The organism is Lactobacillus fornicalis (assembly GCF_055362665.1).
The window spans coordinates 1-57,671 of sequence record NZ_JBLTIM010000008.1; the positions used below are offsets into that span (position 1 = coordinate 1).

Sequence of the window (57,671 nt, forward strand, 5' to 3'; positions counted from 1 at the left end):
TGTCGATAATGTTTTCCCCTCATCTCCACTTATATGCTTAAGAATGCTGCTATATCAACGTTATTAAGTTCGAAAAGTGCTTTTTGAAAGAAATTTGAAAGAAAAAAGCAAAATAAAAGAAGCAGAAACTGCTAAATGTTTAATTCATTTAACATGTTTATTGCTTCTTTTTTATTAAAATTTTTTATACTATCATTGGCTAACTGAGAATACCAATGATATTTAGAAGATTTGTAATTAAATATTTGATAATGTCTCTAAACCAATGTATTATTTGAAGCATGATGAGGGTAGTTATAAAAATTAGGAGTAGCTAGATGAGAAAAGCTGAAATAGATGAGTATATTCAAAAACTTATTAATACCCCACCTACTATTGATGGCCAATATACAACTGAATTTGAAGATAGTTTTTCAAAAGAAGAGTGGAATTATTTTATTGAAAAATTAACAGAAATTTCTTTTACATGGACGCCACCTGATGAATATTTCTATAAGGGTCCATAGAATAATATCTTATCTTTTTAAGAAAAAAATATTCTGAAAGGCATGAGAAGATTGTTTACTATAAAATTAGTATCAAATACCCCAGATACTTTAGTTTATGATATTTGGGACTTTGATAGAAATGAATATGTTAATCAAATAGAAGTTAGTAAGAAAGATTTATCTTATCGTTTGAAAAATAATCAAAAATTGTCTAATTCATATGAAGCAGGAGCATATAGAGCTATTATGGAAGCAATACAATTTAATGTAGCTCCTCAAGAATATAGTGATGGCTGGGGTTAATCTTAATTATAAAAATTGATTTTAGCTCATTGCTAAAGAATGGAGTGACTTATCCTGAAAAAAGATAGAGAAACCTTAATTGAAGAAAAGATTAATAAGATATTCAAGATGAGTGCCATGGAGTTGCTGACAGATGATACTATCTCCGAAGATATATTTTGGGATAAAGTAGGAGAGAATTTGATGTTTACTATTAAATTAGTATCTAATTCTAAAGATAAAGTAATTTATGATATTTGGAATGGAGATACTAAAAAGTGCATTAATCAAATAGAAGTTAATAAGAGAAATCTTTCTTATCGTTTGAAGAATAATCAAAAACTTTCAAATTCCTATGAGGCAGGAGCATATAGAGCGATTATGAAAGCGATAAAAGATGATTCTTATCCAGAACAATTCAGTAATGGATGGATTTAGAAAATAATAAGGAATTGTTAGCCTTGAAAAATCATAAAAAGATCCCTTGGAAGAAAAAATAAGCAAATGTTAAAGACCTTATGGACAATGATACTTTAATTGAACTTCTTGAGACAGAATATGAAAGGTAATTTTTTAATTAACATAGAAAAAACATTGTTAATTCTCTTTTTGAGGAATAATGATATTTGTAAAAAATAGTTTGGTGAGACATAGGGATGATTTATTATGAAAAAAACAATGACTGAAGCTGAAAAGAATAAATTACTCCGTGAAAAAATTCAACAATTTTTGCATGCAGATCCTATGGATGTGATTGTTGATGATACAATATTGGAACTCATTGATTTAGAAAATGAAAAATGATGATTTGAATGTTGTATAAAGATGAGATGGGATTATAAAATGCGAAGAGCTGAAATAGATAAATTTATTCAAGAAGAATTAAGTAAACCTCCTGTTGATGCTCAATATGCGCAACATCCTCTTTTAGATTCACTTTCTGAAGAAGAATGGAATTACTTAGATAATAGATTGAAAGAAATCGAAAAGACATGGGAAAATCCATATTTTAATATTGGAGCTTAATAAGTATATAGGAACTAACTATATGTTAGTTCTTTTTTGTGTCGTTTTCTTATTTCAAAATTTTAAAATTAATTTGTTAGCAATACACGACTCAAACTTATTATATATTACTATGATACAATTAACGAAAGATATGTTGTGTTAGTAGAGGAAACAAGCAATGAATGATAAAGATGACTTTGCAAAACAAATGGAAATTGGCCAAAAAAGACTTGAAAAAGTTTGGCCTAAGAAGATAGAAATTTCACTACGTGTTTGGAAACGAAGGCATGACGCAGGTAGAGTTCCTGATGATTATTATGAAAAAATAAGAAAAGCTTTGCTTAAATCACTAGATGATTGGAATAAAAGACACGGTAAGTCGTAATATTATTATCAATTTTTTGTATATTGAATAGAGGGCTCGTGCAATGGAAAAAATAAAATGTCCATCATGGGAATGGGAATGGGCTACTCATGATATGATACACGAGGGTACTTTACGTACAAATATTAATTTAATAAGTCATATATGCTTCTTAAAGACAGAGCGAATACTTAATTCTGATCAGTACTATTATGTTGATGATATTAATGAATTAATTCCTGATACTATGAATGCTGAAGAAAAGGCTGTTTTTTTAAGTAAGTTAAAAAAAGTGTCTCAAAAAGTGAGTGTACCTGATGATTTTGATAAAAAGCTCAGAAAACAATTTCAAGAATAATTTTAATTTCTAATAATAGAAAAATAATGGAAAAATATTGATGAGAAAAGAAGAAATAGAAGAATATATTCAACGTGAAATTCGAAAGCCACCAGTAGACTATCAAATATCAGATCCTTTTATTGAAAGTCTGAATGATGAAGAAATGGCTTATTTAGAAAAAAGACTAATTGAATTATCGAAAACTTGGCAACCACCGTATGAATACTTAGGACCATAATTATCAGTGTCAAAAATATGATTTAACTATTTGATTAGGTAAATATCAATAAATAAAGATTTGGTATATAATTTAAAAATAAAAAGCTAGTATAGAAAGGAGAAAAGATGTGATAGATTTAGTTATTATAGTTGGGTTAGTATTACATTTAATTAATAAATATTTTGATTGGCAGAACAAAAAGTATGCTAATGAAATTATGAAATTAAAAATTAAGAAAATTAAACATAAGCATTTTTATATTGCATGAATCTATCATTTCTAATTTTATATGACTTTAGCAATTATTATAATTTGGGGTAGTGTAGTCATTGCTTTGGATTTATTAATCAACAAAGAATGTAAAGAAGCAATTAGATTGACTAAGATAAAGAATAGCTTAGAAGAAAAAGCAAAGAAATAAAAATTGTATCGTAATATTTTGATATAAAATAATCTTTATTCTGTAAGAAAACGTTGATTATATGAGTGCTTAAACTCAAATAATCAACGTTTTTTATTTTGAATATTTTGGAGGTTACAAGTTAATAATTAATATCTTTCAATATACAAGATATAGAAACTTAACTAATAAATTTTATTTTATCCCCAATATGTTGTATGCTTATATTCGTAACAACACAATTTTTATTCAAATTGGGAGAAAATAATGTCAACGTTAGAAGTAAAAGATTTATATGTTTCAGTTCAAGATAATAACGAAGAAAAGCAAATTTTAAAGGGATTAAACCTCAAAATGAGTACTGGTGAAATTCATGCAATTATGGGTCCAAACGGTACTGGTAAATCAACTTTATCTTCAACAATTATGGGTGATGCTAAATATCACATTAATAGTGGCGACATTTTGTTAAATGGTGAGAGCATCTTAGATTGGCCCGTTGATCAAAGAGCAAGAGCAGGGCTTTTCTTAGCTATGCAATATCCAGCTGAAATTCCAGGAGTAACTAATGCTGAATTTGTAAAAGCAGCAGTTAATGCTCGTCGTCCCAAAAATGATCCTGTTCCAATGGGTGAGTTTATGAAAGAACTTCAAACCACACTCAAGACTTTAGATATGACAATGGAAATGGCAGGACGCTATTTAAATCAAGGCTTTTCTGGTGGGGAAAAGAAACGGAATGAAATTATGCAAATGATGATGATTAAACCTTCTTTTGCTATTTTAGATGAAATTGATTCAGGTCTTGATATTGATGCTTTAAAAGTTGTCTCACGGGGTGTTAATTTAATGCGTGGCGATAATTTTGGTGCTTTGCTAATTACTCACTACCAACGTTTGCTTAACTATATTGAACCTGATTTTGTTCATGTTATGATGGGCGGAAAAATTGTCAAAACTGGTGATGCAAGTTTGGCTAAACGTCTTGAAAATGAAGGTTATGCAAAACTACGTGATGAATTGGGATTAGATATTAAATTGGTTGATGAAGACGCATAGGAGGCTGAAGAATGGAAAATGTAGAAACTTTAGCCAAAAAGCGCTTAGAGCCCACTTGGTTTTCAGAAATTCGTGAAAATGCGAGTCAACTTATTGGTAAAACCCCTTATCCTGATTTTAAAAAATTGAAATATAAGCATTGGGATTTGCATTTAACTGGTAATTTTATTCCAACTGAATCTTTTGCTTCTAAAGCTAATGTTGTTCAAGCAGGAGAGAATTTAGCTCAAATTAATATCCCCGATGAATATCGTAAAAAAGGGGTAATTGTGGCTGATTTTCATGATGCTTTACAAAATTATCCTAAATTAATAAAGAAATATTTTATGACTAAGGGATTAAAGGCTAGTGATGATGAATTTTTAGCTGAACATGTAGCATATTTACAAAGTGGTTTATTTATTTATGTCCCTAAAAATGTTCATGTTGAAACGCCTCTAACCTGTGAATATTTACAAAAAGCAGCTTTAGGCTCTGAATATGTTCATCATGTCTTATTAATAGTTGATGAGGGAAGTAATTTCTCATATATTGAAAAGCTTACTAGTCAAGGCAATGAAGCAAGCAAGGTTAACTTTGTTTGTGAAGTGATTGCCAAGAAAAATAGTCATGTTCACTATACTAGTATTGATAATTTAGCTGAAAATGTAACTTCTTACTTGAATCGGCGTGGCTATTTAGAAAAAGATGCTAAGGTTGATTGGGCTATGGCTTTAATGAACGATGGCTTAACTTTGGGTGATTTTAATAGTGACTTGGTTGGTGATGGAAGTCATGCTGAATTAAAGGCAGTAGGGATTTCTACTAATAATCAGGTTCAGGGGATTAATACTCGTGTGACCAACTATGGTAACAATACTATTGGCCATATTTTGCAACATGGCGTCAGTTTGGATAAATCAACTTTGATTTTTAATGCTGTTGGTCATATTATGAAAGGTTCAAAAGGCAGTGATGCTGAACAAGAAAGTCGAATATTGATGCTTAGTCAGGGAGCACGTGGAGATGCTAATCCAATTTTGCTCATTGATGATAATGACGTTATGGCTGGTCACGCAGCTAGCATCGGTCGGGTAAATCCAGAGCAGCTTTACTACTTAATGAGTCGTGGACTTGATAAGAAGATGGCTGAGAGGGTTGTAATTCGTGGCTTTTTATCTCCTGTTCTTGAAGAAATTCCAACTGCTGATTTAAAGCAAGTATTTAGTGATTTAATTGAGAGAAAGATTAGTGAAAAATAACTATAAAGCAGATTTTCCATTGCTTAAAAATTCGGATTTGATTTATTTAGATAGTGCTGCTACTAGTCAAAAGCCACAATGCGTAATTGATAGGTTAAGCAAGTATTATCAAAGTCAAAATGCCAATGTTCATCGGGCGCTATACGGTTTAGGTGAAGCTACTACAGCTAAATATGAACAGGCCAGAAAACACGTTGCTGATTTTATTAACGCTGATCAAGATGAAGTGATTTTTACCAAAGGGACAACACAAGGACTTAATTGGGTGGCTAATGGATTCGCCCAGTCAATTCTCAAGCCTGGGGATGAAATTCTAATTTCAATTGAAGAACATCATTCGAATTTAGTTCCTTGGCAGATTATTGCTAAAAAAACTGGAGCTAAGTTGGTTTATGTATATTTAACGCCCAATCTTGAATTTGATTATGATGACTATGAAGCAAAGTTAAACTCTAAAACTAAGATTGTAGCTTTACATCATATGTCAAATGTTTTAGGTAATATTCTTGATCTAAGTAAAATTGCCAAATTGGCTCATAGTTTTGGTGCATATTTAGTCGTTGATGGAGCACAAGCTGCTGCACATATAGAGATTGATGTTCAAAAATTTGATTGTGATTTTTATGCCTTTTCTGGTCATAAAATGCTTGGTCCAATGGGAATTGGCGTGTTATTTGGAAAAAAGAATTTGCTTAATCAAATGACACCTGTTGAGTATGGCGGGGAAATGATTAGCGAGGTTAGCCAACAATCTGTTAGTTTTAAGTCATCTCCTCTTAAGTTTGAAGCGGGAACTCAAAATGTTGCAGGTGCAATTGGACTTGATACTGCAATTAATTATCTAAAGCAAGTTGGAATTTCCAATGTTAAGGCGATAGATTATGAACTATGTAAATACGCTAGAAGTCGGTTGGAAGAAATTGGTGGTGTTAGCATTTATGGTGAGGCTAATAATGGAATAATTTCTTTTAATTTAGATGGTATTCATCCCCATGATGTAGTCAGCTTCTTGGATGCAGATAAGTTATGTTTGCGAGCTGGACATCACTGCGCTGAGCCATTGATGAATTATTTGAAAATTCCGGCTTGCTTACGAGCAAGTTTTTATATCTATAATGATTTTTCAGATATAGATGCCTTAGTAAAATCTTTAAATAAGATAAAGGAGTTTTTTGGAAAATGAGCTTTAATTTGACTGATTTATATCGTGAAAGCATTGTTGAAGCGGCTCAAGCTCCAAGACATCATGGTCAACTAAAGAAGAAAAATGCAACAGTTGAGCTTCATAATCCTTCTTGTGGGGATGTTTTAGTTTTAGATGGTTATTTTGAAAATAATAAGCTAGTTGATATGGCTTTTTCTGGCTATGGTTGTACTATCAGTCAAGCAAGCGCAAGTTTAATGACAGATCAGGTTTTAGGGCAAGAAATATCTGAGATAAAAGATGAAGTTATGCTCTTTTCTAATTTGATTACGGATAAACTGAATCAAGCTGAAAAAGATCGACTTGGTGATTGTATTATGCTTGAAGGAGTAAAAGAATTTCCAGCACGAATAAAATGTGCCACCTTAGCGTGGAAGGCAATTTATCAACTAATTGAAAATTATGAAGGACAAAAATAATGACTGATGAAGCAATAAAAAATCTAGGTGGGCAATATCAATATGGATTTAAAGATGATATTGAACCAATTTATACAACTGGTGAAGGGTTAAGTGAAGAGGTTGTTAGAAAAATTTCAGCAGCTAAAAATGAACCTAAATGGATGTTAGACATTCGTCTAGCTGCCTATAAAACATATCGAAAGTTATCCTTACCTAATTTTGGACCAGACTTAACCAAGCTTGATTATGAACACATTAATTATTTCAGACGTGATAGTGATTTTGTGGCTCGCAAATGGGAAGATGTACCAGAAGATATTAAGAAAACTTTTGATAAGTTAGGAGTGCCACAAGCAGAGCGGAAATACTTAGCAGGCTCTAGTGCCCAATATGAATCAGAAGTTGTTTACCATAATATGCGTAAGCAATTTGAAGATATGGGGATTATCTTTATGGACACAGATACTGCTGTTCAAAAGCATCCTGATTTGGTTAAGAAATATTTTGGTAAGCTTGTGCCAGCAAGTGATAATAAGCTAGCTGCCTTAAATACGGCAGTTTGGTCTGGTGGCACTTTTATTTATGTACCTAAGGGTGTTAGTTGTCCAACTCCAATTCAGAGTTATTTTAGAATTAATGCTGGTAATTCTGGTCAATTTGAAAGAACATTGATTATTGTTGATGAAGGGGCTCACGTTAACTATGTAGAAGGCTGTACTGCTCCTAATTATTCAGCTGATTCACTCCATGCTGCGGTTGTTGAAGTTAATGTGTTGAAAGACGCATATTGTCGGTATACTACAATTCAGAACTGGTCTAACAATGTTTATAGTTTGGAAACCAAAAGGGCACAGGCACTTGAAAATGCAACTATGGAATGGGTTGATGGTAATCTAGGTTCAAAAGTAACCATGAAATATCCAAGTATTTATCTCAATGGTCAAGGCGCTCATGGGAACATGTTATCAATTGCTTTTGCTGGTAAGGGCATTGATTCTGATACTGGTGCAACCATGGTGCATAATGCGAAAAATACTTATTCAAGTACCGTTTCTAAGTCACTATGTAAAGATGGTGGTATAGCAGACTACCGAGGTCATATCCGCTTTAATGAACATTGTGATGGCTCATTTGCCCATGTTGAATGTGACACAATCATTATGGATGATAAGTCATCAAGTGATACTATTCCATTCAATGAAGTATTAAATTCAAATGTGTCAATGGAACATGAAGCAAAAGTTTCGAAGATTTCTGAAGAGCAGCTTTATTATTTGATGAGTCGTGGTATTAGTGAAGAAAAAGCTACTGAAATGATTGTCATGGGCTTTGTTGAGCCATTTACCAAGGAGCTGCCGATGGAATATGCAGTAGAACTTAACAGACTCATACAGCTCAACATGTCTGGCGGTATTGGGTAAAAAAAAAGCCGTTTCCACAGAAAAAGCACAGAAAAAACAAATTAAAAAAGCTTGTTTAAGTATTTATTTGATTGGTAGACCAATTTAGGAGAATAAACTTTGAAAAGAACTTTCACATTTAGTCGCTTTATAAAAATAAAATCACAATGTTTTTGGGATAAATTGAACATTATCAGGGCAGGTATATTAGGTGCTAATGATGGTATTATTTCTGTTTCTGGAATTGTTTTAGGTGCTAGTGGCGCAAATTTGGATAGTAAGACCTTATTAATAGCAGGCCTTTCAGGAATGCTAGCAGGTGCTTGTTCAATGGCAGGTGGAGAATGGATGTCTGTATCTACACAAAGGGATATTTTGATGAAAAAGTTAGAAAATCAGACTGTTGATGAAGATTTGAAACTCGAAAAAACTGATGGCTTAACACCTATCAGTGCTGCTTTAAGTTCCTTTTGTTCTTTTATTGCAGGTGCTATTATTCCCTTGTGTGCAATGACTTTATCTCCAATGAATTTGCGAATCCCAATAACTCTTTGCGCAATGGTAGTATCCTTAGCACTTAATGCATTTATTAGTACACTTAATAGTGAAGCATCTGTTAAAAAGGCAATTTTTAGAAATATTTTTACTGGTGTTTTAACAGGCGTTATTACCTTTACTTTGGGTAGCGCAGTATAAAATGATTTTGTTAGTTAAATAACATAGTTTCTCCTTGTAAAACAAGTGATAGGGTAGTAAACTAAAGTAGTTGTATTTGTGAAACCTCACATCTGCAACCGCACATGCTAGGTCACAAGTCTTTCATGTGAAGGCACCTGGCTTGGCGAGTCTAAGTATTTTTTATGGAGGTGTACAAATGTACGCAGTAATTAAGACCGGTGGTAAGCAATACAAGGTTGCTAAGGGCGACAGTGTTTTCGTAGAAAAGCTTGATGTTGAAGCTGGCGAAAAGGTAACTTTTGATCAAGTAATTCTTGTTTCTGATGGTAAAGACGTTAAAGTTGGTACTCCATTAGTTGAAGGTGCAAAAGTTGTGGCTACTGTTGAAAAGCAAGGTAAGGAAAAGAAGGTTGTAACTTTCAAGTACAAGCCTAAGAAGCACTCACACAGTAAATATGGTCACCGTCAACCTTACACTAAGGTAACTATCGAAAGCATTGAAGCTTAATAAGAGGTGAATAATATTATGATGATGAATAACTTTTCAACTATGAACTTATTTGCCCACCACAAGGGTGGTGGTTCAACTGCCAATGGTCGTAACTCAGCTGGTCGTCGTCTTGGCGCAAAGCGTGCTGACGGTCAAGCAGTAAACGCTGGTTCAATTATCTACCGTCAACGTGGTACTAAGATCCACCCAGGTAAGAACGTTGGTATCGGTGGTGATGACACTTTATTTGCTTTGGTAAATGGTGTTGTTAAGTTTGAACGTCTTGGTAAAACTAGAAAGCAAGTTTCTGTTTACCCAGTTGAAGAAGCAAAATAAGACTATTTTTTGCAGACTGAAGGCATAATGTCTTCGGTCTTTTTTAATATTTGAGGTACAAGCTTATGACTGACTCTTTACTTTTGACCTTAACACAGGCACGGATAAAAAAAGTGCTTGAATTAATGAAACAATATAATGCAGATGCTTTTTTGATTTTTAATCAAGCTAATTATCGCTATTTAACAAATTTTACTGGTGAAGAAGCTCAATTAATTTTGACTAATAAGGGTGATCGATATTTATTATCCGATTCTAGATTTTCTGGTCAAATCCAAGCTCAGGCTAGTGGTGAACTAACAGCAATTATGAAGCAAACTGGTGACGTGAATGAAATCAGTCGAATTTTGAAAAAACTTGCAGTTAAAAGACTAATTCTGGAAGGAGAATTCGTTTCTGCTTCTGAATTTTCAAATCTCAAGGAAGCTAATCCTAATTGTCAGTTTATTTTAGTGGAAGAACTAATTGAACAAGTTCGAAATGTTAAAGATGAACTTGAAGTTAAAGCCTTACAGAAAGCAATTTCTATTTCCATCGAAAGTTTTAAGCAAATTTTACCAATGATTATACCAGGAGCAGTTGAAAGAGAAATTGCTGCCAAGCTAGATTATTTGTTTAAGCTCAACGGTGGTGATGGGCCATCATTTGAGACAATTATTGCTTCAGGTGTGCGTTCTAGTTGGGCTCATGGAGTTGCTAGTGATAAGGTGATTAAGCAAGGTGAGTTAGTAGTTTGTGATTTTGGTAGTTTTTATAATGGTTATACTGCTGATATTACAAGAACTGTTGCGGTGGGCGAAGTAGATACTGAATTAGAAAAGATTTATCAAATCGTTCATGAAGCTCAAAGACGTGGGATTGAAGCGGCAGTAGTCGGCAATACCGGTGCAGATGTGGATAAGGCAGCAAGAAATTATATTGTTGAACAAGGGTATGGAGAATATTTTGGTCATGGTATTGGTCACGGTATTGGATTAGAAATTCATGAATTATGTATGCCAGCTTTACCTTTTAAAAAGCAAAAACTAGTTAATAATATGGCTATTACCGTTGAACCAGGAATTTATCTTCCTGAAAAGGGCGGTGTTAGAATTGAAGATGATATTTTAATCAATGAGCAAGCACCAGTAACTATGTCATTTTTCCAAAAAGATGAACTAATTCATTTATAAATTAGTAAGAGTGTGGAAATCTTTATCTATAATTGGTAAGATATTTAAGTAGAAATGAGGGATTACTTATGACAATGATCTCAGTTAATGAGTTTAAGAATGGTTTAACAATTGAACACAATAACGATTTATGGAGAATTGTAGAATTCCAACACGTTAAACCAGGAAAGGGTAGTGCTTTTGTTCGTTCAAAATTAAAGAGCTTGAGAACAGGTGCTGTCCAGGATTATACATTCCGTTCAACTGAAAAGGTAAATACAGCGGATATTCAAACTAAACCAATGCAATACCTTTACAATGACGGTGCAAATTATGTATTTATGGATATGAATACATATGAACAACTTGAAATTCCTAATTCCGAAGTAGAAAGAGAATCTAAGTTCTTAAAGGAAAACATGGAAGTTAACGTTATTATGCACGAAAGTGAAACTTTAGGAATTGACTTACCTAACACAGTAGATCTTGAAGTTGCTGAAACAGAACCAGGTATTCGTGGAGATACTTCTTCAGGTGGTGGTAAGCCAGCAACTATGGAAACTGGTTTGGTAGTTAATGTTCCATTCTTCATTAATGCTGGTGACATCTTAACTATCAATACTAGTGATGGTAGTTATGTATCACGTGCTAATAAGTAGTATTAATATTACGAGGTAAGAAAAATGGCTGATAGTTCAACAATTCTTTTGACCAGTAATCAAACTGGTGACGAAATCAAGATTGATTTAAGCGTTTTGGAAGTGATTTTAGCAATCGCTGCCGAAAAAGTTGATGGTGTTGCTGCGATGCGTGGCAGTCTAAAGTCTGGGTTGAACTGGGTCTTAGGACGCCAAGATCGCGGTAAAGGTGTAGCAGTTTCAGTTGATCAAAATCATGAGATAATCGCTGATGTATATGCTTACTTTGATGCTGGTGTTAATGTTCCTAAGGTTGCTGCCAAAATCCAAGAAAAGTTGGCTGGGCAACTTTCTCAAATGACGGATTTAACTTTGACTACAGTTAATGTACACGTAGTTGGTCTTATTTTCCCAGATGAAAAAGCACATGTTACTAAGGTAGAAGAAGACAAGAAGGAATTATTTCCTGAGTCAGAAAAGGATGGGGAATAATGTCACAACACGATAGTCGTAGAATTGCAATGCAAGCAATTTTTCTCGCTAATGGCGAACCAGATTTGACTATTGAACAAGTGGAAACAAAGGTTGCTAAAAGTTTAGATTTAAAAGTAATTCCAGCTTACGCTCATGAAATTATTGCAGGTGTTTTAGCTAAAAAATCTGAGATTGAAGCTGACATTAGCAAGTATCTTAGAAAAGGCTGGCGTTTAGAGCGGGTAAATCGAATTTCTGTAGCAATTATTGAAGTCGCAATCTTCGAAATTAGTCAAAGTGATGCAATTTCAGCTCCAGCAGCTGTAAATGAAGCTTTAATTTTGTGTGAAGAATTTGATGATCCAAAATCTAAATCATTTATCAACGGAATTTTGGCAAACTTTATGCCAAGCAAGTAATTAATGCTGGCTTTTGCCGGCATTTTTTGTTAAGGAGATATAGTTGATGGCAGAAATACTAGATGGAAAGACATTAGCCAATACTTTATCTGAAGAAATTAAAGAAAAGGTTAAAGCAATGTCTATCAACGGAATAAAGCCACATTTTTGTGTAATTAATATTGGTGACGATCCCGCAAGTAAAGTTTATGTTAGAGCGAAAAAAAGAAGAGCTGAAAAATTAGGAATCGATCAAGAAATTTTTCAATTACCTGCAGAAACCACTGAAGAAGAAGCTTTAGCTTTAATCCAAAAGTTAAATAATGATCCCCAAATTAATGGTGTGATGGTTCAACTTCCAGTCCCAGATCAGATTAATTCAGATCACTTAATTGAAGCGATTAATCCGGAAAAAGATGTTGATGCACTAACCGCTGCAAATGTGGGGCGTTTATGGCAGGGGACTCATTTTGTTAAACCTGCAACAGCTTGTGGAATTATTGATTTATTAGATCATTATCAGATTTCACTCGATGGTAAAAGAGCCGTTATCATTGGTAGAAGTAATATTGTTGGAAAGCCATTGGCTGCATTGTTACTTGAAAGAAATGCAACTGTAACTTTAGCCCATTCCCATACTAAGAACTTAACAGAGTTAACCAAGCAAGCTGACATTTTAGTTGCTGCAGTAGGAAAAGCTAAGCTAGTTACTGCAGATATGGTAAAAGAAGGAGCAGTTGTTATTGACGTTGGGATAAACCGGATTGATGGCCATTTGGTCGGAGATGTTGATTTTGATAATGTCAAAAAGCGGGCTAGTTATATTACACCAGTTCCAGGTGGTGTTGGTCCGTTAACTGTTGAGAGTTTAATGCAACAAGTTGTTGCATTGACAAGGAGACAAAATGGAAAATCATGATAAATATTTATCTGTTTCTGATTTAAATTACTATATCAATTTAAAATTTAAGAACGATCCTTATTTACATCAAGTATTTTTGAAAGGTGAATTATCAAATTTTCGCTATCGCAGAAATTCCCATCAATATTTTTCATTAAAAGATGAAAAAGCAAAAATCAGCGTAGTAATGTTCCGTTCTGCTTTTGAAAAGTTGAAATTTAAGCCTGAAGAGGGTATGAAAGTCTATGTAAGTGGTTATATTGGCGTTTATCCACCACAAGGCACATATCAATTTTATGCTCAAACGATGGAGCCAGCTGGTTTGGGTGAGCTGTATGAAAGATTGCGTCAATTACAGGATAAGTTATCTAAAGAGGGACTTTTTGCTGCTGAACATAAAAAGAAATTACCACGCTTTCCAGATAAAATTGCAGTTGTTACCAGTGCATCAGGAGCAGTTATTCACGATATTATGGTAACTGCTAATCGACGCTTTCCACATGCTGAAATAGATCTTTTCCCTGCGCAAGTTCAGGGAGATACTGCTGCCGAAAGCTTAGTAAATGCTATGAACCAAATTAAAGAGCGGGCTAGTGAATATGATGTAATGATTATTGGACGAGGTGGTGGATCTCTTGAAGATTTATGGCCATTCAATGAAGAAATAGTAGTTCGCTCAGTATATAGTATGCCTATGCCTGTTATTAGTTCAGTGGGGCATGAAACTGACACAACCTTATGTGATTTAGTTGCTGATGTACGTGCAGCAACTCCAACAGCTGCTGCAGAGTATGCAACACCTAATTTAAGCGATGAATTGGCAGGTTTGCACCAACTGCAAAGTAGACTTCTAACCAGTATGCAAGCATGTATTCGTGAACGTAAACAGGCTTTACTAAGAATTCAAAACTCGCCTATTATGCGTGAACCAATGCGGTTATATGACCAACAAGTACAAAGTGTTGATCAATTAACTGGGAGATTGATGCAAATTATAAAGGTGATTTTGCAAAACAATCGACAAAATCTAAAAATTAGCGAGCAAAAGTTATTAGCCCAAAGTCCTAAGAGATTACTTGAACGGACCAAGCAAAGTAATGATTATTTGAATCAAAGGTTGCTTAATGCAATTAAAACTCTTTTAAAAGATAAGCGGATAGCCTTTCAACAACAAGTTCAAACTCTTGAAGACATTAGTCCGCTAAAGGTGTTAAGTCGTGGGTATGTTTATACAACTGACCAAGCTGGAAAGACGATAATGTCGACTAAAAATATTGCAAAAGATGAGGTCTTAAATTTGCATTTTGCAGATGGCAAGGCCAAGGCTAAGATTTTAGAAGTAGAGGATAATGAAGATGCCAAGTAAAAAAAATAATTTTGAAGAACAATTAGCAGATCTCGAAAAAATTGTTAATAATCTTGAAAATGGTAATGTCCCATTGGACGAAGCTTTGGAACAATTTCAGGCTGGTGTAAAGATTAGCCGAGACTTGGAAAAGAAGTTAACAGCAGCAGAGGAAACAGTTGCAAAATTGATCGACAAAGATGGTACTGAACATGAATTAGATCCACAAAATGCAGCTGCACCAGAGGAATAAAATGACAGACTTTACAAACTTTTATCAAAAATATCAACCAATTATTGATCATTATCTTGAACAGCATCTATCTAGTGAAATTGAAGATAAGAAATTTAGTCAAATTATGGCTTATTCAGTGATGGCAGGTGGTAAAAGATTACGACCATTGCTTTTTTTGGCAACATTAATTTCACTTGGAAAAGAAATTACCGAAAAAGAAATTCGAGTTGCTTGTGGAATCGAGTTAATTCACACTTATTCTTTAATTCATGATGATTTACCAGCAATGGATAATGATGATTATCGTCGTGGAATGCTCACTAGTCATAAAAAATGGGGTGAAGCAGAGGCTATTTTAGCAGGAGATGCTTTGTTGCCAATGGGATTAGAATGGATTGCTAGTGCTGAAAATGCTGAAATGGTAGCTGTTATGGCAAATGCAATCGGCCCTAATGGAATGGCAGGTGGACAATATTTAGATATTGATTCAACTAATAATGACGCTGTTAAAGAAGATAATAATTTTATTAATCGAATGGAATGGTTGAAAACTGGTTGTTTAATAAAAGCCAGTGTTGAAATTGCAACTATTTATGCCAAAGCAGATGATCTTTCTCGTAAAAAATTAGTCGACTTTAGTGCCAATTTTGGCCGTGCATATCAAATTTATGATGACTTAGTTGATGTTGTTCAAACAAGTCAAGAAGCTGGTAAGGCAACTCATAAGGATGAAGAAGAAGGCAAAAATAATACTTTAACTTTGTTAGGGATTGATGAAAGTCGAAAAGAATTACAAGAATTAATTTTAGCGGCGAAAAATAATTTGACTGACTTAAATAGTGAAGTGTTATTAGGATTCTTAAACCTATATAAAAAGGTGTTGTAATGGCTAAAGAACGTGCAGATATAATTTTATTCAAGCAAGGGTTATTCAATTCTCGCTCTCAAGCTCAAAGGGCCATTATGGCCGGCTTAGTGACTGACCATTTACATCAGAGGATTGATAAAGCTGGAGAAAAGTTTCCAGAAGATGAAAAATTTTATATTAAAGATGATGGCCAAAAGTATGTTTCTAGAGGCGGTTTTAAGTTAGAGAAAGCCTTAAAAGTTTTTGATATTGATCTAACTGATAAATTATGTCTTGATATTGGTGCATCAACAGGTGGGTTTACCGACGTTGCACTGCAAAGTGGGGCAAAAAAAGTTTATGCTCTTGATGTGGGGTATAACCAATTGGCTTGGCAGCTTAGAGATGATTCAAGAGTTATTGTAATGGAAAGACAAAACTTTAGATATTCTAAGCCAGCCGACTTTACTGAGGGCTTGCCGGATTTTGCAATGACTGATGTTTCTTTTATTTCATTAGATTTGATTATGCCACCAATGTTTGACATCTTAAAGGATCAGTGTGATGCTGTTTGCTTAATTAAGCCACAATTTGAAGCAGGACCTGACCATGTTGGAAAAAATGGAATAGTTCGGGATCATAATGTACATGAAGCTGTTATTAAGCATACAATTGATAAAGCTTTGGAAATTGGCTTTGATGTTCTGGGGATTGACTATTCTCCTATTAAAGGTGGAAAGGGAAATATTGAATTTTTAATTCACCTTCGAAAAAATCTTGCAAATCCTAGTCAGCTTTTATGGGATGGCGATGTTAAGTCTGTAATTAATGCTGCAGTAAATCAGCTATAAAGGAGAAAGAATAATGTTAGTTGAATTAGACATTCAGAATTTTGCAATTATTAAAAATCTGAAAATCAAATTCAAGAAGAACATGACGGTCTTGATTGGTGAAACTGGTGCAGGAAAATCAATTTTAATTGATGCACTTTCCCTTCTCTTGGGACACCGCGCTCAAAGTGAAATGATTCGTTCAGGTGAAAAAAAGGCAGTTGTTACAGGACTCTTTACGCTTGAGGAAAGTCAAAAGCAAATAGTTGAAAATCTATGCTCCGAATATGGGTTACCTTTAGATGGTGATGATTTAATCATTAGTAGAGAATTATCAAATAAGGGACGCAATGTAATTAGAATTAATGGTCAATTAACAACGATTACAGTTTTAGCACAAATAGGGCAATATTTGGTTGATATTCATGGTCAAAGTGATCAACAAATATTAATGAATCAAGAACGGCAAATAGACTTAGTTGATGAGTATGCAGGAGCTATTTTTAAAGTAGAACTTGAAAAATATCAGAGTCTATTTAAAAAATGGGTAGAATTAACAAATAAATTAAAGCATTTGCAAAAAGGGGCTCAAGAATTAGCCCAAAGGCATGATATTCTTCAATTTCAAAAAGATGAACTTGATTCTGCTGATTTAACAGATATTGATGAAGATGAAAAGCTGGAACAAGAGTATTCAAAATTAAATAACTATCAAAAAATTGCAGAAACAGCAAATTATTTAATGCAAGTATTTGATGATGATGAACATGGATTGACAACTTTATTGGGTAATGCTCAAAATGCTGCTGATGAACTTGCAGAATATGGTTCAGACTTCAAGAATATGGCCCAGTCATTATCTGATGGGGTATATTCTTTATCAGATAGTCGAAGTGAATTAGGTAATATAATGGACAACTTGGATTTTGATGAAGAAAGATTCCAATATGTTACTAATCGACTAGATACTTTAAATAATTTAAAAAAGAAGTATGGCCCAGATTTATCAGACGTATTTAATTTCTATCAAAAAATCTCTAAGGAACTCAGTCAGTTTGAAATGGGTGGTCTAGATGAAGATAAACTTCAAAAAGAAATTAGTCAGTTAGAAGATAATATGGCAGCTTCAGCTCAAAAGCTTCATCAGATGAGAGAAAAGACTAGTTCACAGCTTGAAAAAGAAATTCGTTCTGAATTAGCTGATTTATTTATGGAGAAAGCAAGATTTTCAATTAGATTCGTTCAATCGAAAACCTTCAATGAATTAGGAACTGATGAAGTAGCATTTTATATAGCCCCTAATCCAGGTGAGGAATTAATGCCACTTGTGAAGATTGTTTCTGGTGGTGAACAATCACGATTGATTTTAGCTTTAAAAACAATCTTCTCAAAAGTTGAACCTGTTGGCACGATGGTTTTTGATGAAATTGATACTGGAGTTTCAGGACGAGTATCAGCAGCTATTGGGAAGAAAATGCATTCAATTGGGCAACAAAAGCAAGTTATTGCAATTACACACTCTGTCCAAGTAGCTGCAAGTAGTGATTGGCGCTACAAAATTGAAAAGCATGTTGAAGATGGCAATACTTTTACTCAAGTACGTATACTTGATGACCAAGAAAGCGTAAAAGCAATTGCACAGATGATGGCAGGAATCAATATTACAGCAGCTGCAGAACAAAATGCTGCTGACTTAATTAAGAGAAGTCACGAAAAATAAAATTTAAAAAAGCTGGAAAGATGCGCTTTTTTGAGCGAAAACTTTCCAGCTTTTTTAGGCAATATCAGTTCGAAAGATATCAGTAATATTAACAATGTTAATTGCATTAGTATCAGCATTTTTTACAATAATTTTGTTATTAGGTACGACCTTAATGATTTTCCCAATTATATTGGTATTGTCTTTAAGTGTCAACAAAATATAACTACGGTGCAATAAAGCATAGCTTAAATTAGCTAAAATATAATGCTGCTTTTGTCCAATGATAGAAAGTTGGTCTTGGTCATAAGCAAAAATATCTTCAAATAAGTTAAAAGTCTTAGTTACTAGATTTTTCCCAATAAGTTGTAAATTCTTCATATTCTCAATCTCCTAAAAGCACTCGAAAATCATAAATTACTCTCGAACAATTGTTTGATTAAATTATACGAACTAATGTTTAAAAAATCAAGGAAAAATCGAAAATATGTTTGGAAATGATTGTTATTTAATTATGAGAAAAAAGGAGTGAAACTTGAAAAATCTGCTAGTTTAGTGCAATATAGAATTATTAATGATTTTTAGGAGCAATCATGGCAAGTAAAGGTTTATTATTGGTTCTATCAGGACCTTCTGGTGTTGGTAAAGGTACAGTAAAAAGTGCAATAGTTGAAACTAAAGCATTTCCATTTGAATATTCAGTTTCAATGACTACTCGAAAGCCTCGTCCTGGTGAAGTAGATGGAAAAGATTATTACTTTGTGAGTGTTGATCGTTTTAAAGAGGCTATTAACCAAGGTGAGCTTATTGAATATAATCAATATGTAGGCAATTACTATGGAACACCGCTAGCTCCAGTTAAAAAAATGCTGAGCGAAGGTAAAGATGTTTTGCTTGAAATTGATGTTAACGGTGCCCAAAAAGTTCGTGAACAAATGCCTGATGGTGTTTTTATCTTTTTAACACCGCCAGATTTGCATGAATTAAAGCATCGGCTAGTTCATCGAGGAACAGATTCTGAGGCTGTTATTCAAAATCGAATGAAACAAGCGCGCAACGAAATTATGATGATGTCTGATTATGATTATGCTGTAGTCAATGATACTGTTGCAAATGCAGTTAGTCATATTAAAGCGATTGTTGAAGCCGAGCATGTTAGTGTTAAGCGAGTAATTGATTCGTATCGTAAAATGGTTGAGGAGGACTAATACATGAAAATTACATATCCATCAATTGATAAATTATTAGACAGAGTTGATTCAAGATATTCTTTATCAGTTTTAGCTTCAAAAAGAGCTCATGAGCTTGAAGCAGGTAATCCAGCAGCACTTGATAAATTTAAATCATCTAAGTCAGTTGGCCAAGCATTAGAAGAAATTGCTGCAGGTAAGGTAATTATTGACCCAGATCACAAAACTAATATTGATTAATTAGTTAGACCTTCATCGCTAAGATGAGGGTCTTTTTAGCAGGTGAAAATAAATATGATAGCGCAAGTAATTGTAGATGTTGCAGCTAAGCAGACAGATCGAATTTTTGAATATCAAGTCCCTGAGCAAATTGCAGATTTAACAACTGGGTCCCGTGTTGTTGTCCCTTTTGGTCGAAGGAAAGTTCAAGGCTTCGTTGTAGGCTTAACTAAAACTAGTCAATATCAAGGAAAATTGAAAGACTTGTTGTTAGTTGTTGATGAACAAGCTCCCTTAACTCCGGAATTAGTTGAATTATCAGCATATTTGGCTAAAACTATTTTTTCTTATCGGATTTCAATTTTACAAACCATGCTTCCTAGTGTTATGAGGGCAAAATATCGAAAAATTTTAATTCCAACAACCAAGCAGGCTGAAGAGTTACAAATTTTTAAAGGAAAAAGTATTGATTTAGCAAAAGTGACCGATTTAGAAGAAATTGCCCAAATTAATCAGTTACTAAAAAAGGATATGGCTAAAATTGAATATGCAGTTGAAAATAAAGCTAAGGAAAAAACAAAAAAAGTTTATTATCTTACCTCTAGTCTCACCGATTACAAAGAAATTCAACAAAGTCTACGTTCAAATGCTGTTAAACAGGCTGAATTATTGCAATTTATAATCCAACATTTTGAACAATTTCCTTTTGATTCTGGGCAGTTGAAAAAATATAATTTATCATTTTCAGCAATTAATACTTTAGTTAAAAAAGATTTACTCAAAATTAAAGAAGTTGAGCAATATCGAAATCCTTTGACTGAATTTTCAAAAAATATTAAAAGAAAGATTGTTATTCTTAATCAGGAACAAACAGCTGCTCTGCAAAAAATAAATAAAAGTATTGAGAAGTCCGAAGCAAAAACTTATTTACTTGAAGGAATAACTGGAAGTGGAAAAACAGAAGTCTATTTACATGCCATTAGCAATGCATTACAAAAAGGGAAAAATGCTTTAATGTTAGTGCCGGAAATTTCCTTAACTCCGCAAATGGTTAGCCAGGTCAATGCCCGCTTTGGAAAAGAAGTGGCAGTTTTACATAGTGGTTTATCAGAAGGAGAGAAATATGATGAATGGCGCAGAATTAGACGCGGTGAAGCTCGAGTAGTTGTAGGAGCTAGGAGTGCTATTTTTGCTCCATTAAGTAATATTGGTTTAATTATTATTGATGAAGAGCATGAAGCATCATATAAGCAAGAAGATACACCTCGATATCATGCAAGAAATGTAGCTATTTGGAGAAGTCAATTTCACAATGCGCCTTTAGTATTAGGAAGTGCGACACCATCTCTTGATAGTCGTGCGCGTGCTCAAAAAGGCGTTTATGAATTATTGCGTTTAACAAAAAGAGCCAATCAAAAAGCCCTGCCTGAAGTTAAAATTATTGATTTGAAGTCGGTAGAATTTGCGGGAAGTCAATTTGATTTATCTACTGACCTTGTTGAAGCTATTAAAGAAAAGTTGATGAGAAATGAACAAATAATTTTATTGCTCAATCGACGTGGTTTTGCTAGTTTTATGCTTTGCCGAGATTGTGGATTTGTTTTACAATGTCCTAATTGTGATTTATCTTTAACTATGCATAAAGATACAAATCAAATGATTTGTCATTATTGTGGTTTTCATCAACCAATCCCAAATAGTTGTCCTAATTGCCAAAGTAGCAAAATTCGCTTTTTAGGAACTGGAACCCAAAAAGTCGAAGAAGAGTTAAGCGAACTTCTTCCAGGTGTAAGGATTTTAAGAATGGATGTTGATACTACAAGACGTAAGGGGAGTTATAAAGAAATATTAGATAAATTTGGTGCAGGTGAAGCAGATATTTTACTAGGTACGCAAATGATTGCTAAGGGGCTTGATTTTCCGAATGTAACTTTAGTTGGGGTGATTAATGCCGACACGGCTCTTTATTTGCCTGATTATAATGCAAGCGAAAAGACTTTTGAGTTATTAACTCAAGTGGCTGGGCGAGCAGGACGTGCAGAAAAAAGTGGGCAAGTTTTGATTCAAACTTATAATCCAGACCATTATGCAATAAAATTAGCGCAAAAACAGGATTATGAAACTTTTTATCAAACTGAAATGAAAGTAAGATATCAGGGAAATTATCCTCCGTTTTTCTTTACAAATTTAATTTCAGTTGCTTCAAAAAATGAACAAAATGCTGCCAAAGAAGCCTTTGCTATTAAAAGAATTTTAATGCGCAATCTTCATGCTCCAACAATTGTTTTGGGACCAACTCCGAGTGCAATTTCTAAAATTAAAAATCAATATTATTATCAAATACTGGTAAAATATAAACGTGAACCTAAATTAAATGAGCTACTTCATCAGATTCAAGATTTGGCTCAAGAAAAGCAAAAATATGGCTTAAATATTTATATTGATACTCAACCTGGAAGAATATCATAATGAAAGAGGGATGAATATGACATCAGTTATTTTCTTAGGGACACCAAATTTTGGTGCGACAGTTTTAGAAGGTTTAATAAAGGATAATTACCAAGTTTTGGCGGTGGTTACACAACCGGATAAAAAAGTAGGTCGAAAACAGAAATTGACTTCTTCTCCTGTTAAAGAGATGGCTCAAAAATACGATTTACCTGTTTATCAACCTGCTCGTTTACCAAGAAGTGAAGAACTTGATACTTTGATTAATTTACATGCTGATTTAATTATTACAGCAGCTTATGGGCAGTTTTTACCGACTAAATTTTTAAAGAGTGCTAAAATTGCAGCGGTAAATGTCCACGGGTCACTTCTTCCTAAGTATCGTGGTGGCGCTCCAATTCAATACTCTTTGATTAATGGAGATAAAGAAACTGGTGTAACTATTATGGAAATGGTTAAGGAAATGGACGCTGGTGATATGTATGCCCAAGAAAAGCTACCAATTGCACCAGAAGATACAGCAGGTAGTTTATTTGAAAAAATGGCTATTTTAGGTCGTGATTTACTCCTTAAAACCTTACCAAGCATTATTGATGGTAGTTGCGATAAAAAAGCACAAGATACCACTAAGGTAGTCTTTTCACCAAATATTAGTAAAGACCAAGAAAGAATAACTAAGGATATGACTGCAAGCCAAGTTCATAACTTGATTCGTGGCTTAAATCCAGATCCGGGTGCTTATTTAATGATTAATGGTCAAAGAATGAAGGTTTGGTCTTCAGAAGTAGCAAATGAAACAACCCAATTACCTGCTGGGGCTTTAGTAGATAATCACAAGCGTTTTGCGGTAAGTTTTGCTAATCATACGGTTCTCAATCTTACTGAAATTCAGCCAACTGGGAAAAAGAAAATGGCCGGCCGTGACTATATGAATGGTAAAGGTGCAAGTTTGAAGCTAGGAGAAGTATTTATTGATGACTAACTCAGCACGTGCTGTAGCGTTGGCTACTTTGATAAAAGTATTTAAGCAAAAAGGCTATTCTAATTTAAGTCTAAGTCATGCTCTAAATGAAAATAATTTTTCTCAAAAAGATCAGGCTTTTGTTACCCAATTAGTTTATGGAACAATTCAATATCAGTTATTCTTGGAATATCAATTAAAAGATTTACTTAGAACTAAACTAAAAGAAGATTATTTGAAGCCACTTTTATTAATGTCGGTATATCAGTTGATTTTCTTAAATCGAGTACCTAATCGAGCTGTTCTTGATGAAGCTAATAAATTAGCTAAGAGCTTTGGTAAAAAGAACTCATCTGGTTATCGTTTGGTAAATGGAATTTTACGTTCTTTTTTAAGACGTGGGCAAGTCTTACCTAGTCCGAAAGATCCTGTCCATTTTTTGAGCATAAAAGAGAGTATGCCAGAATGGTTGGTTCAGTATTTTATTAAGAACTGGGGTTTGAAGCGTACTGAAAAAATCTTGCCGAGTTTAAATAAACGAGCAGAAAATAGTATTAGAATTGCTAAAGGTGCAAATCAAACGCAAATAATTAATAGTTTGAAAAAGCAAGGATATTCTTTGACTGAATCAACCCTTGCAGATAACTGCTTTTTAGTTAATCATAGTATTGTCAATACAGATGAATTTAAGGCAGGTCAGATTACAATTCAGGATGAGGCAGCAAGTTTAGTAGTGGATTGCTTTGATTTACAAGAAAATGATTATGTTTTGGATACCTGCGCAGCTCCTGGTGGAAAAACAAGTCAATTAGCAGAAAACTTGCCACAAGGAAAAGTGATAAGTCTAGACATTCATAAGAAGAAACTTAACTTAATCAAAAAATATGCCGAAAGAATGCATGTTGATGAGCGAGTTGAAACTCTTGCTTTAGATGCTAGAAAAGCTGCAGAGCATTTTTCTGATACTAAATTTGATAAAATATTAGTTGATGCACCATGTTCTGGGCTTGGACTATTAAGAAGAAAACCAGAAATTCGCTATGATAAGACTATGAAAGATGTTCATAATTTAGCGAGAATTCAACTGGGGATTTTGAATAGTGCTGCCCAATTATTAAAGAAGAATGGTGAATTAGTTTATTCAACTTGTTCAATTACAATTGAAGAAAATGAACAAGTTATAGCAGAATTTTTAAAGAAGCATCCAGAATTTGAAATAATGCCAATAACTTTATCTAAAGTTCAAAGTAAAGAAAGTTTGAAGATTTTACCAGATACTTATGGCAGTGATGGCTTCTTTATTGCAAAAATGAAATTAAGAGGTTAAGTATTTTGATTGAAACAGCTTTTGCATCAAGTATTGGTCGTGTTAGAAAGACCAATCAAGACTTTGTTCAAGTATATGAAAATCAAAAAAGTATAAAAATGGCAGTTGTCTGTGATGGAATGGGCGGTCACCAAGGTGGAGATGTCGCTTCTACTATGGCAGTTAGCCATTTGGGACATGACTTTGCGAAGACCGATTTTGTAACAGCGGAAATGGCGAAGAAATGGTTACAAGTCCAATTGAAACTGGAGAATGAAACTATTTTACGCGCTGCTGATCGTTTCCCAGATTTAAATGGAATGGGGACTACGGTGGTTTTGGCAATTTGTTTTGAAAATAATGCTTTAATTGCTCACTTAGGTGACTCAAGAGCTTATTTGTATTCTGGAGAAAAGTTTACCCAATTAACTGAAGATCATTCGTTGGTAAATGAACTTGTAAAACTTGGACAAATTACCAAAGAACAAGCTAGAAATCATCCACAAAAAAATATTATTACACAGGCTTTAGGTGTCTCCAGCACTATTAATCCTGAATTTAATCGTCCCATCATTCAAGAAAATGACATTATTTTACTATGCACTGATGGCTTGACTAATTCATTAGAGGATGACCAAATACACCAAATTTTGGCAACCAAATCTTTGTCATTAAACGATCGATGCAAGAAATTAATCACTGAGGCAAATCGGTTGGGTGGCGGAGATAATATAACAGTTTGCCTGCTTTTGTGCAAGGCAGGTGACAAGAAATGATAACTCAAGGCTATTTATTAGGCGAACGTTACAAAATTTTGGACACCTTAGGTGAAGGTGGAATGGCGAATGTTTATTTAGCCGAAGATATCATTTTACAAAGAAAAGTAGCCGTTAAAGTTTTAAGACTTGATTTGCAACGTGATCCACAAACCTTGAAACGTTTTACGCGTGAAGCAATGTCAACTAGTGAATTAAGTCACCCTAATATTGTTTCAGTGCTTGATGTTGATACAGATCAAGGCCTTCCATATATGGTAATGGAATACATAAAGGGACCAGATTTGCATCAATATTTGCATGATAATTACCCACTACCCTTTACAGAAGTTATTAGAATCATGGATCAAATTCTAAGTGCAGTTGCTCTTGCTCATAAGCATAATGTAATTCACCGTGATTTGAAGCCAGAAAATATTTTGATCGATGAGAATACTGGTAAAATCAAAATTGCTGATTTTGGAATTGCAGTTGCTCTTAATCAAAGTACCATTACCCAAACTAACTCTACAATGGGGTCTGTTCACTATATGTCACCGGAACAGACTAAAGGTGGTTTAGTTACCAAACAATCCGATATTTATTCATTAGGAATTATTTTATATGAACTTTTAGCAGGGAAAGTGCCTTTTGGTGGCGAAACTGCTATTTCAATTGCATTAAAACACTTAAAAGAACCACTTCCTGATTTAAAAGAGATTGTACCTAACTTACCGCAACCTTTGGAAAATGTAGTCCTTTGCGCAACAGCAAAGGATCCTCGAGATCGCTATGAATCTGTTTTGACAATGAAAGCAGATTTGGACACCTCTCTTAATCCTGAAAGGGCTAATGAACCGGTCTTTAAACCGTCGCATAATCCAGCTTTAGAAGAAACTCGAGTTATTCCAACAATTATTTCTAGTGAAGATGCTGCTCTAAAAAATGTAAAAGAAGAAAAGAAACAAAAGCCAGCAAAGAAGAAAAAATTTTGGCAGACTTTTAAAGAGCATAAAGTTTGGCTACTCAGTTCAATTTTTGCAATTATTGTTGTTTTAATTTGTCTTATTTTAGCTTTAAGTAAAACAAATCAAACAACAGTCCCAGATGTAAGTGATTTCGATGAAAATCAGGCTAAGCAGTCGCTTCAAGCAGCTGGCCTTAAAATAGGCGAGATAGAGTATCAGTATTCTGATAAAGTTGCCAAAGGTAAAGTCATAAAAACTCTACCTACAAAGGGAAATTCAATCGAAAAGGGCAAGAGTGTTGATTTGGTTATTTCTAAAGGAGCCGGGTTAACTACTGTTCCAGATTTAGTTGGGGTTTACTATACTCAAGCCAAAAAACGATTAGAAAAATTAGGCTTTAAAGTTGAAAAAGAAACTGATTATTCTACTGAGATTAGTCGAAATTATGTCATGAGTCAAAGTATTGAGGCTGGTGAGCGTGTAAATGCTGCTAAAACGACGATTGTCATAGTTGTTTCTAAGGGAAGTCGCAAAAAAGCTAAACCTAAGCAATTTAAAGTTAAAGACTTAACTGGGTATTCTCTAAAGAGCGCGCAAGATTATGCTGAAGAAAATGGCTTAACTTTAAAGACGGAAGAAAGATATTCAGATACCGTTGAAAAAGGTTTAATTATTTCACAAAATCCAACAGCAGGAGTAACGATGGCTCGTGGAGATACATTAGAAGTTGTTGTATCTAAAGGAAAACAAGACAGTTCTTCAGCTTCTAGTGATTCAGCATCATCAGATAGCTCTAGCGATACTAATTCCGTTAATAAGAGTGTGTCAATTAGTTATGATTCAAGTAAAGGCAATAATGGTAATGGAAATCATATCCAGATTTATATTGCCGATGACAATCATCAAATAACTAATGTTTATCGTGATTTTTATATCACTCAAAATACAACTTTAAATATTCCATTTAGTCTAAAAAATGGCTCAGGAACATTAATTGTTGTCAATGATGGAACTACTGTAACAAATGAAAGGGTAACTAAATGATTACCGAAGGAATTGTAATCAGTTTAATTGCTGGATATTATGATGTGATGACGCCAAACGGTCTAGTGCGAACTAGGGCGCGTGGCGTTTTTCGCAAAAGACAAGAAAAGCCACAAGTTGGTGACTTAGTAAAAGTTCAACTTGATAAACATGGCACAAATTATTTGATTGAAGTTTTTAAACGAAAGAATCGGATTGGTCGTCCAGCTGTTTCTAACGTTAGCCATGTCTTATTAGTTATTTCTGCGGTTGAACCAGATTTTAGTGTCAATCTTTTGGATAGATTTTTAACTTTTTTTGCATGGCAAAGGGTCCCAGTAACAATTTATCTTTCAAAAGCAGATCTTGCGACTGATGAGCAAGTTGAAACTATAAAAAAAGCTTTAAATTATTATGAAGAAATTGGCTATCGTGTCTTTAGTAACAAAGAAAAGATAGAACAGGCTTTATTGTCTTTGATTAAAGATAATGAAATTTGGACCTTAGCTGGTCAATCAGGTGCTGGCAAATCAACATTATTAAACTTTTTAAAAGAGGATGCTGGACAAGATACTGGAGAGATATCTAAAAGTTTAAACCGTGGTAAGCATACAACTAGAAGCGTACAACTCTTTGCTTATTCTGATGGTTTTATTGCTGATACACCAGGATTTTCCGCAATTGATTTAGGACCAATTAAAATCAAAGAATTACAAAATTATTTTATTGAATTTAACAAGGCTAGCCAATTTTGTAAATTTAGAGGCTGTCAACATATTCATGAACCCAAATGTGAAGTGAAAGCTTTGCTTTCTGAGGGAAAAATTGCTCAATTTAGATATGATGATTATTTAGCACTTCGAACAGAAATTGAAGACCAAAGATTACCAGAATATCTAAAATAAAGCTAAGGATTATAAAAGAAATGAAGGAAAAATATGATTATTTCACCATCAATTTTGAATGCAGACAATTTAAATCTTGGCAGAGATATAAAAAAAGCAACTCAAGCCGGTATTACAAGATTCCATATTGATATTATGGATGGGCATTTTGTACCTAATTTGTCATATGGCCCACAACTTGTGCAGGACTTTAAGCGCGAGTTTCCATTAGTTGAAGCAGAAGTTCATTTAATGAGTAATAACTTAGAAACAACAATTCCAGCTTTTACTCAAGCAGGAGCTGATTTGCTAGAATTTCATTTTGAAGCAACTAATAAAGTGGATTATTGGTTAGATTATTTAGCAAGTAATGGTGTTAAAGCAGGGCTGGTTTTAAATCCGGAAACAGATGTAGCTTCTTTAAAGCCATATTTAAAAAAATTAAAACAAGTATTATTGATGAGTGTTCATCCTGGTTTTGGTGGGCAAAAATATATACCAGAAACAGCTGAAAAAATTGCTCAACTCAAGCAATTAACAAACGAGGCTGGTGTAAATATTCCAATTGAAGTTGATGGAGGAATTAATGATAAAACAGCCCCATTAGCTGCTCAAGCAGGAGCGGATATTTTGGTTTGCGGATCATATATTTTTAAAAATGGTGATATTGCTAGTCAAATTAGAAAATTAGAAGGCATTTTAAATGAAGGGCATTAGTTTATTAGGAGGACCACTTGAGCTAATACCTGAAGGCTTTTTTAATGAATTAAAATATAACAACAAATTTTTGTTGGGTGTTGATCGTGGTAGTTTGTTTTTGGTTGAAAAAGGCTTGACTCCAGATGTTGCAGTCGGAGATTTTGATTCTTTAAAAAAAGCTGAACTAGCCAAAATTGAAAAAGTAGTGAAAGATATTCGTTATTCCAATCCAGTAAAAGATTTAACTGATTCGGAATTGATGATAAAAACTGCTTTTGAAAATTATCATTTAACTAGCTTAAAAATTTATGGTGCCACTGGTGGTAGATTAGATCATTTTTTAGTTAATTTATTTACCTTTTTAAAGCCAGAGTTTCAAATTTATGCTCCTAAGGTAACTTTAATTGATCGTCAAAATGTAATTAGATTATTTTTACCTGGAAAACATCATATTAAGCCATTAGAAGGCTATTCATATTTAGGGATAGTCAATTTAACTGAAGTTAAAAATCTTTCAATACGAGGCGCAAAATACCCATTAGAGAACTATACATCAGCATACCCGGTATCTTTTGCTTCTAATGAGTTTGTTGCTGATAAGTCAGTAGAACTTTATTTTGAAAAAGGGACAATTGCTGTAATTTATAGTAAAGATCTTAACCGCTTTGCAAATCTTTAAAGTTAAAAACAAAAAAGACCAAGGTATTCCTTGGTCTTTTTTGCATAATTAAGCTTAATTATTAAAATTATTAAACGCGAGTAACTTTACCAGACTTCAAAGTCTTAGTTGATACCCAAACGCGCTTTGGCTTACCGTCAACAAGAATGCGCACTTTTTGAAGGTTTGGCTTCCAAGCTCTACGGGTAGAGTTCAAAGCTTTAGAACGCTTGTTGCCGAAAGTAGTCTTTTTGCCAGTAACAAAATCTTTTGCCATTTGCTAAACCTCCTTTACTTGTTATAAGTAACACTTTAATAATATAGCAAAGCTAGGATATAATTGCAATAGAAAATCAATTTTTTCTATTTTTATAATCTGTACTAATTTGATTATTGTATTTACTATGATAAAATACATTCGTATTACCCAATTTGAGAACGGAGGAAAATAATATGGCAGTTAAAATTAAGACCAAGCATGGCCTAATTGATGTAACTAATGGTGTAATTGCAACCGTTGTTGGCTCTGCTGCAACTGCTAATTATGGTGTCGTCGGGATGGCTTCAAAAAATGCCATCCGTGATGGAGTTAATGAAATTTTGAATCGTGCCAACTATAAGCGTGGCGTCGTTGTCAAATCGGTTGATAATCGAATCACTGTCGATGTCTACATAATTGTTGGCTATGGCCTCAAGATTTCTGAGGTAAGTCGTAATGTACAAGATAGTGTTAAATATAATTTGGAACAACAACTTGGCATTCAGACCAAATCTGTAAACGTGATTGTCCAAGGCGTCAAGGTTCTTGATGAATAACGCTTACCGGAGGAGTTAAATTGGTATTAACTGTAATCGAAAGTAAACAATTTAGAGATATGGTGAGAGTTGCTACTCACCGTATGGGTAAAAATAAAGAATATGTCAACAATTTAAATGTTTTCCCAGTTCCTGATGGCGATACTGGTACTAACATGAATTTGACAATGGAAAGTGGCGCACGCGCTGTTAGTGAAAGTCAAAGTACAAGTGTTGGTGAATTAGTTGAAGCTTTGGCCAAAGGGATGTTGATGGGAGCACGTGGAAATAGTGGAGTTATTACTTCACAATTATTCCGTGGTATGTATAAAGCAACTGTTGGCAAGCAAACCTTAAATGCCCAAGAATTAGCTGATGCCTTTTCAAATGGTGTTGCTACAGCATACAAAGCTGTTATGAAGCCTGTTGAAGGAACTATTTTAACCGTTGCACGTGTAGCAGCTGAAGATGGTAAAAATGCTGCTAATGATAGTGATGATGTTGAAGTAGTTATGAAAGCGATTGTTGAAGGAGCTAAGCGCGCATTAAAGACTACTCCAGATTTATTGCCTGTTTTGAAAGAAGTTGGGGTTGTAGATTCTGGTGGTCAAGGTTTGCTCTTCATCTATGAAGGCTTTTTAGAAGGTTTACTTGGAGAAAACTTCTCTGATGTGTATACTCCTGACATTGATGAAATGGATCAAATGATGAGTGCAACTCATGAGCAATCACAAAGTAAGCTTTCTACTAAGGATATTAAGAATGGCTATTGTACTGAAATAATGGTTGACTTAACTAAAGATATTCCAGGTAAGAAGCCTTTTGATTTGGAAGAATTTAGAAAGCATTTATCAACTTTAGGTGATTCATTATTAGCTGTATCTGATGACACAATTGCTAAGGTCCATGTTCATACTGAACATCCAGGTGAAGTATTTACTTATGGGCAACAATTTGGTGAATTAGGCAAAATTAAAATTGATAATATGAGAATTCAACATGAAACAATTGTTGATGAAGCAGCTAAAGAAGAAGAAAAAGTTGATTTTGCTGTGGTGGCAGTTTGTTCAGGTAATGGTGTACGCCAATTATTTGAAAGTGGTGGTGTAAACCGAATTATTTCAGGTGGACAAACTATGAACCCATCTACTCAAGACATCATTGATACAATCAAGAAGTCTGGAGCAAGTAAGGCAATTATTTTGCCAAATAACGGAAATATTATCATGGCAGCTAAACAAGCAGCTGAGGTATGTGATATTCCTGTTGGTATTGTTCAAACTAAGACTATTTCTCAAGGATTAACAGCTATGTTAGCTTTCAATCCAGATGCTAGTGTTGAAGAAAATGTCGAAGCAATGAACGAAGAAGCAAGTATGGTTGTTTCTGGTGAAGTAACACGTGCTATTCGTGATACTAATATCAATAATGTTGAAATTCATAAAGATGATTTTATGGGAATTATTGACGGTAACATTGAAATTGATAAGCCAGATTTAATTGATGCAACTTGCGCAATGATTGAAAAAATGCTCGATGAAGATAGTGAAATCGTAACAATTATTTACGGGCGTGATAGTAATAAAAAGCAAGCTGAGGAAGTTCAAGCTAAACTTGAAGAAAGCCATGATGATTTAGAATTTGAAATTCATGATGGTGGTCAACCAGTTTACTCATTCTTAGTTTCAGTAGAATAGAAAAATGCTAAATAACTTATTTGAACCAGTCACTAGGCTAAAAGGGGTCGGGCCGAAAACGGCCGCTGCGTTAGAAAGTTTGTCAATCTATAGTATCTATGACTTACTTTTCTATTTTCCATATCGTTATGACGATTTAGAGATGATTCCACTAGATCAATTGAATGATGGTCAAAAGGTGCTTTTGAAAGGAATAATCGCCACTGAGCCTTTTGTTAGTCGATTTGGTTACAAAAAAAGTCGATTAAGCTTTAAACTCAGAATTGACCATGATATTATCATGGTCAATTTTTTTAACCAACCATGGCTTAAAAGTCAGCTAGAAGTTGGTAAAGAAGTGGCAGTTTATGGGAAGTATAATCTTGCTAAGCAAAGTTTATCGGGCTTTAAATTTGTGGCAGCTAAAAGTGAAAAATCCAGTCTTAGTCCTGTCTATCCAGTAAATCGCCATATTAAGCAAAAGAAGTTAATTGAACTAATTAAGTTAGCACTTGCTCAAAAACAGGAATTAATGGATATTGTTCCAGAAGAAATTCGACAAAAGTACCGTTTGATGAATGACCAAGAATTGGTTGAGAAAATGCATGAACCTAAAAGTCCTAATGAAGCAAAGTTGGCGAAGCGAAGTGCAATTTTTAGGGAGTTTTTTATTTTTCAGGTACAATTAGCTCTCTTAACAATGAGGCCACAGGGAAGATTAGGAACGGCTAAAAAGTATGATTTAAATGAAATAAAAAAGTTGACGAATACTTTACCTTTTGAGCTAAGTGCCGACCAAAAAAAGGTTATTAATGAGCTCTTTGCTGACTTACATCAAAAAAGACAAATGAGACGGCTTTTGCAGGGGGATGTTGGTAGTGGAAAGACAGTTGTAGCTGTTTTTGGAATTTATGCTGCAATTACTGCTGGTTATCAAGCAGCGTTGATGGTGCCAACTGAAATTTTAGCTAACCAGCATTTTGGAAAGATTGATGAATTGTTGCGACCATTTGGTGTGCGAATAGCTTTGTTGACTTCTAGCACGAAAACAATGGAAAAACGTGAAATTTATCGTGAATTGGCTGATGGAACCCTCAATGTAGTAATCGGAACTCATGCCTTGATTCAACCAGGTTTAAAATTTAAGAAATTAGGTTTGGTTATTATTGATGAACAACATCGCTTCGGTGTTAATCAACGTCAAAAATTAATGATTAAAGGTGAAAATCCTGACTTACTAGCAATGACTGCTACGCCAATTCCTCGTACACTAGCCTTAACTGCATATGGGGAAATGGATGTATCTGAAATTCGTCATTTGCCAGCAGGGAGAAAGCCGATTGTTTCAGCATGGATAACTAGTTCACATCTTGATCAAGTTTTAGCTAAGATGAAAGAACAATTGAGTCAAGGATTTCAAATTTATGTAGTAACGCCTTTAATTGAAGAATCTGAAAATATTGATTTAAAAAATGCCAAAGAACTTTGTCTAAAGTTACAATCTTACTTTAACCATGAAAAAGTTGTTTTACTGCATGGACAAATGAATGGTGAAGAAAAAGATCAAATTATGACAGAATTTTCGCAAGGCGATATAAATATCCTAGTAGCAACTAGTGTTATTGAGGTTGGTGTAGATGTCCCTAATGCAAATATGATGGTAATCTTTGATGCTGACCGTTTTGGATTAAGTCAGTTACATCAATTGCGTGGCCGAATTGGGCGAGGAAAGACTGAAAGCTTTTGTTATTTTGTAGCTGATCCAAAAACTGATATTGGTAAGAAAAGAATGGAAATAATTTCTTCGACAAGTAACGGTTTTAAATTATCTGAAGAAGATTTAAAGCTGCGTGGACAAGGTGATTTGTTTGGAAAGGCTCAATCTGGTATTCCTGAATTTAGATTAGGAGATTTAGTTAATGATTATAATACAATGGTTGTTGCCCAAAATGTGGCAAGACAACTTGTAAAGACAGATCCAGATCTAATGGAAAATTCAGCTTTAAAAGAAGTAATAGATTATAGTCAAAAGATTAAAGAAATAGATTAGGTGAAATTATGAGGAAAATTGCAATTGATGCGATGGGTGGAGAACATGCACCTGAAGCGATTGTTGAAGCTGTTTTAGAGGCAAAAGTTAAGTTGCCAAATACTAAATTTCTTTTATTTGGTGATGAAAATAAAATAAAAAAATTGCTAGCAGATAATTCAACTGATAAGCAGATAGAAGTGATTGCTACAACTGAAATTATTCAAGATGAAGATGAACCGGTTAGAGCTATTAGACGAAAAAAAGATTCATCTTTAGTTGTCGCAGCAAGATATGTTAAAGAAGGCAAGGCAGATGGATTAGTATCATTAGGTAATACTGGTGCTTTACTTGCAGCTGGAATTTTTATCGTTGGCCGAATTAAGGGAGTTGAGCGTCCAGGTTTAATGCCAACTTTGCCAGTCAAAAATTCTGATTTAGGCTTTAACATGATTGACGTTGGCGCTAATGCCCAAGCTAAGCCGGAATATATCCTTAAATGGGCTGAAATGGCTAATTTTTATGCAGAAAAAGTACGTGGTATTAAGAACCCAAGGATTGCTCTTTTAAACAATGGCGCTGAGTATGATAAGGGTGATGACATTCATAAAGAAGCATATCAGTTGCTTAAAGAAAGTAAATTAAACTTTATTGGTAATATTGAAGGTAATGAATTATTAGATGGTAAGGCTGATATTGTTGCAACAGATGGTTTTACAGGGAATGCAGTCCTAAAAAATATTGAAGGAACTTCAAGTGTAATTATTCATTTAATTAAAGAGTCATTATTGAATGGTAGTTTGACGACCAAGTTAGGTGCTTTATTAATAAAATCTGCTTTAAAAGGTGTTGCTAAAAAATTTGATACCGCAAAGTATGGTGGAGCAGTTTTATTAGGTTTAAATGCCCCTGTAGTAAAAACGCATGGTAGAAGTGATAAGAGAGCAATTTACTATACATTGTTACAAATGGATAAGATGATTGAAGAAGAATTAATTAAGTTATTTGTAAACGACTTCTCAAAACAAGATTAATAGACTTTTATTTAAGCTTGGCTTAAACTGTTTATAAAAATATATTGGAGGTATCCCATGAACGAAACTGAAATTTTTAACAAAGTTGCTGAATTGTTAGCAGAACATTTTGATATTGAAGCTGATAAAGTGACAAATGAATTAAACTTTAAGAAGGATTTAGATGGCGATTCAATCAACTTCTTAGAATTTGTTATGGATCTTGAAGATACTTTTGGTGCAGAAATCTCTGATGAAGATGCTGCAAAGCTTGAAACTGTAGGACAAGCTGTTGAATATATTAAGAGTCATCAATAAGAAAATAACTAGAGAAACTTGCAAGATTTTAAGATTTTGTTTATAATTAGAAAACAAATTAAGAAAACTAATCGACTTTTAATTTTTTAGTCGTGCTAGATGGAGGGATGACCTTTGGAGAAGCAAAGCGATCTGCTATTAGACGTACAACACTTGCATACTGCATATCGGTTGCAAGGTAAGTTCTATGATGCAGCTGATGATGTTAGCTTTACTTTAAAACGTAATGAGATTTTAGCCGTAGTAGGTGAATCCGGTTGCGGAAAAAGTACTATTGCTTCAAGCATTATTGGTTTGTATGACCATAAGAATACTAAGGTTACTGGAGATATTTTATATAACGAACTTAACTTAGTAGGTTTAAATGAATCACTTTTTAATAAGATTCGTGGTAATAATATCGGGATGATTTTCCAGGATCCGTTGGCAAGTTTGAATCCTTTAATGCGGGTTGGTGACCAAGTTGCAGAAACCTTGTACTACCATACTGATATGGATGAAAGCGCAAGAAAGAAGCGGGTTATTGAATTATTTAACCAAGTTGGTATGCCTAGACCTGAAGAAATGTACCGGATGTATCCACATGAATTATCAGGTGGATTACGTCAACGTGTGGTTATTGCAATGGCAATTGCATGTAAACCTGAAGTTATTATTGCCGATGAACCTACTACAGCTTTAGATGTAACAATCCAAGCACAAATCTTAGACTTACTTGAAGATATTCAGAAAGAATCTCAATCAGGTATTATTTTAATCACCCACGATTTGGGGGTTGTTGCAGAAACTGCTGATGAAGTAGCTGTTATGTATGCTGGTCAAATCGTTGAAAAAGCAGACGTTAAGACTATTTTTGAAAATCCAAAACATCCATACACAAGATCATTACTCCATTCTATGCCACAAAGTGATGATCAAGATGAAGACTTGCATGTTATTCAAGGTACTGTGCCTTCTCTTAAGAACATGCCAAGAACTGGTGACCGTTTTGCTTCAAGAATTCCTTGGATTCCAGCAAGTGAACACGAAGAAAATCCAGTATTACATGAAGTGGAACCAGGACATTGGGTTAGATGTACTTGTTGGAAGAATTTCCACTTCCAAGATGACCAAGAAGCAAGCGGGGAATAAGATATGGGAAAAGAAATTATTCAAATTAAAGATCTTAAAGTCCATTATCCAATTCGTTCCGGCTTTTGGAACAGAATTACAGACTATGTAAGAGCGGTTGATGGAGTTAACTTCTCAATTAATGAAGGCGAAACTTATGGCTTGATCGGTGAGTCTGGTTCTGGTAAGTCAACAACAGGTAAGTCTATTGTCGGTGTTGAAAAGGTTACCAGCGGTGAAATTCTATACAAGGGTGTTGATGTTACTAAGCCAGCTAATCGTAAAAAGCTGAATTATAACAAAGATGTCCAAATGATTTTCCAAGATTCAATGTCTAGTTTGAATCCTAGAAAAAGAATTGAGGATATTATTGCTGAACCAATTAGAAACTTCGAAAACTTGACTACTGATGAAGAAAGAAAGAGAGTTCAAGAATTACTTGATATCGTTGGTATGCCAAGTGATGCGATTTATAAGTATCCTCATGAATTTTCAGGTGGTCAAAGACAAAGAATTGGGGTTGCACGTGCTGTAGCAACAAACCCTAAGCTTATTGTTGCTGATGAACCAACTAGTGCGCTTGATTTATCAGTTCAAGCACAAGTGTTGAACTTTATGAAGAACATTCAACAACAGTACAATATTGCTTACTTGTTTATTTCTCACGATTTAGGTGTTGTTAAGCACATGTCAGAGAATTTAGCAATTATGCACCGCGGGCGTTTAGTTGAATTAGGTTCTCGTGAAGAAATTTATAAAAACCCAATGCATATTTATACTCGGCGTTTATTATCAGCTATTCCACGAGTTGATGTTGAACACCGTGCTGAAAATAAAAAGCATCGTCAAGCGGTTGAAAAGGAATTCCAAGAAGACCAAGCTAGATGGTATGACAAAGATGGTAAAGTATTTCCATTACGTGAAGTGAGTCGAAATCACTTTGTAGCTTTACCAGAAGAAGAAATTCATAAGATTGAAAAGGAGGGTGAATAAGATGTGGAAGACAATTTTACGTAGATTTCTTATCATGATTCCCCAAATTTTCTTACTTAGTGTGTTGGTCTTCTTCTTAGCAAAGATGATGCCTGGGGATCCATTTACTGGTGCTATTAATCCTAATACTGACCCCAAGGAAATTGCTCGACTAAAGCAAGAGCTTGGTCTTAATGACGCACCTTGGGTTCAATATACACGTTGGGTTGGAAACTTATTCCATGGTGATTTAGGTACTAGTTATATCCAACACGTACCTGTTGCTTCACTTATTTGGGATCGGGCAATTAATACATTTTGGTTATCATTGTTTACTGTGATTTTAACTTACTTAATTGCTATTCCTTTAGGAATTAGTGCAGGACGTAACCAAGATAAGTGGCAAGATCAAAGTATCCAAATTTTTAACTACTTCACTTTTGCCATTCCAGGATTTGTATTTTATATCTTGGGGTTGTATCTGTTTGGATTTGTTTTAAACTGGTTCCCAATTAGTGGATCTGTTGGTTCAGATGCAAGTGGAACTTTTGGCGTATTTTTGAGTCGAATCTACCACTTGATTTTACCAGGTACTTTAGTTGCCTTGATTAGCACAACTGGCATAGTCCAATATCTTAGAACAGGAATTGTTGATAATAAAGTTGAAGATTATGTAAGAACAGCTCGCTCAAAAGGTGTTCCAGAAAAAGTTGTTTTCAACAAACATATTTTGCGGAATTCACTTTTGCCAATAGCAGCATTCTTTGGTAATACAATTACTGGATTGCTTAGTGGTTCTATTCTATTAGAAACAGTCTTCTCATATCCTGGTATGGGTAAGTTATTCCTTGATTCAATTAGTCAACGTGACTATACTACTTTAACTGCTTTGATTTTGCTTTATGGTATTTTGACTTTGGTTGGTAACTTACTTTCTGACATTATTATGAGTATTGTTGATCCAAGAATTAGAATTCAATAGGAGGGAGTAGAAATATGGCTAAAGATAAATCAACAAAGAAAGAAAAAACTGCAGCTAAAGTTTCTTTACCTCCTTCAGGATTTAAAGTTGTTTGGCGTGAAATAAAGAAGGATAAAGTGGCAATGGGTGCTTTGATTATTATCATTGCAATCTTATTGTTTACTTTCGTAGGATCATTGTTTTTAAGCAAATCACAAGTTACAGAAGTTAACATTGCCGATGCTTACTATAGTTGGGGCGAAGCCGGCCATATCTTTGGTACTGATGATGGTGGGAGAGATATCCTACAATTATTGATGATGGGTGGCCGTAATTCAATTATGATTGGGTTATCTGTTACTTTAATTGTAGAAGTAGTCGGATTAGTAATTGGATTAATTTCAGGTTATTTTGGTGGTACTATTGATAATATCATTATGAGAATAGTTGACTTTATCCAAATTTTGCCACAAATGCCAATTTTAATTGTTTTTGCTGCAACTATTCCAAATTACAATGCTGTTACTTTGGTTTTAATGATTTCATTATTTGGTTGGACTTCATCAACTAGATATTATAGATCTTTTGTCTTGTCTCAAAGAGACCGTGAATATGTTTTGGCTTCAAAAACTTCAGGTTCTTCTAATTTAAGAATTATGTTCCGTGAAGTCTTGCCAAATATCAGTTCAATGATTATTATTGACGTTATTTTGACTGTTGCTGGTAACATTGGGATTGAAACAGGACTTTCATTCATTGGCTACGGATTACCAACTACCACTCCTTCTTTAGGTACATTAATTGGGTATGCAAATGATCCAGTTAACGTAACTACTAGACCATGGTTATGGGTGCCAGCTACAATTTTGCTTTTAATTATTTCTTTAAGCATTAACTATGTTGGTCGTGCTTTACAAAGAGCCGGGGATGCTCGTCAACGTGAAAACTAAGTTAATTTTATTAAAAAGGAATCTTACGATTCCTTTTTATTTTGCAATAAAAAATTATAATTGCGAATTTAACTTTAATTTTTATCTTGCTTTTCATAAAATAAATCGCGATTTTTAAGTCTTAATGCAAATTAATAGCAAAAAAATATAATTATTGTTAGATTTATAGTAAGTGGTTACATTGCTGATATTAAAGCATACAAAAGGGTACATATCTGCTTTAAAAATTAAATATTAAAAATAAAATGAGATAAAAATGTTGCAATATTAAAATAACCATGCTAAGATTAAAAACATCAAATCGGATATGAACCGACAAACAAATGGAGGGAATGTCATATGAGCAAAGTAAAGGTGTTAAGCTCTATTGGATTACTTACAGGGGTTGCTCTTACATTAACAGCATGTGGTAGTAATTCAAATTCAAGTTCAAATTCAGCAAGTTCAGTTTCTAAGTTTAAGGATACTGTCCCAACCAAAACTGCTAAGAGTGGTGGTACAGTAAATTATGCAATTGAAACTGATTCCCCATTTACAGGAATCTTTAGTAACGAATTATCAACAACTTCAACCGATTCAGAAGTTATGCAATTTGGTAATGAATCATTACTTGCTACAGATGATTCATATAAATTTACTAACAAAGGTGCAGCTACTTTCAAGTTAGACAAGAATGCTAAGACCATTACAATTGAAGTGAAAAAAGGTGTTAAATGGTCAGATGGTAAGCAAGTAACTGCCAAAGACATTGAATACGCATATGAAATTATTGCTAACAAGGATACTAATTCTCAACGTTATACTTCTTCTTTAGCTGATATTGTTGGTCTTGAAGAATATCATGAAGGCAAGTCTTCAACTATTTCTGGTATTGAAATGCCAGATGGTGAAAATGGACGTAAAGTTGTTTTACACTTCAAGGAAATGAAGCCAGGTATGACCCAATCAGGTAATGGTTACTTCTGGGAAACCGCGGTTCCATACCACTACTTGAAAGATGTCGCTTTTAAAGACTTAGAATCTAGCGACAAGGTTAGAAAGAACCCACTATTCTTTGGTCCATATAAGTTACAAAGTATCGTACGTGGTCAATCAACTACTTGGGTTCCAAATAAGTACTACTGGCGTGGAACTCCAAAGCTTAAGAAGATTGTTGCTACAGTTGTTGGTACTAACTCAGTAACTCAATCAATTAAGAGTAAGAAATTTGATGTTGCCCAAGTTATCAATTCACAATGGAATAATGTGAAGAATACTAAAGGCGTTAACTTTATTGCCCAAGTACCTCTTTCTTACAGTTATTTAGGATTTAAGGTTGGTAAATACGATACTAAGACTGGCAAGAATGTGATGGACAAGAATTCTAAGATGAATAACAAGGCTCTTCGTCAAGCTATTGCATATGCTATGAACGTTAATGAAGCTTACAAACGTTACTTTAACGGTCTTGCATTTAGAGTTCCTACTTTAATTCCAGAACAGTTTGGTAAATACTTCAGTAAGAATGCTGATGCATATTCATACAACTTGAAGAAGGCTGAACAAATCTTAGATAAGGCTGGATACAAGAAAAAGGGTAAATATCGTGTTCAACCAAATGGTAAGAAGTTAGTAATTTACCTTGCTGCTAGAAGTGGTAGCTCAGTAAGTGACTCTATTACACAAAACTACATCCAACAATGGAGAAAGATTGGTTTAGATGTTAAGCTTTCATCAGGTCGTTTAATGGAATCAAATTCATTCTATGATAAGATTCAAAATGATTCTCCTAATATCGATATGTTTATGGCTGGTTGGTCACTTTCTAGTGAACCATCACCAGCTGACTTATACAGTGAGCAAGCACCATTTAACTTTGCAAGATTTGTAACTAAGAAGAATACTCAATTGTTAAATGAAATTGATTCACAAAAAGCATTTAACAATAGTTACCGTGTGAAGAAATTCCACGAATGGCAAAAGTATATGAACGATGAAGCTTATGTTGTTCCAGTATCAAATGGTTATGAAATTTCTGCTATTAACAACAAGTTGACAGGTTATAGTTTGAAGCCAAGTCTCGGTAATGGTAACGGTCAACCAAACTGGTACTATGTTGCTTACGCAAAATAAAAAATAAACCGATACAAACCGAATAATACCTCGAAAAAGATTCCTGAAAGGAATCTTTTTTGTTTTCTCATTTTTTATTCTTTAGTTTAAATAAAAATAAATTTCTATAAAAAATAACTATGCTTTTTTTCATTAAATTTTGGTGGTAAAATAGTTATTGTCATTGGATGACGATGAGGAGAATAATATGAAAAAATTAAAGGTATTTACAGGTTTAGGTTTATTGACAGCAGTCGCCCTCACAACAACTGCTTGTGGTGGCAATAATAATGGGTCTAATGCTACTAAGCAAGCGATTAGTTTTAAGCAGGCAGTTCCAACTAAGACTGCTAAAAAGGGTGGAAAAGTAAATGTTGCTATCGAAACTGATACACCATTTACTGGGATTTTTAGTAATGAATTGTCTACTAGTGCAATTGATAGTGAGGTTATGCAGTATGGGAGTGAAAGCTTATTCTCAACTGATGATGAATATCGATACACAAATGATGGTGCTGCAAGTATAAAAATTGATCAAAATGCTAAAACAGCTACTATTAAATTAAGAGATAATGTGAAATGGTCTGACGGGCAACCAGTTGTTGCTAAAGATATTGAATTTGCTTACGAGATACTTGCTAATAAGGAAACTCAATCGCAAAACTATACTTCAAGTTTGGAAGATATTGTGGGAATGAAAGACTACCACGAGGGAAAGGCGTCCACTATTTCTGGTATTGAAATGCCAGATGGTAAGACAGTAGTTATTCACTTTAATGAAATGAAGCCAGGTATGACTCAATCAGGTAATGGTTATATTTGGGAAAATGCAGAACCATATCATTATTTGAAAGATGTAAGTTTTAAGAAGTTAACTTCATCAGATAAGATTAGAAAGAATCCATTGTTCTTCGGTCCTTATAAACTATCTAAGATTGTTCGTGGTCAATCAGTTACTTGGGTTCCAAACAAGTATTACTGGCGTGGCACTCCAAAGTTAAGCCAAATTACAGCAACAGTTGTTTCACCAAATTCTGTTTCACAATCTATTAAGTCAAATAAGTTTGATGTAACTCAAGTAATTAATTCGCAATGGCAAAACATTAATTCAACCAAGAATGTTAACTTCATTGCTAAAGTTCCTCTTCAATATACTTATCTTGGATTTAAAGTTGGTAAATACAATTCAACTCTTGGCAAGAATGTGATGGATACAGATTCCAAGATGAATAATAAGGCTTTGCGTCAAGCTATTGCTTATGGCATGAACGTTAACCAAGTTTATAAGCGTTATTCATCTGGATTAACTTTTAGAATTCCAACCTTGATTCCAAAACAATTTGGCGATTACTTTGATAAAGATGCTAAGGGTTATTCATTCAACCTTAAAAAGGGTGAAGAATTACTTGATAAGGCTGGATACAAAAAACGTGGAACTTATCGTGTTCAGCCAAATGGTAAACCTTTAACTATTCACTTAGCAGCAATGAGTGGTTCTTCAATTCAAGATGCAGTTATTCAAAACTACATTCAACAATGGAAGAAGATGGGCTTGCACGTTGTTTTGACAGGTGGACGTTTGATTGAATTTAATTCATTCTATGATAAATTGAAAAATGATGCTCCTAACGTTGATATGTTTATCGGAGCATGGAGTTTATCAAGTGAACCATCACCAAATGATTTATATAGTGAAACAGCTCAATTTAACTATAGTAGATTTGTAACTAAGAAGAACAATGAATTGCTTAGTGAAATTGACTCACAAAAAGCCTTTAATCATAAATATCGTGTGAAGAAATTCCATGAATGGCAACAATATATGAATAACCAAGCTTATGTGGTTCCACTTACTAATTCATATTCAATTATGGCAATTAATGATAAGTTAACGGGTTACAGTTTGCAGCCATCTAAGAGTAATGGTAATGGCTTCCCTAACTGGTACTATGTTGCTTATAAAAAATAGATTTAATATTTGAAAAAGGACCGAGATGGTCCTTTTTTGCGTACTGAAAAATAGGTATAATAGAGCTTTAGAAAGGATTTTGAGATGGTAAGTACAAAGTTTAAAAATTACTTATTTGAAGAATATGGAATTAAGTTTAAAAATGAAACACTTCTTGAAGAAGCATTTACACATTCTTCATATGTAAATGAGCATCCTAAGGAGTCAGCTGGTAATTATGAAAAGCTGGAATTTTTAGGAGATGCTGTGCTTGAATTAGCTGTTTCGGATTATCTCTATCGGCATTTTCCAAGCTTAAATGAAGGGCAGCTAACCCGCTTACGTTCTAACATTGTTCGTACAGAAGGCTTTTCTGGCTTTGCTATTGAGTGTGGTTTCCCAGCTGAGATTAATTTGGGGCGCGGCGAAGAAAAAACAGGCGCTAGAGAAAGAAAAACTTTACTAGAAGATGTTTTTGAAGCATTTAATGGGGCGTTATTCCTTGATCAAGGAATGGATGCTGTTCAAAAATTCTTAAAATTAACTGTTTATCCATTGATTGATAGTGGCGAATTTACTGATTCAAGAGATTATAAGACTGATTTACAAGAGCTTTTACAAGTCAATGGTGCAATTAAGATTGAGTATCAAGTTCTTGAGGAAACTAAACTTCCTTCTAATTTTAAAGTAGCATTATTTGTTGAAGGAAAGAAAATTTCCGAAGGTAGTGGACATAATAAAAAAGCAGCTGAACAAGTAGCAGCTAAATTAGCATTAATAAAATATCAAGAGAAATAAGGTGAAAAGGTGCCATTAACTGAACTTACCCTAACAGGGTTTAAATCTTTTGCAGAAAAAACAAAAATAAAATTTGGCGATGGCATCACTGGTATCGTTGGTCCAAACGGTAGTGGGAAAAGTAACATTACAGAAGCAATTCGCTGGGTAATGGGTGAGTCAAGCGCTAAGTCTTTGCGTGGTAGTAACATGAAAGACGTAATTTTTGCGGGTAGCCAGTATAGGACGCCAATGAATCATGCGGAAGTGGAGCTTGTATTTGAAAATAAGAATCGTGCTCTTAACTTCGATGCTGATCGTGTAACGGTTGCCCGGAGAATCCTACGTAGTGGAGATAGCGAATATTTAATTAATAATCAAACTGTTCGCTTAAAAGATGTGCATGCATTGTTCATGGATTCTGGAATTTCACAAGATTCATTAGCAATTATTTCTCAAGGAAAAGTTGATGAAATTTTAAATTCTAGACCTGAAAATCGTCGTGCTATCTTTGAAGAGGCTGCTGGAGTGCTTCGATTTAAGGAACAAAAACAAGCAGCAACCAATCAATTAGCTAAAACTACTGATAATTTAATCAGAATTAATGACTTGGTTAATGAACTTGAAGGACGAGTTGAGCCGCTTCATAAGCAAAGTAGCCTGGCAAAAGAATATAAATTCCAAAAAGCTGGGTTAGATAAAGATTTAAAGACTTTGCTAGCCTTTGAGTTACAAGATTTAGAACTAAAAAGAACTGAACTAGCTAAAAAAACAGAAAAAAGTAAGATTTTGCTTAATAAGCTTGATGAGGAAGTTAGCCAATCTCAAAATGATTTGGCACAGAAAAAAAATCAACTAGCTAAAACAACTAAGGAAAAAGAAGCATTGCAAGAACGTCTTCTTAACCTAACGCAAGAAACTTCCAACTTAAATACTGATTTACAAGTTGCAGAACAATCTGACCAATATAATGATGCAACAAAGCATGAGTATGAAAATCAGTTAAATGAGTTAAAAAAGAACTTATCTTCCTTGACTGAAAAAGAAGCCTCTTTACAAAAAGAAGTAGATCAAGTTGCTACTCAAGAAGCTGCTTTAGCTAAAAAGAGGGATGGATATGCGCAAAGCTTACATTCTGATCCTGAAACCTTGAGCAAGGAATTAGAAAATTTGCGTAATGATTACATTCAAAGCTTGCAAGATCAAACAAGCAATAATAATGACTTGGTTTATGCAGAAAATGAATTGAAACGGCTAAACAATGCTGCAATGCCTGAATTAAAGACAGCTGAAGCAGAACTAGAAAAGGCTGAGGCAGAACTAACTCAATTAAAGCAGCAAGGTCAAGAAGCTAGTGCTAAGAAAAATAACTTACAAAATCAAGTTCAACTAAAAAGTGATTTAATTAATGATTTAACAGCCAAACAAAACTTAGCTAATCGCTCTTTGCAAGATATAAGTCAAAAATATCAAGCAGCTAAGGCTCAGAAAGAAGCGTTAGAAAATATTCAAAAGCGCCATGAAGGGTATTACTATGGTGTTAGAAATATTTTAAATCATTTGGATCAATATCAAGGCGTTATTGGTGCTGTTGGTGAGTTGCTTGATTTCCCAGCTGAGTTAGAAGCGGCTTTAACAACTGCACTAGGTGGCGGTGTTCAGGATTTGGTTACTGATACTAAGCAATCTGCTAGAAACGCAATTATGCAACTCAAGCAAAATCGAATGGGGCGAGCAACTTTCCTTCCATTAGATGGCTTGCGATTTAGTACAATTCCTTCATCAACAGTCACAACTTTAAAGTCGATGCCTGGTTTTATTGGAGTTGCAAGTGAATTAGTTAAAACTAAAGGGCAAGTTGATATATCAGTAGCTGTTAATTATTTATTGGGTAACGTAATTGTTGCTGACACAATTGATAATGCAATGAAGATTAATAGCCGTATCTATCGCTATCGTATTGTTACTTTAGATGGGGATGTTATTAGTCCGGGTGGTTCAATGTCTGGTGGGGCCAAGAATCAGAGAAATAATTCCCCACTTCAAACAGCTGGTGAGATTAATAAGTTAACTAAAGCTGTGAATGAATTGGTAGCTGGAGTAAAAGCAGCTAAAGAGAAGATTATTACTTTAGATAAAAAAATTTCTAAAGAAAAAAAGATTTTTGCAAGCTTAAATGATGAACTACAAGTGGCTATTCAAGATTTAAGTGCATTAGCTTTAAGTTATCAAAACAAAGAAAGTGAAGTTAAGCGTCTTAAAGAAGCGCATCATCTCTATCAAAATCGTGCTGATGAAAGAGCAGCAGAAATCAAGCGTTTAGAAGAAAAAATTAAAGAGAAAAAACAAATACAAACGCAAATCAATGACCGCTTAGAAAAACAAAAACAGGCAATGGCCGAAAAGAAAGATCAGATTGATGATTTTGCAAATCTTAATAAAGATGTTCAAGCCAAGCTTGCAGAGTTGAATCCAAAATTAGCTGTTCTTCACAATCAAAAAAACAATTTGAAAGCTAAGTTACATGATTTAGCATCTCAAAAAGAGACTAGTACATCCCAAGTAAAACTTTTAGAAACTAAGCTAGCTGATTTAACTTCTAATAAAGAATTAACAGCTGAGCAAAAAGCTCAAAAAGTTCAAAAAATTACTGAATTGACTAAAGAAAAACAAGAACTAGAAGTAAAATTAAAAGAAATTAGTAGTCACTTGGGACAATTAGATGCTCAGATTAGCCAATTAGATGCTAGTTTCACTCGAAATTACGACTTGCGAAAAGATGCAGCAACTGAGCAGGAAAGTTATTCTGTCAGTTTAGCGCAAGTTAAAACTAAGATGAAGCAACATCTTGATAAATTACGTGATGAATATGCTTTAACTTATGAAATGGCTCTAAATCAGGCTGAAATTGAAAATAATTCTGAAAATCAGGCTAGATTAGCCAAAAGCGTTAAATTGCATCAGATGAGTTTAGATGATATTGGCCCTGTTAACTTGTCTTCAATTGAAGAATATGAAGAGGTTAAGAGCCGTTATGACTTTTTAACTGGACAACAAGCTGATTTACTTAAAGCTAAAGAAGACATTGAAAAATCAATGGCTAACCTTGATGAAGAAGTTAAGAAGCGCTTTAGTCACGCATTTAAAGAAATTGCCAAGAGCTTTAGCCAAATTTTCCCAGTTGTCTTTGGTGGTGGAAATGCTAAGTTGGTTTTAACTGATAGTGATAATCTATTAGAAACAGGGATTGAAATTATTGCTCAACCACCTGGTAAAAAGCTCCAAAAGTTAAGTTTGCTTTCTGGTGGAGAAAGAGCCTTAACAGCAATAACTTTGCTTTTTGCAATTTTACAAGTAAATCCAGTACCTTTCTGTATCCTTGATGAAGTAGAAGCTGCTCTTGATGATGCAAATGTAACAAGATTTGCTAAGTTTTTACATCATTATGATATGCATACACAATTTATTGTGATTACCCACCGACGTGGAACTATGGAAAAAGCAGATCAATTGTATGGTGTAGTTATGCAAGAATCAGGAGTATCACAGGTTCTTTCAGTGTCATTGAAAGAGATTAAAGATAATGATGAGGTGAGTTAATGGGATTATTTGACAAAATTAAAAAAACATTATTTGGGAATAATGAGGAAAAAGCTAAGCAGGCTCCTTCTAAGCCAGAAGAGGAAAAGGCGGAAGTTGCTGAAGAAACTAATGAAGTAAAACCAGAAGAAAATAAATCAGCGGAAATTGAAACTAATGCGGAAGCAGCTGAAGATAAAAATGAAAGTTCAGCTTCTGATGAAGTAAAAAATGAGCCGGAAGTAAGTTTTACCAAAGAAGAGCAAACTGATTCTGAAGAAGTTGTTGATTCAAAGCCAGAAAAAGATATTGTGGCTAGTCAAGAAGTTGAAGATAGTAGCTCAGAAGAAGAAAAAGGCGAAGAAACAGAACCTGAAGCAGAATCTAGCGAAAGTAAAACGCAAGAGCTTTATGATAGTGGCTTGAAAAAGACTAATCAGGGCTTTGGAGCTAGACTTAATGCCTTTTTTGCTCAATTTAGAAGTGTTGATGAAGACTTCTTTGATGAATTAGAAGATTTGCTAATTGAATCTGATGTTGGTTTTGAAACTAGTGAAGAACTAGTTGAACAGCTAAAAGACGAAGCAAAATTGCAAAATGCCAAGAGTCACGATGAACTCAAAAAATTAATTGTCCAAAAATTAGTAGACATTTACGATCAAAATGGTGATTCAGAGGCTGAAAAATTAACGTATAATGATGGTAAGACTAATGTTTACCTTTTTGTTGGGGTTAATGGAGCTGGTAAAACTACAACTATCGGTAAATTGGCCCAACGTTTCAAGAATCAAGGTAAGAAAGTTGTCTTAGTTGCAGCTGATACTTTTAGAGCTGGTGCAGTTGAACAGCTAAAAGAATGGGGAAGACGTACTGAAACAGAAGTTGTAACAGGTCCCGTTCAAGCTGATCCAGCAAGTGTAGTCTATGATGGTGTTAAACATGGCTTAGAAGAAAAGGCAGACTATGTTTTAGTTGATACAGCAGGTCGACTTCAAAATAAGCAAAACTTAATGAAAGAACTTGAAAAAATAGAACGTACTATCAAAAAGTTACTGCCAGAAGAACCAAGTGAAACATTATTGGTTTTAGACGGCTCAACTGGACAAAATGCCTTACTTCAAGCAAAGGATTTTGATAAGACTACTAAGTTAACTGGATTAGTTTTAACTAAGTTAGATGGTTCTTCAAAAGGTGGGGTAATTTTAGCAATCAGAAATGAAATGAAATTACCTGTTAAATTAGTTGGTCTAGGTGAAAAGGCAGAAGATTTAGCTGATTTTGATGCAGCTAGTTATGCTGTTGGTTTATTCCACGGCATTGTATAAGGAGAAAAAAATGAAAGAATTAAGCGCATGTACAACTATTTTAGTTGGTAAAAAAGCATCTATTGATGGCTCAACAATGATTGCTAGAAATGATGACACATTTTTACCAATTACTCCACAAAAATTTGTGGTAAAGCCTGCTGTTAAAGGTGAAAAAGGCCGCCATATTAAGTCATGGCTTAATAAATTTGAAATGGATTTGCCAGATTGGGCATATAGAACGCAAGCAGTTCCTAATGTTGATTACAAAAAATTAGGTTACTATGAAGAAAGTGGCATCAATGAAAAGAACGTTGCGATGTCTTGTACTGAATCAACTTATGGTAATGAAAGAACTTTAGCGTTCGATCCCTTAGTTGTTGATGGTCTTGATGAAGACTGTATGCAAAATGTGGTAGCACCTTATATTGACTCAGCCCGTGATGGAGTTAAATTATTGGGTGATTTAATTAAAAAGTATGGTTCTGCAGCTGGTAATTCAGTTTTGTTCGGTGATAAGGATGAAGTTTGGTACATGGAAATTGTTACCGGTCACCACTGGGTAGCCCAAAGAATTCCAGATGATTGCTATGCAGTTGCGGCAAACCGAGTTTCAATTGAGCAAGTTGACTTTAACGATCCTGACAACTTTATGTGGAGTGAAGGTATTCAAGAGTTCGTTGAAAAGCACCACTTAAATGTTGATCGAGAAGGCTTTAACTTCCGACACATTTTTGGTACATACAATGAAAAAGACCGTCATTACAACACTAGCCGTGTTTGGTACGCTCAAAGATACTTCAATCCAAGTATTGAACAAGATCCTGAAGATGGCGATTTACCATTTATTCGTAAGGCAGAAAAATTAATTAATCCTGATGATATTACTTTTGTTTTAGGTAGTCACTATCAAGAAACTCCATTTGATCCATATGGCAAGGGTACTGATGAAGAAAAGCATCGCTACCGTCCAATTGGTTTAAATAGAACTCAAAATGCCCACATCTTACAAATTAGAAATGACTTGCCAGAAGACAAGGCTGCGATTTACTGGTTATGTATTGGTGGACCAACCTTTACACCATTTATTCCATTCTTCGCCAATATGAACGATACTGAAGAAAGTTTTAAGAATACTAGCTTAACTTTCAATCAAAAAGATGCCTGGTGGTTCTACAAGGCAGTAGCGGCAACTGTTGAAAGTCATTACCCACAATTTGTTCAATTTGATACAGATTATCTAATTGAAATGCGTCGCTACTTTAGAGCAAGAATTGAAGAAGTTGTTGCTAAGGCAGGAGATTTGAAGGGTGAAGAATTAACAGAATTCTTGACTAAAGAAAATCAAGAAACTGTTCGTTATACTCGTGAACAAACTGAAAAATTATGGGGCAAGATGTTAACCGAAAGTATTAATATGAGTAAATTAACATTCAATATGGATAAAAATTTATAATTAATGAAAGGCGTAAGCAAGCTTAAAAGCTTGATATTACGCTTTTTTTGTTTTTGTAAAAATGCTATTAATCACTATTAATTGTAATTTTGTTGCACAAGTGTTGCACAAACTAAAAGTCCAATCTGAACTAAATTAATTTGTATATCTATTTGTTAGCAATAAGCTAAGCCCCCCTTTTATCCCACTTTTTGTTACAAACTTTCGTATTCGAAAATAAATTTTCAAATTTGAATAAATAAATTTTATAAAAAAAGCCATGATAAAATTTAATTAAATTAAAAAGAAAAGGAGATTTTAGTTATGAAAGTTGTAAAAGTATTTAGCATGAAAGATTTAAAGAAGTTACCAGTCAGAGAAGTTACAGGTGGACCTAAATTGTGTTCTTACACTTGTTCTTATACTTGTTAAATCTTTATTAAAAGACTAATTTTATTAGTCTTTTTTTATTTAAGAAGGAGGGAATAGAATGAATAAATATTTACCTTTTGTTTATGCCAATCAAAAAGAAGACGAGTTTTCAAAATTTTTAAAAAAAGGAACTTCTAAAAAATATTCTATAAATGTCTCTGATTTCTGGATTTATTTTAACGTCAAGAGTCAAAAATTACCTGATTCTGGATGGAAAGGACATTTAGCAGCAAGACCTGAAGATAAGTATAAAGTTTTTCAAATTGCAAAAGCTGTTTTTGAAGCAAATGACTGTTCTTTCAAGGTTGCTAAAAATATAGAATGTTTTAAAATCTTAAACGATCCACATATACCAGTAGCAGAAGCAAATAAATTTATTACATTTTATCCGCAAAATATAAATGTGTTTAAAATTGTTATTAAACAACTTTTTACAAAGCTAAAAAATTTTAAAGCTCCTCAAATATTTACTGATTATCAATTACCGAATAATAGTTGCGTTCAATTCAGATATGGTGCTTTTAAGAAAATTGCAAGATGGGATTTAAAAGCTCAAAAAGAGCTTCTTTATATGACGTTACCTTCAGGTGAAATTATTGAAGATAGTAGAGTTGGTTATTTTGATCTTCCTGAAGGAGTAGAGTGGCCATTTGGTTCAACGGAAAAATGGTTATTAGTACCCGAAAAAAATATTTCAAAACAATCCAAGCTAAATTCATATAGTTTTATTGAAATAATGGCGCAAAAAAACAAAGGTGATGTCTATTTAGGTGTTGAGAATGTAACTGGAAAACAAGTGATAATTAAATCGGCAAATCCGTATGTTAAGAATGATTGTGCTGCTTATTCCGCTAAAGAACTATTAAGGAACGAGAATCAAATGTTACGCAATCTTAGTAATTTAAATGTGATTCCAAAAGTGAAATCTTATTTCAATGAAAATAATATAGAATTTCAAGTTACGGAATTTATTGATGGGAAAAGTTTGGATAGCTTTTTTGGTAAAGAAAAATTATTAAGTGTGATTCTTTCAATTTGCAATACTATAAGACTTATCCATGAAGCAGGATATATAATTGGTGATGTAACTAATAGTAATTTTATTTATAAAGATGGAATAACATATTTGGTTGATCTTGAATATGTTAGGAAAAATGCAAATAAAAAATATAAAAGAACTTTTAAAACACCATATTATGTTCCAAATTATTCTACGAAAACTTTTTTGACACAGAAAGAAGATTTGTTTTCTTTAGGCATTATTATAATTACCTTGACACTTGGAAAAACACCAAAATATAATTCTGAAAATCTTAACGATGCAGTTAGAATTTTGATTAATCAAAATAAATTAGCTTCAAAATTGAATCCTCAATTTAGTGCTTTTTTAGATATTGCCAATTATATTTTGTCATTGTCAATAGACCCCAATCCATATGTATCTGAAAATTTGAACCAAAATAAAATAAAAGATATTTATAAATACGGATTTTACGTTGACTCAATTAAAGATTTTGATACTAGCTTATTGATGAATTCTTTAGAAGAGCTTCCGAAACAATTAAAGAAATCAGATTATAAGATAGGTGAAAAATGGTGGAAAAGTAAAAATTTTGGTCAATACGTTAGTGAATTATCTATTCAGCATGGAATTTCTGGGGTCGATACAGCATTGAAAGTAAGCGCTGAAAAACTTCCGATAAAACAAAAAGTACTTGATATAAGCAATAATTTTGAATATGGAGATAGTTATTTGTTTGGAAGTACAGGATTAATTTGGAATTTAATTGCGTTATTCAAGGAAAAAGAAATTGATTCTTCGACATTAAGGAATGAAGCAAAAAAGATTATTCTATCGTGGCCTGAAAAAAAAGAGGTTAACGATTTTGTTTTAGGTGTTTCCGGAAAAGCTTACACTCTATTATATTTAAATTTATTATTAAAAGATGCTAGCTTTTCAAAAGAATTAAAAAAACTAGGGGAAAAGATATTTGAAAGCTTTTACGATATTGATTTTGAAACCACAAATTTCTCAAGAATTAATTTCGCTCATGGAAGTGTGGGGAAAGCTTATGTTTTGTATCTTTTAGGTTGTTACTTTAAAAATAGAGATTTTAAAAGTAAAGCTCAGTTAGAACTTAAAAAAGCTGATAAAATAGTGGATAGAAGTATAAATATTAATAAAAGCTTCTTTTCAGATTCGTTAAAGTATTCTTGGTGTGAAGGACTCGCTGGAATTGCTTTTGGCTTTAATAGGATTGAATTACTTTCACATGGAAAAATAAAATTTTCTTCTTTATCTAAAATTATTTCGTTTTTATCAAAGGGATTTTGCACAATCGAAGCTTGTTTTTGTCATGGAAGACAAGGAATTTTAAATACGATTTTTGAATATAATCAGTACCATGAAAAGCATTTTTCCAAATTGGATGATTTATTACAATATGATTTACTTAATTTCTTTAATCCCAGTTCTGGAGAGTGGAATATTTTAGATGAAACGGGGTATGAAAATGCCATGGATTATGGTGTCGGACAACTGGGTGTTATAGTAATTGATCGAATGGTCTTTAGAAAAGGTGAGAATCCATTTTTCATTCCAATTGAGTCTGAAATGACGCTATGATAAGGTGGATTAAATGACGGTTGGAGAAGCATTAAAACAAGAAAGAAAAAATTTAAATCTTACTCAATCAGCTATGGCTGCTGAAGTAATTTCACCATCTTTTTATTCTAAGGTTGAAAATAATCTTCATGAAATAAATGTAAATGATTTATTAGCTATTTTAGATGCACATTGCATAGATATACCGTCTTTCTTTATGAAAATTGATTCAAAAGTAAAAACTGACTATTTTAATCTTAATACTTTTACGGATAGAGTCTTGGATATATGGTATAACAAGGATTTAAAACAATTAGCTGAACTTCAAACAGAATTAACGAAATATACAGGTAATGATGTTAGTTTTTTGAATCTACAGGTTGAATTATTAACCTTCTTTATCAAAAATGAAAGGAATGCAAAATTATCTGATTCTCTAATGCAAAAACTACGAGCCGAACTTTTTAAGCAAAATAGTTGGTCATTAAGCTCTTTAAAAATTTTTAGATTAACAATGCGTATCTATGACCTTGATCAGCTTACCTTTTTTATGGCTTCAATAATGAATAAATTCTCTGATTTTAAGGGAGTTAATCTTGAGATAGTAGAAGTGATTGCAGCAATTTCAGTTAATTATTTAGATAATTGCTATGAAAATAATGAATTCAATCAATCTCGCAATGTGCAGAACTACCTCGAAAAAATGCCTGCTAATTTAACTTTGTTTGCTTATAAGTTATTAGGTAGGTATTACCAGGCTTTGTTTGATAAGAATACTACAGAATTAACTAATATTCGCCAAGTATTTATTGATTGTGGTTATCAGACCTTTATCCAGCTCTTACCAAAATAAAGGAGGGGGAGATATGAATTTAAAAGGACTTTTGAAAATTAACTACCTGCAGAGCTTTTTACTAGTCTTTTTATTGATATTTACCAGTATTCTAACAACAAGTAGTACTTATGTATTTAAATTTTTGATTAATAGTTTATCAGAAAGAGATTTTAAAGATTTCTTAGCATATTTGTTAGTTACCGTTCTTCTAGCAGTAATTACTGGGATTGGGAAAGGCTGGACAAATTATAGTTTTGAAAAAATAAAACAAGCTTATCTTCATCAAATAAGAGCTCGCTTAGTTAAAAGTTACTATTATCAAAATTGTCATGATATTTCTAAAATGCAAAATGAACTGAGCAATAATTTAAAAACGTTATCAGATAATTTTGCTCAAGCTAATTATGAAATTGCAGTTAATTCAATATCGTTTTTTCTTTCATTAGGCGTTTTATTAACACTTCATTGGGGTTTAATTTTAATAACTTTCTTTTGTTTTAGCTTGATTATGTTAGCACCAAAATTATTGGAAAATTATCTTGCACGTGCAAGTAAGAAAGTGGCCGATAAAAATCAATTACTTCTTAAAAATGCCCATAATTGGTTGGGAGGAATTGAAGAAATACGTAGATATCATAAAAAACACAAACTAACAAATGAACTCGGTCAAGTAGCGGGCAAATTTGAAAAAGCTCAGTTAAATGAACAAAAGGCTATGCAATTTGCAGATTTTTTTAATAGTGGACTAAATATTGGAGCTCAGACTCTCTTAGCAGCAAGTGCGGCTATTTTATTTTTTGCTCATCAATTAGATCTTGGGAGTACGATGGTTGCTAGTTATTTTGCTTTTAATATTTTTGCAAGCCTTGGTACTTTAATTAATCAGTATATGAAGCTCAAATCAAGTCGTGATTTAAATCAAGAAATTTTACTAAGTCAAAAATTTAAACCAATTTTAGATAATGAAAATGAAGCTGTAGGTGGAGTCAAGGGCCAAAATTTGCTTTTCAAATATCAAAATGGTGAAGAAATTCGTTATCCTGATTTTGAAATCAAACCTGGTGATAAAGTTCTAGTGACTGGCGAAAGTGGTGTGGGTAAGTCTACTTTATTCAAACTGATAATTGGTGAATTAAAACCAGTAGCAGGTCAAATTAACTTCTTTAAGCAAAATGGCCAAGAAATTAAAAATCGTAATCTTGATATGCTATATCTAGCTCAAGATGCTAAGTTATTTCCAGTTAGTATCTTGGATAATATTACAATGTTTAAAAATTTAGCTATTGATAAAGTTCAAAAAGCTTGTAAATTAGTTGATTTTGATCGAGATTTAGCAGTTTTACCTCAAGGACTAAGTACAATAGTTAATTTAGCAAATGAGAATCTTTCTGGTGGGCAAATGCAAAAAATTGTACTTGCTCTTGCTAGTTTGCACGATACAAAATTTTTATTACTTGATGAAGCCACTAGTGCAATTGATAGTAAAACTAGTTTTGATATTTTCAAAAATCTATTGCAAAGAGAAATAACAATTGTTGTTATTGCTCATAACTTACCAGCAGAAACAAAGAAATTATTTACCCACCAGATTCATTTGGAGAAGGGGTGAAGAAGTTGAATTTTAAAGACTTCATCAAAACAAATCCTTTAAATTTTGGCATTTCTATTTTATTAATAATTTTGAGTTCTTTTGCAACTATCCTAGCAACTTACCTGATAGCAATCACGACAACTGCAATTCAAAAAAATGATTTCAATCTTTGGTTAAATATGCTTTTGTTATCACTAGTTGTTGATGTGGTAATTGTGTTTTTGGGACCAATTTCAACGTATTTATTGGAAAGACAATTTCAACAATATTCCCATCAGGTTAGATTGAAGTTAATCAGTCATTTTTATAAAGAAAAAAAGTTTGAATTAGCTCGATGGGAAAATCGGCTTACTAATGATATAAGCATGTTAAGACAAGAGAAATTTTTGCTTTTACCAGAATTGATTTCTTGTATTTGTTTAATTGTTTTTGCTGCTCTTGCTTTGTGGTATGCTAATTGGTTACTTTTTTTAGTTACAATTTTGGTTACTATTATTTCACTTTTCCTTCCTAAATTTATTCAAAAAGCAATGCAAAAGTCCTTTCAAAAAATCTCTGCTGCCAATCAAAAATATCTTTTTCAAATTGAAAATTGGTTAGATGGAATTGCAGAAATTAGGCACTTTTTAGCGGGAGCTAAATTATTCAAGATTTTAGCCAGCTCCTCTACCAGCTTAGAAAGGGCTAATCTTAAACAAACTGGGAATATTCAAATTCTAATTCTATTAAATAAATTAATGGCAACGATTTTTACCACTGTTCTATACCTTGTTGCTGGTTATTTGTTTATCTCAGGCAAAGCGGAATTTGGTTTGATAATTGCGGTAGGAAATTATGAATATTACTTAACTAATTCAATTACAAGGTTAACTACTTCTTGGGGTCAAATTAAAGGAACTGATAAATTGAGCCGGGAAATTTTAAGTGATTGTCATGAGCTTGAAGAAGAAGTAAAAAATATACCAAATTATGCGGTTGACATTGCAACTAGCCCTTTAACTTTTCAATTTGAAAATGGGGAGAGCTTATCATATCCTGAATTAAATATTAAAGCTGGTGAAAAAGTTTTACTGACTGGTGATACTGGAGCAGGCAAGTCTACCTGGATGAAGTTGATTTTAGGACAGTTAAAACCAACGACTGGAAAAATCAGCTTTTTAAAAAATGGACAACTGATAAATTATGACCCTCAACAAATTAGATATATTCCTCAAAAGCCTAGCTTACTTCCTGGGACAATTTTGGATAATATTACTATGTACGATAAGGAACTAAAATCAACAGCTCTATCGGTAGTTAAAAAAGTGGGACTTGATTCTGATTTAGCTAAGTTTTCGCTTGGAATTAATGAACCCGTTGATTTAGAAAAGCTAAATGTGTCTGGTGGTCAAAGACAAAAAATTATTTTGGCGAGGGCATTGGTGCATAAAGCAAAGATTATTTTTATTGATGAGGGAACGAGTGCAATCGATGAAACAGGTACGAAGAAAATTTTGAAATATTTATCTCAATTAGATGTTACCGTTGTTTTTATTGCACATAATTTTAATTTAGAGTTAGAGCAATATTTTGATCGTGTAATACATTTAAGTAAATATTAAAGGCGTAAGCAAGCTTAAAAGCTTGATATTACGCCTTTTTTGATATCTAAAAAGCTTTTTCTTATCTAATCTTGTATAATAATATTATAAAAGCGGTTACAAAAAAGAG

The 57,671-nt window shown here is 33.6% G+C and carries 58 protein-coding genes and 1 other annotated feature; of the genes, 56 read left to right on the forward strand and 2 right to left on the reverse strand.

The genetic code is table 11. The annotated features are described in order from the left end of the window. Positions 1-317 precede the first annotated feature (317 nt). From ACNDLV_RS02240 to recN, 27 genes are all read left to right on the forward strand, one after another. Positions 318-506, forward strand: coding sequence for a hypothetical protein (locus tag ACNDLV_RS02240; protein WP_006586952.1), 189 nt, complete (start codon positions 318-320; stop codon positions 504-506). 42 nt (positions 507-548) lie between these two features. Continuing rightward, positions 549-791 carry a hypothetical protein gene (locus ACNDLV_RS02245; protein WP_006586951.1) on the forward strand — a complete coding sequence of 81 codons (243 nt, stop codon included), beginning with the start codon at positions 549-551 and terminating at the stop codon, positions 789-791. Positions 792-899: 108 nt separating this feature from the next. After that, complete coding sequence (locus tag ACNDLV_RS02250) at positions 900-1,208, forward strand: hypothetical protein (RefSeq protein WP_006586950.1); 309 nt, start codon at positions 900-902, stop codon at positions 1,206-1,208. Between the two features lie 228 nt (positions 1,209-1,436). Next, the gene (locus tag ACNDLV_RS02255) at positions 1,437-1,574 is read left to right on the forward strand and encodes a hypothetical protein (RefSeq protein ID WP_155403132.1); all 138 of its coding nucleotides are present in this window, start codon (positions 1,437-1,439) and stop codon (positions 1,572-1,574) included. Positions 1,575-1,613: 39 nt separating this feature from the next. Continuing rightward, the gene (locus ACNDLV_RS02260; protein WP_022091195.1) at positions 1,614-1,796 is read left to right on the forward strand and encodes a hypothetical protein; all 183 of its coding nucleotides are present in this window, start codon (positions 1,614-1,616) and stop codon (positions 1,794-1,796) included. A 160-nt stretch (positions 1,797-1,956) separates the two neighbouring features. After that, on the forward strand, positions 1,957-2,163 hold the full coding sequence (locus ACNDLV_RS02265; RefSeq protein WP_006586947.1) for a hypothetical protein: 207 nt from the start codon (positions 1,957-1,959) through the stop codon (positions 2,161-2,163). 43 nt (positions 2,164-2,206) lie between these two features. After that, positions 2,207-2,500, forward strand: coding sequence for a hypothetical protein (locus ACNDLV_RS02270; RefSeq protein ID WP_006586946.1), 294 nt, complete (start codon positions 2,207-2,209; stop codon positions 2,498-2,500). A gap of 40 nt (positions 2,501-2,540) precedes the next feature. Beyond that, positions 2,541-2,720 (forward strand): hypothetical protein, encoded by a 180-nt coding sequence (locus ACNDLV_RS02275; RefSeq protein WP_006586945.1) that lies wholly within the window; start codon positions 2,541-2,543, stop codon positions 2,718-2,720. Between the two features lie 109 nt (positions 2,721-2,829). Continuing rightward, on the forward strand, positions 2,830-2,970 hold the full coding sequence (locus ACNDLV_RS02280; RefSeq protein WP_006586944.1) for a hypothetical protein: 141 nt from the start codon (positions 2,830-2,832) through the stop codon (positions 2,968-2,970). A 399-nt stretch (positions 2,971-3,369) separates the two neighbouring features. Beyond that, positions 3,370-4,161, forward strand: a complete 792-nt coding sequence (sufC, locus tag ACNDLV_RS02285) for a Fe-S cluster assembly ATPase SufC (protein WP_006586942.1) — start codon at positions 3,370-3,372, stop codon at positions 4,159-4,161. An 11-nt stretch (positions 4,162-4,172) separates the two neighbouring features. Then, positions 4,173-5,402, forward strand: a complete 1,230-nt coding sequence (gene sufD / locus ACNDLV_RS02290) for a Fe-S cluster assembly protein SufD (RefSeq protein WP_006586941.1) — start codon at positions 4,173-4,175, stop codon at positions 5,400-5,402. Then, positions 5,377-6,585, forward strand: coding sequence for an aminotransferase class V-fold PLP-dependent enzyme (locus tag ACNDLV_RS02295; protein WP_006587364.1), 1,209 nt, complete (start codon positions 5,377-5,379; stop codon positions 6,583-6,585). The genes sufD and ACNDLV_RS02295 overlap by 26 nt, the downstream gene beginning before the upstream one ends. Then, positions 6,582-7,025 carry a Fe-S cluster assembly sulfur transfer protein SufU gene (sufU, locus tag ACNDLV_RS02300; protein WP_006586939.1) on the forward strand — a complete coding sequence of 148 codons (444 nt, stop codon included), beginning with the start codon at positions 6,582-6,584 and terminating at the stop codon, positions 7,023-7,025. The genes ACNDLV_RS02295 and sufU overlap by 4 nt, the downstream gene beginning before the upstream one ends. After that, the gene (gene sufB / locus ACNDLV_RS02305; protein WP_006586938.1) at positions 7,025-8,428 is read left to right on the forward strand and encodes a Fe-S cluster assembly protein SufB; all 1,404 of its coding nucleotides are present in this window, start codon (positions 7,025-7,027) and stop codon (positions 8,426-8,428) included. The genes sufU and sufB overlap by 1 nt, the downstream gene beginning before the upstream one ends. A 99-nt stretch (positions 8,429-8,527) precedes the next feature. Then, on the forward strand, positions 8,528-9,103 hold the full coding sequence (locus ACNDLV_RS02310; protein WP_006586937.1) for a VIT1/CCC1 transporter family protein: 576 nt from the start codon (positions 8,528-8,530) through the stop codon (positions 9,101-9,103). Between the two features lie 86 nt (positions 9,104-9,189). Further along, positions 9,190-9,266 (forward strand) — a sequence feature (ribosomal protein L21 leader region). Between the two features lie 15 nt (positions 9,267-9,281). Beyond that, complete coding sequence (rplU, locus tag ACNDLV_RS02315) at positions 9,282-9,593, forward strand: 50S ribosomal protein L21 (RefSeq protein ID WP_006586936.1); 312 nt, start codon at positions 9,282-9,284, stop codon at positions 9,591-9,593. An 18-nt stretch (positions 9,594-9,611) separates the two neighbouring features. Continuing rightward, positions 9,612-9,911 (forward strand): 50S ribosomal protein L27, encoded by a 300-nt coding sequence (gene rpmA / locus ACNDLV_RS02320; protein ID WP_006584927.1) that lies wholly within the window; start codon positions 9,612-9,614, stop codon positions 9,909-9,911. A 65-nt stretch (positions 9,912-9,976) separates the two neighbouring features. Continuing rightward, positions 9,977-11,083 carry an aminopeptidase P family protein gene (locus ACNDLV_RS02325; RefSeq protein ID WP_006586935.1) on the forward strand — a complete coding sequence of 369 codons (1,107 nt, stop codon included), beginning with the start codon at positions 9,977-9,979 and terminating at the stop codon, positions 11,081-11,083. Positions 11,084-11,151: 68 nt separating this feature from the next. Continuing rightward, positions 11,152-11,721 (forward strand): elongation factor P, encoded by a 570-nt coding sequence (efp, locus tag ACNDLV_RS02330; protein ID WP_006586934.1) that lies wholly within the window; start codon positions 11,152-11,154, stop codon positions 11,719-11,721. A 24-nt stretch (positions 11,722-11,745) separates the two neighbouring features. Further along, complete coding sequence (locus ACNDLV_RS02335) at positions 11,746-12,192, forward strand: Asp23/Gls24 family envelope stress response protein (protein WP_006586933.1); 447 nt, start codon at positions 11,746-11,748, stop codon at positions 12,190-12,192. Further along, on the forward strand, positions 12,192-12,593 hold the full coding sequence (gene nusB, locus ACNDLV_RS02340) for a transcription antitermination factor NusB (protein WP_006586932.1): 402 nt from the start codon (positions 12,192-12,194) through the stop codon (positions 12,591-12,593). The genes ACNDLV_RS02335 and nusB overlap by 1 nt, the downstream gene beginning before the upstream one ends. 46 nt (positions 12,594-12,639) lie before the next feature. Then, positions 12,640-13,491, forward strand: a complete 852-nt coding sequence (locus ACNDLV_RS02345; RefSeq protein WP_006586931.1) for a bifunctional methylenetetrahydrofolate dehydrogenase/methenyltetrahydrofolate cyclohydrolase — start codon at positions 12,640-12,642, stop codon at positions 13,489-13,491. Further along, entirely contained in the window at positions 13,478-14,839 is a 1,362-nt protein-coding gene (xseA, locus tag ACNDLV_RS02350; RefSeq protein WP_006586930.1) for an exodeoxyribonuclease VII large subunit, read from the forward strand. Before ACNDLV_RS02345 ends, xseA begins: the two co-directional genes overlap by 14 nt. After that, the gene (locus ACNDLV_RS02355; protein WP_006587363.1) at positions 14,829-15,071 is read left to right on the forward strand and encodes an exodeoxyribonuclease VII small subunit; all 243 of its coding nucleotides are present in this window, start codon (positions 14,829-14,831) and stop codon (positions 15,069-15,071) included. Before xseA ends, ACNDLV_RS02355 begins: the two co-directional genes overlap by 11 nt. Position 15,072: 1 nt before the next feature. After that, entirely contained in the window at positions 15,073-15,939 is an 867-nt protein-coding gene (locus ACNDLV_RS02360; RefSeq protein ID WP_006586928.1) for a polyprenyl synthetase family protein, read from the forward strand. Then, a complete protein-coding gene (locus tag ACNDLV_RS02365) occupies positions 15,939-16,751 on the forward strand; it encodes a TlyA family RNA methyltransferase (protein WP_006586927.1) in 813 nt (270 codons plus the stop codon). Before ACNDLV_RS02360 ends, ACNDLV_RS02365 begins: the two co-directional genes overlap by 1 nt. Positions 16,752-16,764: 13 nt before the next feature. Continuing rightward, positions 16,765-18,450, forward strand: coding sequence for a DNA repair protein RecN (gene recN, locus ACNDLV_RS02370; RefSeq protein ID WP_006586926.1), 1,686 nt, complete (start codon positions 16,765-16,767; stop codon positions 18,448-18,450). 54 nt (positions 18,451-18,504) lie between these two features. Here the strand turns inward: recN and ACNDLV_RS02375 are convergent, their stop codons facing one another. Further along, a complete protein-coding gene (locus ACNDLV_RS02375) occupies positions 18,505-18,810 on the reverse strand; it encodes a hypothetical protein (protein ID WP_006586925.1) in 306 nt (101 codons plus the stop codon). A 212-nt stretch (positions 18,811-19,022) separates the two neighbouring features. Between ACNDLV_RS02375 and gmk the strand changes: the two genes are divergently transcribed. The 10 genes from gmk to ACNDLV_RS02425 are packed head-to-tail and all read left to right on the forward strand — an operon-like array spanning position 19,023 to position 29,561. Continuing rightward, the gene (gene gmk / locus ACNDLV_RS02380) at positions 19,023-19,637 is read left to right on the forward strand and encodes a guanylate kinase (protein ID WP_006586924.1); all 615 of its coding nucleotides are present in this window, start codon (positions 19,023-19,025) and stop codon (positions 19,635-19,637) included. Positions 19,638-19,640: 3 nt separating this feature from the next. Beyond that, a complete protein-coding gene (rpoZ, locus tag ACNDLV_RS02385; protein WP_006586923.1) occupies positions 19,641-19,859 on the forward strand; it encodes a DNA-directed RNA polymerase subunit omega in 219 nt (72 codons plus the stop codon). 54 nt (positions 19,860-19,913) lie between these two features. Beyond that, positions 19,914-22,307 carry a primosomal protein N' gene (priA, locus tag ACNDLV_RS02390; RefSeq protein ID WP_006586922.1) on the forward strand — a complete coding sequence of 798 codons (2,394 nt, stop codon included), beginning with the start codon at positions 19,914-19,916 and terminating at the stop codon, positions 22,305-22,307. 16 nt (positions 22,308-22,323) lie between these two features. Beyond that, a complete protein-coding gene (gene fmt / locus ACNDLV_RS02395) occupies positions 22,324-23,268 on the forward strand; it encodes a methionyl-tRNA formyltransferase (protein ID WP_006587362.1) in 945 nt (314 codons plus the stop codon). Beyond that, on the forward strand, positions 23,261-24,574 hold the full coding sequence (rsmB, locus tag ACNDLV_RS02400) for a 16S rRNA (cytosine(967)-C(5))-methyltransferase RsmB (protein ID WP_006586920.1): 1,314 nt from the start codon (positions 23,261-23,263) through the stop codon (positions 24,572-24,574). Before fmt ends, rsmB begins: the two co-directional genes overlap by 8 nt. Positions 24,575-24,579: 5 nt before the next feature. Next, positions 24,580-25,329, forward strand: coding sequence for a Stp1/IreP family PP2C-type Ser/Thr phosphatase (locus ACNDLV_RS02405; protein ID WP_006586919.1), 750 nt, complete (start codon positions 24,580-24,582; stop codon positions 25,327-25,329). Then, a complete protein-coding gene (gene pknB / locus ACNDLV_RS02410) occupies positions 25,326-27,320 on the forward strand; it encodes a Stk1 family PASTA domain-containing Ser/Thr kinase (RefSeq protein WP_498882922.1) in 1,995 nt (664 codons plus the stop codon). The genes ACNDLV_RS02405 and pknB overlap by 4 nt, the downstream gene beginning before the upstream one ends. Continuing rightward, on the forward strand, positions 27,317-28,204 hold the full coding sequence (gene rsgA, locus ACNDLV_RS02415) for a ribosome small subunit-dependent GTPase A (RefSeq protein ID WP_006586917.1): 888 nt from the start codon (positions 27,317-27,319) through the stop codon (positions 28,202-28,204). Before pknB ends, rsgA begins: the two co-directional genes overlap by 4 nt. Positions 28,205-28,237: 33 nt before the next feature. Next, a complete protein-coding gene (gene rpe / locus ACNDLV_RS02420) occupies positions 28,238-28,900 on the forward strand; it encodes a ribulose-phosphate 3-epimerase (protein WP_006586916.1) in 663 nt (220 codons plus the stop codon). Beyond that, a complete protein-coding gene (locus ACNDLV_RS02425; protein ID WP_006586915.1) occupies positions 28,887-29,561 on the forward strand; it encodes a thiamine diphosphokinase in 675 nt (224 codons plus the stop codon). The genes rpe and ACNDLV_RS02425 overlap by 14 nt, the downstream gene beginning before the upstream one ends. Positions 29,562-29,631: 70 nt before the next feature. On the opposite strand, the gene rpmB is transcribed toward ACNDLV_RS02425, so the two are convergent. Beyond that, complete coding sequence (gene rpmB / locus ACNDLV_RS02430) at positions 29,632-29,817, reverse strand: 50S ribosomal protein L28 (protein WP_006586914.1); 186 nt, start codon at positions 29,815-29,817, stop codon at positions 29,632-29,634. A gap of 176 nt (positions 29,818-29,993) precedes the next feature. Here rpmB and ACNDLV_RS02435 point away from each other — a divergent pair, with 176 nt between their 5' ends. The 19 genes from ACNDLV_RS02435 to ACNDLV_RS02525 all read left to right on the forward strand — a co-directional run bounded on the left by ACNDLV_RS02435 (position 29,994) and on the right by ACNDLV_RS02525 (position 57,562). Then, the gene (locus tag ACNDLV_RS02435) at positions 29,994-30,356 is read left to right on the forward strand and encodes an Asp23/Gls24 family envelope stress response protein (protein WP_006584909.1); all 363 of its coding nucleotides are present in this window, start codon (positions 29,994-29,996) and stop codon (positions 30,354-30,356) included. 20 nt (positions 30,357-30,376) lie between these two features. Beyond that, a complete protein-coding gene (locus tag ACNDLV_RS02440) occupies positions 30,377-32,032 on the forward strand; it encodes a DAK2 domain-containing protein (protein WP_006586913.1) in 1,656 nt (551 codons plus the stop codon). A gap of 4 nt (positions 32,033-32,036) precedes the next feature. After that, positions 32,037-34,061, forward strand: coding sequence for an ATP-dependent DNA helicase RecG (gene recG / locus ACNDLV_RS02445; RefSeq protein WP_006586912.1), 2,025 nt, complete (start codon positions 32,037-32,039; stop codon positions 34,059-34,061). A gap of 8 nt (positions 34,062-34,069) precedes the next feature. Beyond that, the gene (gene plsX / locus ACNDLV_RS02450; protein WP_006586911.1) at positions 34,070-35,074 is read left to right on the forward strand and encodes a phosphate acyltransferase PlsX; all 1,005 of its coding nucleotides are present in this window, start codon (positions 34,070-34,072) and stop codon (positions 35,072-35,074) included. 57 nt (positions 35,075-35,131) lie between these two features. Beyond that, positions 35,132-35,371 carry an acyl carrier protein gene (gene acpP, locus ACNDLV_RS02455; RefSeq protein ID WP_006586910.1) on the forward strand — a complete coding sequence of 80 codons (240 nt, stop codon included), beginning with the start codon at positions 35,132-35,134 and terminating at the stop codon, positions 35,369-35,371. A 114-nt stretch (positions 35,372-35,485) separates the two neighbouring features. Then, the gene (locus ACNDLV_RS02460) at positions 35,486-36,502 is read left to right on the forward strand and encodes an ABC transporter ATP-binding protein (RefSeq protein WP_006586909.1); all 1,017 of its coding nucleotides are present in this window, start codon (positions 35,486-35,488) and stop codon (positions 36,500-36,502) included. Between the two features lie 3 nt (positions 36,503-36,505). After that, entirely contained in the window at positions 36,506-37,474 is a 969-nt protein-coding gene (locus ACNDLV_RS02465) for an ABC transporter ATP-binding protein (RefSeq protein ID WP_006586908.1), read from the forward strand. Position 37,475: 1 nt separating this feature from the next. Continuing rightward, entirely contained in the window at positions 37,476-38,435 is a 960-nt protein-coding gene (opp4B, locus tag ACNDLV_RS02470; RefSeq protein ID WP_006587361.1) for an oligopeptide ABC transporter permease, read from the forward strand. Between the two features lie 14 nt (positions 38,436-38,449). Further along, complete coding sequence (locus tag ACNDLV_RS02475) at positions 38,450-39,364, forward strand: ABC transporter permease (protein ID WP_006586906.1); 915 nt, start codon at positions 38,450-38,452, stop codon at positions 39,362-39,364. A 339-nt stretch (positions 39,365-39,703) separates the two neighbouring features. After that, complete coding sequence (locus ACNDLV_RS02480) at positions 39,704-41,476, forward strand: oligopeptide ABC transporter substrate-binding protein (protein WP_006586905.1); 1,773 nt, start codon at positions 39,704-39,706, stop codon at positions 41,474-41,476. A 187-nt stretch (positions 41,477-41,663) separates the two neighbouring features. After that, positions 41,664-43,424, forward strand: a complete 1,761-nt coding sequence (locus ACNDLV_RS02485; protein ID WP_006587360.1) for an oligopeptide ABC transporter substrate-binding protein — start codon at positions 41,664-41,666, stop codon at positions 43,422-43,424. Positions 43,425-43,508: 84 nt separating this feature from the next. After that, positions 43,509-44,201 carry a ribonuclease III gene (gene rnc / locus ACNDLV_RS02490; protein ID WP_006586902.1) on the forward strand — a complete coding sequence of 231 codons (693 nt, stop codon included), beginning with the start codon at positions 43,509-43,511 and terminating at the stop codon, positions 44,199-44,201. Between the two features lie 9 nt (positions 44,202-44,210). Then, positions 44,211-47,780, forward strand: coding sequence for a chromosome segregation protein SMC (smc, locus tag ACNDLV_RS02495; protein ID WP_006587359.1), 3,570 nt, complete (start codon positions 44,211-44,213; stop codon positions 47,778-47,780). Next, the gene (gene ftsY / locus ACNDLV_RS02500; RefSeq protein ID WP_006586900.1) at positions 47,780-49,084 is read left to right on the forward strand and encodes a signal recognition particle-docking protein FtsY; all 1,305 of its coding nucleotides are present in this window, start codon (positions 47,780-47,782) and stop codon (positions 49,082-49,084) included. Before smc ends, ftsY begins: the two co-directional genes overlap by 1 nt. Positions 49,085-49,094: 10 nt before the next feature. Next, entirely contained in the window at positions 49,095-50,519 is a 1,425-nt protein-coding gene (locus tag ACNDLV_RS02505; protein ID WP_034535763.1) for a C69 family dipeptidase, read from the forward strand. Between the two features lie 469 nt (positions 50,520-50,988). Beyond that, complete coding sequence (locus tag ACNDLV_RS02510; protein WP_006586898.1) at positions 50,989-53,556, forward strand: class III lanthionine synthetase LanKC N-terminal domain-containing protein; 2,568 nt, start codon at positions 50,989-50,991, stop codon at positions 53,554-53,556. A 13-nt stretch (positions 53,557-53,569) separates the two neighbouring features. Next, positions 53,570-54,388, forward strand: a complete 819-nt coding sequence (locus ACNDLV_RS02515) for a helix-turn-helix domain-containing protein (RefSeq protein ID WP_006586897.1) — start codon at positions 53,570-53,572, stop codon at positions 54,386-54,388. Positions 54,389-54,401: 13 nt separating this feature from the next. Next, positions 54,402-55,979, forward strand: coding sequence for an ATP-binding cassette domain-containing protein (locus ACNDLV_RS02520; RefSeq protein ID WP_006587357.1), 1,578 nt, complete (start codon positions 54,402-54,404; stop codon positions 55,977-55,979). Then, a complete protein-coding gene (locus ACNDLV_RS02525) occupies positions 55,976-57,562 on the forward strand; it encodes an ATP-binding cassette domain-containing protein (protein WP_006586895.1) in 1,587 nt (528 codons plus the stop codon). Before ACNDLV_RS02520 ends, ACNDLV_RS02525 begins: the two co-directional genes overlap by 4 nt. Positions 57,563-57,671: the final 109 nt, after the last annotated feature.

Excerpts from the sequence above, each read along its gene's own strand:
- ACNDLV_RS02240 (WP_006586952.1), top strand. The coding sequence starts at position 318 with ATGAGAAAAGCTGAAATAGATGAGTATATTCAAAAACTTATTAATACC.
- ACNDLV_RS02245 (WP_006586951.1), top strand. The coding sequence starts at position 549 with ATGAGAAGATTGTTTACTATAAAATTAGTATCAAATACCCCAGATACT.
- ACNDLV_RS02250 (WP_006586950.1), top strand. The coding sequence starts at position 900 with ATGAGTGCCATGGAGTTGCTGACAGATGATACTATCTCCGAAGATATA.
- ACNDLV_RS02255 (WP_155403132.1), top strand. The coding sequence starts at position 1,437 with ATGAAAAAAACAATGACTGAAGCTGAAAAGAATAAATTACTCCGTGAA.
- ACNDLV_RS02260 (WP_022091195.1), top strand. The coding sequence starts at position 1,614 with ATGCGAAGAGCTGAAATAGATAAATTTATTCAAGAAGAATTAAGTAAA.
- ACNDLV_RS02265 (WP_006586947.1), top strand. The coding sequence starts at position 1,957 with ATGAATGATAAAGATGACTTTGCAAAACAAATGGAAATTGGCCAAAAA.
- ACNDLV_RS02270 (WP_006586946.1), top strand. The coding sequence starts at position 2,207 with ATGGAAAAAATAAAATGTCCATCATGGGAATGGGAATGGGCTACTCAT.
- ACNDLV_RS02275 (WP_006586945.1), top strand. The coding sequence starts at position 2,541 with ATGAGAAAAGAAGAAATAGAAGAATATATTCAACGTGAAATTCGAAAG.
- sufC (WP_006586942.1), top strand. The coding sequence starts at position 3,370 with ATGTCAACGTTAGAAGTAAAAGATTTATATGTTTCAGTTCAAGATAAT.
- sufD (WP_006586941.1), top strand. The coding sequence starts at position 4,173 with ATGGAAAATGTAGAAACTTTAGCCAAAAAGCGCTTAGAGCCCACTTGG.
- sufU (WP_006586939.1), top strand. The coding sequence starts at position 6,582 with ATGAGCTTTAATTTGACTGATTTATATCGTGAAAGCATTGTTGAAGCG.
- sufB (WP_006586938.1), top strand. The coding sequence starts at position 7,025 with ATGACTGATGAAGCAATAAAAAATCTAGGTGGGCAATATCAATATGGA.
- rplU (WP_006586936.1), top strand. The coding sequence starts at position 9,282 with ATGTACGCAGTAATTAAGACCGGTGGTAAGCAATACAAGGTTGCTAAG.
- rpmA (WP_006584927.1), top strand. The coding sequence starts at position 9,612 with ATGATGATGAATAACTTTTCAACTATGAACTTATTTGCCCACCACAAG.
- ACNDLV_RS02325 (WP_006586935.1), top strand. The coding sequence starts at position 9,977 with ATGACTGACTCTTTACTTTTGACCTTAACACAGGCACGGATAAAAAAA.
- efp (WP_006586934.1), top strand. The coding sequence starts at position 11,152 with ATGACAATGATCTCAGTTAATGAGTTTAAGAATGGTTTAACAATTGAA.
- ACNDLV_RS02335 (WP_006586933.1), top strand. The coding sequence starts at position 11,746 with ATGGCTGATAGTTCAACAATTCTTTTGACCAGTAATCAAACTGGTGAC.
- nusB (WP_006586932.1), top strand. The coding sequence starts at position 12,192 with ATGTCACAACACGATAGTCGTAGAATTGCAATGCAAGCAATTTTTCTC.
- ACNDLV_RS02345 (WP_006586931.1), top strand. The coding sequence starts at position 12,640 with ATGGCAGAAATACTAGATGGAAAGACATTAGCCAATACTTTATCTGAA.
- xseA (WP_006586930.1), top strand. The coding sequence starts at position 13,478 with ATGGAAAATCATGATAAATATTTATCTGTTTCTGATTTAAATTACTAT.
- ACNDLV_RS02355 (WP_006587363.1), top strand. The coding sequence starts at position 14,829 with ATGCCAAGTAAAAAAAATAATTTTGAAGAACAATTAGCAGATCTCGAA.
- ACNDLV_RS02360 (WP_006586928.1), top strand. The coding sequence starts at position 15,073 with ATGACAGACTTTACAAACTTTTATCAAAAATATCAACCAATTATTGAT.
- ACNDLV_RS02365 (WP_006586927.1), top strand. The coding sequence starts at position 15,939 with ATGGCTAAAGAACGTGCAGATATAATTTTATTCAAGCAAGGGTTATTC.
- recN (WP_006586926.1), top strand. The coding sequence starts at position 16,765 with ATGTTAGTTGAATTAGACATTCAGAATTTTGCAATTATTAAAAATCTG.
- ACNDLV_RS02375 (WP_006586925.1), bottom strand. The coding sequence starts at position 18,810 with ATGAAGAATTTACAACTTATTGGGAAAAATCTAGTAACTAAGACTTTT.
- gmk (WP_006586924.1), top strand. The coding sequence starts at position 19,023 with ATGGCAAGTAAAGGTTTATTATTGGTTCTATCAGGACCTTCTGGTGTT.
- rpoZ (WP_006586923.1), top strand. The coding sequence starts at position 19,641 with ATGAAAATTACATATCCATCAATTGATAAATTATTAGACAGAGTTGAT.
- priA (WP_006586922.1), top strand. The coding sequence starts at position 19,914 with ATGATAGCGCAAGTAATTGTAGATGTTGCAGCTAAGCAGACAGATCGA.
- fmt (WP_006587362.1), top strand. The coding sequence starts at position 22,324 with ATGACATCAGTTATTTTCTTAGGGACACCAAATTTTGGTGCGACAGTT.
- rsmB (WP_006586920.1), top strand. The coding sequence starts at position 23,261 with ATGACTAACTCAGCACGTGCTGTAGCGTTGGCTACTTTGATAAAAGTA.
- pknB (WP_498882922.1), top strand. The coding sequence starts at position 25,326 with ATGATAACTCAAGGCTATTTATTAGGCGAACGTTACAAAATTTTGGAC.
- rsgA (WP_006586917.1), top strand. The coding sequence starts at position 27,317 with ATGATTACCGAAGGAATTGTAATCAGTTTAATTGCTGGATATTATGAT.
- rpe (WP_006586916.1), top strand. The coding sequence starts at position 28,238 with ATGATTATTTCACCATCAATTTTGAATGCAGACAATTTAAATCTTGGC.
- ACNDLV_RS02425 (WP_006586915.1), top strand. The coding sequence starts at position 28,887 with ATGAAGGGCATTAGTTTATTAGGAGGACCACTTGAGCTAATACCTGAA.
- rpmB (WP_006586914.1), bottom strand. The coding sequence starts at position 29,817 with ATGGCAAAAGATTTTGTTACTGGCAAAAAGACTACTTTCGGCAACAAG.
- ACNDLV_RS02435 (WP_006584909.1), top strand. The coding sequence starts at position 29,994 with ATGGCAGTTAAAATTAAGACCAAGCATGGCCTAATTGATGTAACTAAT.
- recG (WP_006586912.1), top strand. The coding sequence starts at position 32,037 with ATGCTAAATAACTTATTTGAACCAGTCACTAGGCTAAAAGGGGTCGGG.
- plsX (WP_006586911.1), top strand. The coding sequence starts at position 34,070 with ATGAGGAAAATTGCAATTGATGCGATGGGTGGAGAACATGCACCTGAA.
- acpP (WP_006586910.1), top strand. The coding sequence starts at position 35,132 with ATGAACGAAACTGAAATTTTTAACAAAGTTGCTGAATTGTTAGCAGAA.
- ACNDLV_RS02465 (WP_006586908.1), top strand. The coding sequence starts at position 36,506 with ATGGGAAAAGAAATTATTCAAATTAAAGATCTTAAAGTCCATTATCCA.
- opp4B (WP_006587361.1), top strand. The coding sequence starts at position 37,476 with ATGTGGAAGACAATTTTACGTAGATTTCTTATCATGATTCCCCAAATT.
- ACNDLV_RS02475 (WP_006586906.1), top strand. The coding sequence starts at position 38,450 with ATGGCTAAAGATAAATCAACAAAGAAAGAAAAAACTGCAGCTAAAGTT.
- ACNDLV_RS02480 (WP_006586905.1), top strand. The coding sequence starts at position 39,704 with ATGAGCAAAGTAAAGGTGTTAAGCTCTATTGGATTACTTACAGGGGTT.
- ACNDLV_RS02485 (WP_006587360.1), top strand. The coding sequence starts at position 41,664 with ATGAAAAAATTAAAGGTATTTACAGGTTTAGGTTTATTGACAGCAGTC.
- rnc (WP_006586902.1), top strand. The coding sequence starts at position 43,509 with ATGGTAAGTACAAAGTTTAAAAATTACTTATTTGAAGAATATGGAATT.
- ftsY (WP_006586900.1), top strand. The coding sequence starts at position 47,780 with ATGGGATTATTTGACAAAATTAAAAAAACATTATTTGGGAATAATGAG.
- ACNDLV_RS02505 (WP_034535763.1), top strand. The coding sequence starts at position 49,095 with ATGAAAGAATTAAGCGCATGTACAACTATTTTAGTTGGTAAAAAAGCA.
- ACNDLV_RS02510 (WP_006586898.1), top strand. The coding sequence starts at position 50,989 with ATGAATAAATATTTACCTTTTGTTTATGCCAATCAAAAAGAAGACGAG.
- ACNDLV_RS02515 (WP_006586897.1), top strand. The coding sequence starts at position 53,570 with ATGACGGTTGGAGAAGCATTAAAACAAGAAAGAAAAAATTTAAATCTT.
- ACNDLV_RS02520 (WP_006587357.1), top strand. The coding sequence starts at position 54,402 with ATGAATTTAAAAGGACTTTTGAAAATTAACTACCTGCAGAGCTTTTTA.